This window comes from Kitasatospora sp. NPDC058444 (assembly GCF_042721415.1).
In the GTDB taxonomy this organism is placed as follows: Bacteria; Actinomycetota; Actinomycetes; order Streptomycetales; family Streptomycetaceae; genus Kitasatospora.
The window spans coordinates 1-55,655 of sequence record NZ_JBHXLL010000056.1; the positions used below are offsets into that span (position 1 = coordinate 1).

Annotated in this window: 55 protein-coding genes (1 of these 55 running past the window's edge); 40 read left to right on the plus strand and 15 right to left on the minus strand. The window is 73.9% G+C overall.

Annotated elements, in window-relative coordinates; genetic code table 11:
* Positions 1-186 precede the first annotated feature (186 nt).
* Complete coding sequence (locus tag ACFWP2_RS35530; RefSeq protein WP_380459462.1) at positions 187-1,086, minus strand: HipA family kinase; 900 nt, start codon at positions 1,084-1,086, stop codon at positions 187-189.
* Positions 1,087-1,177: 91 nt separating this feature from the next.
* On the opposite strand from ACFWP2_RS35530, the gene ACFWP2_RS35535 reads away from it, so the two are divergent.
* The 9 genes from ACFWP2_RS35535 to ACFWP2_RS35575 all read left to right on the plus strand — a co-directional run bounded on the left by ACFWP2_RS35535 (position 1,178) and on the right by ACFWP2_RS35575 (position 12,237).
* Complete coding sequence (locus ACFWP2_RS35535) at positions 1,178-1,618, plus strand: SRPBCC family protein (protein WP_380459464.1); 441 nt, start codon at positions 1,178-1,180, stop codon at positions 1,616-1,618.
* 186 nt (positions 1,619-1,804) lie between these two features.
* The gene (locus ACFWP2_RS35540) at positions 1,805-2,959 is read left to right on the plus strand and encodes a glycosyltransferase (protein ID WP_380459466.1); all 1,155 of its coding nucleotides are present in this window, start codon (positions 1,805-1,807) and stop codon (positions 2,957-2,959) included.
* A gap of 396 nt (positions 2,960-3,355) precedes the next feature.
* Complete coding sequence (locus tag ACFWP2_RS35545) at positions 3,356-4,879, plus strand: sugar transferase (protein ID WP_380459468.1); 1,524 nt, start codon at positions 3,356-3,358, stop codon at positions 4,877-4,879.
* A 6-nt stretch (positions 4,880-4,885) separates the two neighbouring features.
* Positions 4,886-6,277 (plus strand): O-antigen ligase family protein, encoded by a 1,392-nt coding sequence (locus ACFWP2_RS35550; protein ID WP_380459470.1) that lies wholly within the window; start codon positions 4,886-4,888, stop codon positions 6,275-6,277.
* The gene (locus ACFWP2_RS35555; protein ID WP_380459472.1) at positions 6,274-8,013 is read left to right on the plus strand and encodes a lipid II flippase MurJ; all 1,740 of its coding nucleotides are present in this window, start codon (positions 6,274-6,276) and stop codon (positions 8,011-8,013) included. The genes ACFWP2_RS35550 and ACFWP2_RS35555 overlap by 4 nt, the downstream gene beginning before the upstream one ends.
* Positions 8,003-8,854, plus strand: coding sequence for a polysaccharide deacetylase family protein (locus tag ACFWP2_RS35560; RefSeq protein ID WP_380459474.1), 852 nt, complete (start codon positions 8,003-8,005; stop codon positions 8,852-8,854). The genes ACFWP2_RS35555 and ACFWP2_RS35560 overlap by 11 nt, the downstream gene beginning before the upstream one ends.
* The gene (locus ACFWP2_RS35565) at positions 8,851-9,966 is read left to right on the plus strand and encodes a glycosyltransferase (RefSeq protein ID WP_380459476.1); all 1,116 of its coding nucleotides are present in this window, start codon (positions 8,851-8,853) and stop codon (positions 9,964-9,966) included. Before ACFWP2_RS35560 ends, ACFWP2_RS35565 begins: the two co-directional genes overlap by 4 nt.
* Before the next feature lie 49 nt (positions 9,967-10,015).
* Positions 10,016-11,080 (plus strand): Wzz/FepE/Etk N-terminal domain-containing protein, encoded by a 1,065-nt coding sequence (locus tag ACFWP2_RS35570; protein WP_380459478.1) that lies wholly within the window; start codon positions 10,016-10,018, stop codon positions 11,078-11,080.
* The gene (locus tag ACFWP2_RS35575) at positions 11,077-12,237 is read left to right on the plus strand and encodes a GNAT family N-acetyltransferase (protein WP_380459480.1); all 1,161 of its coding nucleotides are present in this window, start codon (positions 11,077-11,079) and stop codon (positions 12,235-12,237) included. The genes ACFWP2_RS35570 and ACFWP2_RS35575 overlap by 4 nt, the downstream gene beginning before the upstream one ends.
* Before the next feature lie 4 nt (positions 12,238-12,241).
* Here ACFWP2_RS35575 and ACFWP2_RS35580 read toward each other — a convergent pair whose 3' ends face one another.
* Positions 12,242-13,510, minus strand: a complete 1,269-nt coding sequence (locus ACFWP2_RS35580) for a glycoside hydrolase family 26 protein (protein ID WP_380459482.1) — start codon at positions 13,508-13,510, stop codon at positions 12,242-12,244.
* Between the two features lie 370 nt (positions 13,511-13,880).
* On the opposite strand from ACFWP2_RS35580, the gene ACFWP2_RS35585 reads away from it, so the two are divergent.
* From ACFWP2_RS35585 to ACFWP2_RS35625, 9 genes are all read left to right on the plus strand, one after another.
* Complete coding sequence (locus ACFWP2_RS35585; RefSeq protein ID WP_380459484.1) at positions 13,881-14,891, plus strand: hypothetical protein; 1,011 nt, start codon at positions 13,881-13,883, stop codon at positions 14,889-14,891.
* 255 nt (positions 14,892-15,146) lie between these two features.
* Positions 15,147-16,745: an ABC-F family ATP-binding cassette domain-containing protein gene (locus ACFWP2_RS35590; RefSeq protein WP_355262816.1), complete on the plus strand. Its 1,599-nt coding sequence runs from the start codon at positions 15,147-15,149 to the stop codon at positions 16,743-16,745.
* A 327-nt stretch (positions 16,746-17,072) separates the two neighbouring features.
* Positions 17,073-17,306: a helix-turn-helix domain-containing protein gene (locus ACFWP2_RS35595; RefSeq protein WP_030059940.1), complete on the plus strand. Its 234-nt coding sequence runs from the start codon at positions 17,073-17,075 to the stop codon at positions 17,304-17,306.
* Positions 17,307-17,608: 302 nt separating this feature from the next.
* The gene (locus ACFWP2_RS35600) at positions 17,609-18,415 is read left to right on the plus strand and encodes an enoyl-CoA hydratase/isomerase family protein (protein WP_380459486.1); all 807 of its coding nucleotides are present in this window, start codon (positions 17,609-17,611) and stop codon (positions 18,413-18,415) included.
* Between the two features lie 210 nt (positions 18,416-18,625).
* On the plus strand, positions 18,626-19,141 hold the full coding sequence (locus tag ACFWP2_RS35605) for an Asp23/Gls24 family envelope stress response protein (protein ID WP_380459488.1): 516 nt from the start codon (positions 18,626-18,628) through the stop codon (positions 19,139-19,141).
* Between the two features lie 61 nt (positions 19,142-19,202).
* Positions 19,203-19,394 (plus strand): hypothetical protein, encoded by a 192-nt coding sequence (locus ACFWP2_RS35610; protein WP_380459490.1) that lies wholly within the window; start codon positions 19,203-19,205, stop codon positions 19,392-19,394.
* A gap of 116 nt (positions 19,395-19,510) precedes the next feature.
* Positions 19,511-19,789: a hypothetical protein gene (locus ACFWP2_RS35615; RefSeq protein WP_380459492.1), complete on the plus strand. Its 279-nt coding sequence runs from the start codon at positions 19,511-19,513 to the stop codon at positions 19,787-19,789.
* 98 nt (positions 19,790-19,887) lie between these two features.
* On the plus strand, positions 19,888-20,451 hold the full coding sequence (locus ACFWP2_RS35620) for a DUF6286 domain-containing protein (RefSeq protein WP_380459494.1): 564 nt from the start codon (positions 19,888-19,890) through the stop codon (positions 20,449-20,451).
* Entirely contained in the window at positions 20,448-21,101 is a 654-nt protein-coding gene (locus ACFWP2_RS35625) for an alkaline shock response membrane anchor protein AmaP (RefSeq protein ID WP_380459496.1), read from the plus strand. Before ACFWP2_RS35620 ends, ACFWP2_RS35625 begins: the two co-directional genes overlap by 4 nt.
* A 27-nt stretch (positions 21,102-21,128) precedes the next feature.
* Here ACFWP2_RS35625 and ACFWP2_RS35630 read toward each other — a convergent pair whose 3' ends face one another.
* A complete protein-coding gene (locus ACFWP2_RS35630) occupies positions 21,129-21,890 on the minus strand; it encodes an SDR family oxidoreductase (protein WP_380459498.1) in 762 nt (253 codons plus the stop codon).
* A 154-nt stretch (positions 21,891-22,044) separates the two neighbouring features.
* Here ACFWP2_RS35630 and ACFWP2_RS35635 point away from each other — a divergent pair, with 154 nt between their 5' ends.
* Together ACFWP2_RS35635 and trxA are read left to right on the plus strand one after the other, a co-directional pair.
* Positions 22,045-22,452, plus strand: a complete 408-nt coding sequence (locus ACFWP2_RS35635; protein ID WP_380459557.1) for a MerR family transcriptional regulator — start codon at positions 22,045-22,047, stop codon at positions 22,450-22,452.
* Positions 22,453-22,455: 3 nt separating this feature from the next.
* A complete protein-coding gene (gene trxA / locus ACFWP2_RS35640) occupies positions 22,456-22,788 on the plus strand; it encodes a thioredoxin (protein ID WP_380459500.1) in 333 nt (110 codons plus the stop codon).
* A gap of 28 nt (positions 22,789-22,816) precedes the next feature.
* Here trxA and ACFWP2_RS35645 read toward each other — a convergent pair whose 3' ends face one another.
* On the minus strand, positions 22,817-23,626 hold the full coding sequence (locus ACFWP2_RS35645; RefSeq protein ID WP_380459502.1) for an SURF1 family protein: 810 nt from the start codon (positions 23,624-23,626) through the stop codon (positions 22,817-22,819).
* A gap of 31 nt (positions 23,627-23,657) precedes the next feature.
* A complete protein-coding gene (locus ACFWP2_RS35650; protein WP_380459504.1) occupies positions 23,658-24,653 on the minus strand; it encodes a DEDDh family exonuclease in 996 nt (331 codons plus the stop codon).
* 126 nt (positions 24,654-24,779) lie between these two features.
* Here ACFWP2_RS35650 and ACFWP2_RS35655 point away from each other — a divergent pair, with 126 nt between their 5' ends.
* The 4 genes from ACFWP2_RS35655 to moaA all read left to right on the plus strand — a co-directional run bounded on the left by ACFWP2_RS35655 (position 24,780) and on the right by moaA (position 29,159).
* Positions 24,780-25,823 (plus strand): zinc-dependent alcohol dehydrogenase family protein, encoded by a 1,044-nt coding sequence (locus ACFWP2_RS35655; protein ID WP_380459506.1) that lies wholly within the window; start codon positions 24,780-24,782, stop codon positions 25,821-25,823.
* 309 nt (positions 25,824-26,132) lie between these two features.
* A complete protein-coding gene (locus ACFWP2_RS35660) occupies positions 26,133-26,489 on the plus strand; it encodes a DUF485 domain-containing protein (RefSeq protein ID WP_380459508.1) in 357 nt (118 codons plus the stop codon).
* Positions 26,486-28,093, plus strand: coding sequence for a cation acetate symporter (locus ACFWP2_RS35665; RefSeq protein ID WP_380459510.1), 1,608 nt, complete (start codon positions 26,486-26,488; stop codon positions 28,091-28,093). The genes ACFWP2_RS35660 and ACFWP2_RS35665 overlap by 4 nt, the downstream gene beginning before the upstream one ends.
* A gap of 76 nt (positions 28,094-28,169) precedes the next feature.
* On the plus strand, positions 28,170-29,159 hold the full coding sequence (gene moaA, locus ACFWP2_RS35670; RefSeq protein WP_380459559.1) for a GTP 3',8-cyclase MoaA: 990 nt from the start codon (positions 28,170-28,172) through the stop codon (positions 29,157-29,159).
* Positions 29,160-29,186: 27 nt separating this feature from the next.
* Here moaA and ACFWP2_RS35675 read toward each other — a convergent pair whose 3' ends face one another.
* The 6 genes from ACFWP2_RS35675 to ACFWP2_RS35700 all read right to left on the minus strand — a co-directional run bounded on the left by ACFWP2_RS35675 (position 29,187) and on the right by ACFWP2_RS35700 (position 35,144).
* The gene (locus tag ACFWP2_RS35675; protein WP_380459512.1) at positions 29,187-29,426 is read right to left on the minus strand and encodes a hypothetical protein; all 240 of its coding nucleotides are present in this window, start codon (positions 29,424-29,426) and stop codon (positions 29,187-29,189) included.
* Between the two features lie 265 nt (positions 29,427-29,691).
* A complete protein-coding gene (locus tag ACFWP2_RS35680) occupies positions 29,692-30,084 on the minus strand; it encodes a DUF3099 domain-containing protein (RefSeq protein WP_380459514.1) in 393 nt (130 codons plus the stop codon).
* A 185-nt stretch (positions 30,085-30,269) separates the two neighbouring features.
* On the minus strand, positions 30,270-30,818 hold the full coding sequence (locus ACFWP2_RS35685) for an RNA 2'-phosphotransferase (protein WP_380459561.1): 549 nt from the start codon (positions 30,816-30,818) through the stop codon (positions 30,270-30,272).
* 31 nt (positions 30,819-30,849) lie between these two features.
* Positions 30,850-32,265 (minus strand): metallopeptidase TldD-related protein, encoded by a 1,416-nt coding sequence (locus tag ACFWP2_RS35690; RefSeq protein WP_380459516.1) that lies wholly within the window; start codon positions 32,263-32,265, stop codon positions 30,850-30,852.
* Positions 32,265-33,827 carry a TldD/PmbA family protein gene (locus ACFWP2_RS35695; protein ID WP_380459518.1) on the minus strand — a complete coding sequence of 521 codons (1,563 nt, stop codon included), beginning with the start codon at positions 33,825-33,827 and terminating at the stop codon, positions 32,265-32,267. Before ACFWP2_RS35695 ends, ACFWP2_RS35690 begins: the two co-directional genes overlap by 1 nt.
* Before the next feature lie 171 nt (positions 33,828-33,998).
* Positions 33,999-35,144, minus strand: coding sequence for an MBL fold metallo-hydrolase (locus tag ACFWP2_RS35700; RefSeq protein WP_380459520.1), 1,146 nt, complete (start codon positions 35,142-35,144; stop codon positions 33,999-34,001).
* Positions 35,145-35,455: 311 nt separating this feature from the next.
* Here ACFWP2_RS35700 and fabG point away from each other — a divergent pair, with 311 nt between their 5' ends.
* Complete coding sequence (gene fabG / locus ACFWP2_RS35705; RefSeq protein ID WP_380459522.1) at positions 35,456-36,178, plus strand: 3-oxoacyl-[acyl-carrier-protein] reductase; 723 nt, start codon at positions 35,456-35,458, stop codon at positions 36,176-36,178.
* A 2-nt stretch (positions 36,179-36,180) separates the two neighbouring features.
* Positions 36,181-36,948 (plus strand): enoyl-ACP reductase FabI, encoded by a 768-nt coding sequence (gene fabI / locus ACFWP2_RS35710; RefSeq protein WP_380459524.1) that lies wholly within the window; start codon positions 36,181-36,183, stop codon positions 36,946-36,948.
* Between the two features lie 135 nt (positions 36,949-37,083).
* On the opposite strand, the gene ACFWP2_RS35715 is transcribed toward fabI, so the two are convergent.
* Positions 37,084-37,761 carry a FadR/GntR family transcriptional regulator gene (locus ACFWP2_RS35715; protein ID WP_380459526.1) on the minus strand — a complete coding sequence of 226 codons (678 nt, stop codon included), beginning with the start codon at positions 37,759-37,761 and terminating at the stop codon, positions 37,084-37,086.
* Positions 37,762-37,887: 126 nt separating this feature from the next.
* On the opposite strand from ACFWP2_RS35715, the gene ACFWP2_RS35720 reads away from it, so the two are divergent.
* From ACFWP2_RS35720 to ACFWP2_RS35730, 3 genes are all read left to right on the plus strand, one after another.
* On the plus strand, positions 37,888-39,177 hold the full coding sequence (locus tag ACFWP2_RS35720) for a CynX/NimT family MFS transporter (RefSeq protein ID WP_380459528.1): 1,290 nt from the start codon (positions 37,888-37,890) through the stop codon (positions 39,175-39,177).
* 125 nt (positions 39,178-39,302) lie between these two features.
* The gene (locus ACFWP2_RS35725; RefSeq protein ID WP_360354244.1) at positions 39,303-39,425 is read left to right on the plus strand and encodes an SGM_5486 family transporter-associated protein; all 123 of its coding nucleotides are present in this window, start codon (positions 39,303-39,305) and stop codon (positions 39,423-39,425) included.
* Between the two features lie 228 nt (positions 39,426-39,653).
* Positions 39,654-40,181: a SixA phosphatase family protein gene (locus ACFWP2_RS35730; protein ID WP_380459530.1), complete on the plus strand. Its 528-nt coding sequence runs from the start codon at positions 39,654-39,656 to the stop codon at positions 40,179-40,181.
* Positions 40,182-40,296: 115 nt separating this feature from the next.
* On the opposite strand, the gene serB is transcribed toward ACFWP2_RS35730, so the two are convergent.
* On the minus strand, positions 40,297-41,553 hold the full coding sequence (serB, locus tag ACFWP2_RS35735; RefSeq protein ID WP_380459532.1) for a phosphoserine phosphatase SerB: 1,257 nt from the start codon (positions 41,551-41,553) through the stop codon (positions 40,297-40,299).
* Between the two features lie 220 nt (positions 41,554-41,773).
* Here serB and ACFWP2_RS35740 point away from each other — a divergent pair, with 220 nt between their 5' ends.
* From ACFWP2_RS35740 to ACFWP2_RS35750, 3 genes are all read left to right on the plus strand, one after another.
* A complete protein-coding gene (locus ACFWP2_RS35740; RefSeq protein ID WP_380459534.1) occupies positions 41,774-44,410 on the plus strand; it encodes an FHA domain-containing protein in 2,637 nt (878 codons plus the stop codon).
* Between the two features lie 315 nt (positions 44,411-44,725).
* Positions 44,726-45,823, plus strand: coding sequence for a GAF domain-containing sensor histidine kinase (locus tag ACFWP2_RS35745; RefSeq protein WP_380459563.1), 1,098 nt, complete (start codon positions 44,726-44,728; stop codon positions 45,821-45,823).
* Positions 45,816-46,472: a response regulator gene (locus ACFWP2_RS35750; protein WP_380459536.1), complete on the plus strand. Its 657-nt coding sequence runs from the start codon at positions 45,816-45,818 to the stop codon at positions 46,470-46,472. Before ACFWP2_RS35745 ends, ACFWP2_RS35750 begins: the two co-directional genes overlap by 8 nt.
* 62 nt (positions 46,473-46,534) lie before the next feature.
* Here ACFWP2_RS35750 and ACFWP2_RS35755 read toward each other — a convergent pair whose 3' ends face one another.
* Positions 46,535-47,338, minus strand: coding sequence for a hypothetical protein (locus ACFWP2_RS35755; RefSeq protein ID WP_380459538.1), 804 nt, complete (start codon positions 47,336-47,338; stop codon positions 46,535-46,537).
* A 151-nt stretch (positions 47,339-47,489) separates the two neighbouring features.
* Here ACFWP2_RS35755 and ACFWP2_RS35760 point away from each other — a divergent pair, with 151 nt between their 5' ends.
* The 7 genes from ACFWP2_RS35760 to ACFWP2_RS35790 all read left to right on the plus strand — a co-directional run bounded on the left by ACFWP2_RS35760 (position 47,490) and on the right by ACFWP2_RS35790 (position 53,666).
* Positions 47,490-48,281, plus strand: a complete 792-nt coding sequence (locus ACFWP2_RS35760) for an ABC transporter ATP-binding protein (protein ID WP_380459541.1) — start codon at positions 47,490-47,492, stop codon at positions 48,279-48,281.
* A 117-nt stretch (positions 48,282-48,398) separates the two neighbouring features.
* Entirely contained in the window at positions 48,399-48,821 is a 423-nt protein-coding gene (locus ACFWP2_RS35765) for an NfeD family protein (protein WP_380459543.1), read from the plus strand.
* A gap of 10 nt (positions 48,822-48,831) precedes the next feature.
* On the plus strand, positions 48,832-49,881 hold the full coding sequence (locus ACFWP2_RS35770; protein ID WP_380459545.1) for an SPFH domain-containing protein: 1,050 nt from the start codon (positions 48,832-48,834) through the stop codon (positions 49,879-49,881).
* 240 nt (positions 49,882-50,121) lie between these two features.
* Positions 50,122-50,880 (plus strand): sulfite exporter TauE/SafE family protein, encoded by a 759-nt coding sequence (locus ACFWP2_RS35775; RefSeq protein ID WP_380459547.1) that lies wholly within the window; start codon positions 50,122-50,124, stop codon positions 50,878-50,880.
* A gap of 43 nt (positions 50,881-50,923) precedes the next feature.
* A complete protein-coding gene (locus ACFWP2_RS35780) occupies positions 50,924-51,103 on the plus strand; it encodes a DUF1272 domain-containing protein (protein ID WP_380459549.1) in 180 nt (59 codons plus the stop codon).
* Positions 51,104-51,198: 95 nt separating this feature from the next.
* Complete coding sequence (locus ACFWP2_RS35785; protein WP_380459551.1) at positions 51,199-51,504, plus strand: 4a-hydroxytetrahydrobiopterin dehydratase; 306 nt, start codon at positions 51,199-51,201, stop codon at positions 51,502-51,504.
* A 119-nt stretch (positions 51,505-51,623) separates the two neighbouring features.
* The gene (locus ACFWP2_RS35790; RefSeq protein WP_380459553.1) at positions 51,624-53,666 is read left to right on the plus strand and encodes a PQQ-binding-like beta-propeller repeat protein; all 2,043 of its coding nucleotides are present in this window, start codon (positions 51,624-51,626) and stop codon (positions 53,664-53,666) included.
* A gap of 129 nt (positions 53,667-53,795) precedes the next feature.
* Here the strand turns inward: ACFWP2_RS35790 and ACFWP2_RS35795 are convergent, their stop codons facing one another.
* On the minus strand, positions 53,796-54,326 hold the full coding sequence (locus tag ACFWP2_RS35795) for an HNH endonuclease (RefSeq protein ID WP_380459555.1): 531 nt from the start codon (positions 54,324-54,326) through the stop codon (positions 53,796-53,798).
* A 292-nt stretch (positions 54,327-54,618) separates the two neighbouring features.
* On the opposite strand from ACFWP2_RS35795, the gene tyrS reads away from it, so the two are divergent.
* Positions 54,619-55,655, plus strand: partial view of a tyrosine--tRNA ligase gene (tyrS, locus tag ACFWP2_RS35800; protein WP_380459564.1) — the 5' portion only. Its footprint extends 232 nt past the window's final position; only the first 1,037 of its 1,269 coding nucleotides appear in the window; the start codon lies at positions 54,619-54,621; the stop codon falls past the right edge of the window.

The following is a 55,655-nucleotide window of genomic DNA, read 5'->3' on the forward strand; positions in this document are numbered from 1 at the left end:
CCACTTTTCCCCCCTCTTCCGCCAAATGTCTTTGTGTTTGTGTTGGGGGGTCTTTGTTTTTTTTTTCCCCCCCCGGCCCGGGGGGGGGGGGGGGGGCCCCGGCGGCCCCCCCCCCCCCGGCCGCGTTCGCGCACCGGCCGGTCGCCCGTGATCGCCGGCGTTCCGGAGCGGTCGCCCCGCGCCCGGCTACCCCTCGTCGAAGTGGTGCTCCCAGACCGTCTCCACCGACGGCTTGCCGTGCAGGTCCGGCACCTCCTGCAACCAGGCCGGCCGCCCCGCCCTGGTCCGGGCCGCCCGCCGCCGCTCCGCCTCGCGCAGCTGCTCGGGCGTGGCGAAGCCCTCGGGCAGCCACTCCTCGGAGAGCACCACCCGGGCGGCCAGGTGGGTGACGTAGGCGTGCCGGACGGCCTCCACCGAGTCGAAGCCGGGCTCGTCGGCCAGCCACTCGTCCGGGACCAGCGCCACGACCTCCTCCAGCAGCGGCACGGTGACCAGCGGCCCGAGCTCCTCGTCGGCCAGCCGGACGTCCGGGGCCGAACCGCCGAGCGCGTGGGCGCTGAGGTCGTACCGCTTGCCGACCGCCGCCCCGGCCCCCGCCCAGCGGTGGTGGAAGATCAGCGCGGCGCCGTTGTCGATCAGCCAGAGCCGCCCGTGCCAGACCACCAGGTTGGGGTTGTGCACCGTGCGGTCGACGTTGCCGGTCAGGGCGTCCAGCCAGACCACCCGGCCGGCCTCGGCGGAGTCCACCGCGATCATCCCCGGCCGGAAGTCCCGCGCGCCGGGCAGCAGGTCCATCCCGAGGTTGAGGCCCGCGCTGGCCTTGAGCATGTCCTGGATCTCGGTGTCCGGCTCGTCCGCGGCGACGGCCGGGTCGAAGTCCACCAGCCGCAGCTCCGGCACCCGCAGGCCCAGCCGCCGGGCCAGCTCGCCGACGATCACCTCGGCGATCAGCGCCTTGCGGCCCTGCGCGGCCCCGGTGAACTTGACCACGTACGTTCCCAGGTCGTCGGTCTCCACCACGCCGGGGACGGAACCGCCGGCCCGCAGCGGGTCGACGTAGCGCACAGCAGTCACCAGATCGAGCACACCGGCCACCCTATCCCGCCGCGTCGCGGGCGTGAGCCTGTGATTGGCTTGCCGGACAGAGCGGTTCCCACCACACGAGGAGAGCAAGTCCATGGGACAGGTGCAGGCCACCACCGAGCGGGTCTACGACGCGGCCCCCGAGCGGGTGTACGAGGCGCTGGCCGACTACCAGGTGACCCGCCCGAAGCTGCTGCCCGCGCAGTACAGCGAGTACGAGGTGCGGGTCGGCGGCACCGGTGCCGGCACCCAGGTGCACTGGAAGCTCCAGGCCACCGAGAAGCGGGTGCGCGACTGCCTCTTCACCGTCTCCGCGCCCAAGCCCGACCAGCTGGTGGAGAAGGACGCCAACTCCAGCATGGTGATCACCTGGACGGTCTCGGCCGTCGGCGAGGGCCGCTCCAAGGTCACCGTGACCGCCACCTGGCAGGGCGCGACCGGCATCGGCGGCTTCTTCGAGCGCACCTTCGCCCCGAAGGGCCTCAACCGGATCCACGACCAGGTGCTGGCCAACCTCGCCGCCGAGGTCCGCTGAGCCCGCCGGAATCGCCCACCGTGCGATTCGCGCGCGTGGATCCATCGAAGCGCTCGAATCGCGTGTGGATTCGAGCGCTTCGGTCTCCCGTACGAGCTGAAAGCCGTACGGGTGACCGAACCGCCACCTGCGGGTGACGAGGGCCGCCCGGCACGGGGGAGCCACCCTAGGCTCGCCGCCGTGCATATGACGATCCTTCACATTTCGCAACCGGTGGACGGCGGGGTCGCCCGCGTCGTCGCCGATCTGGTCCGGGGGCAGCGGGAGGCCGGCCACCGGGTCCTGGTCGCCTGCCCGCGCGGCGGGCGGCTGGCCGGGGAGGCCGCCGCGGTGGGCGCGCTGGTCCAGGACTGGCCCGCGCGGCGCTCGCCGGGCCCGGGCACCCCCGCCGAGGCCTGGCGGCTGCGCCGGATCGTCCGGGCGGCCGCGCCGGACGTGGTCCACCTGCACAGCGCCAAGGCCGGGCTGGCCGGCCGGCTCGCCGTGCGCGGCACGGTGCCGACCGTCTTCCAGCCGCACGCCTGGTCCTTCGCCGCCGTCGACGGCGCGCTGGCCGCCGCCACCCTGCGCTGGGAGCGCTTCGCGACCCGCTGGGCGCACCGGCTGCTGTGCGTCAGCGTCCAGGAGCGGGCCGACGGCGTGGCGGCAGGGCTGCACGCCGACTGGGCGGTGGTGCCCAACGGCGTGGACGTGCGCCACTACGCGCCCGCCGACCGCCGCGCCGCCCGGATCGCGCTCGGTCTGGACCTGGACGCCCCGCTCGCGGTGTGCGTCGGTCGGCTGTGCCGGCAGAAGGGCCAGGACGTGCTGCTCGCCGCCTGGCCGGAGGTGCTGCGCCGGGTGCCGCGGGCCCGGCTGGCGCTGGTCGGCGGCGGGCCGGAGGAGCAGCGGGTGGCGGAGCTGGTCCGGCGGACCGCCGAGCCCGCCCGGATCCGGCTGGTGGGGGACGTGCCGGACCCGCGGCCGTGGCTGGCGGCTGCCGATCTGGTGGTGCTGCCCTCGCGCTGGGAGGGGATGGCGCTGGCCCCGCTGGAGGCGATGGCGGCCGCCCGTCCGGTGCTGCTGACGGACGTGCCCGGTGCCCGGGAGTGCCTGCCGCCGTCCGAGCTGGCGCACGCGGTGGTCCCGCCGGAGGACGCGCAGGCCCTCGCCACCCGAATGGGGGACGCGTTGTCCGATCCGATCGAATGCGAGCGGCGCGGTGCCCGGTTGCGCGACCACGTGGTCGGCCGGCACGACGTGCGCACCGTGGTCGAACAGGTGGACGTTCTCTACCGTCACCTGCTGGGTGCCGGACCGGCGTCGGGGCGGCGCCGGGCCCGTGTCCCAGAGCGGATCTGATCGTTTCACATGCCGTGAATGCCCGCTGCTTCCGGCGTTGTCGTATTCGCATCCTCGACCGGATACGGAGGCGAGGCGTTAAATCCGAAATACCTATTAATGGGCGGCTGGAATGAATCGGCAAGTCAACTTCCGGCCTGCACGGCCCGGTTCTGTATTGTCGGATTTTGCCTGCTTCGTTCAGATTTCTTGCCGGAAATTCACGGCTGAGGCCCGCGAGACCGATTCCTTCGTGACCGGTTCCTTCGCGATCGGCCCCGCCACCGGACATCCGGAAGCCGCCAGCGGCAGCAGGCGCTGTCAGGACCGCGCCCACCGGGCCGGGGCGGCAGCCCCGCGCCAGCCGGTGCCGGGGCGCCGTCACCCCGGGCACACAGCAGGGGAGATCGTGCGCTGATGACCATTGACCACGACAGTGTGCCGCGATCGGGGGGCCCTCTCTCCGGCCCCCGCCGGCCCGCCACCGGGCTGCTCGACCGGCCGGCGGGAGCGGCGCACCCCGGGGTGGTCCCCTCGCCCCGCCGGCCCCGGGGGGCGGTCCGCTCCCGGATCGCCCTGTCGCTCGCCCTGGTCCAGGCCGACATCATCGCGCTGTGCTCCGCCGGCGGCATCGCCAACCGAGCCGTCGACCCGACCGCCCCGCTCGACCCACTGCTCGGCGTCCCCGCTGTCCTGCCCCTGCTGCTCCTGCTCAACCTGTCCGGCGGCCTCTACCGCTCCCGGCTCACCCTGTCCGTCCTGGACGAACTGCCCGCCCTCACCGCCCGGGCCGTGGTCGCCACCGCCTTCGCCGTCACCCTGTCCGGCTGTCTCGGGGGCCGCTGGCCCGACTGCGGCCCGGCCAGCCCCGCCCGGCTCACCGTGCTGCTCGGCGCCCAGCTGCTGATCGCCGCCGTCGGCCGCGCCCTCCTCTACCACCTGGTCCGGCGGGTCCGCCGCAGCCGCCCCAGCCCCGCCCTGGTGCTCGGCGCCGGCCGGCTCGGCCGCCGGGTCGCCACCGCCCTGCGCGAGCACGGCGAGTACGGGATGCGCCCGGTCGGCTTCCTGGACGCCGACCCGCCGCTGCTGCCCGGCGACACCGACCTGCCCGTCCTCGGCGGCCGCGAGGCACTGGAGCGCGAGGTGCGCCGGCACGGCGTCCAGCACGTGATCGCCACCGCCGGCGCCGCCGACGAGGCCGAGACCGCCGCCACCCTGCGCGACGCCGCCAGGCTCGGCTGCCAGGTCTGGCTGGTGCCCGCGCTGCGCGAGTACGGCTCGCTGCCCGCCACCCCGGTCACCGGCGGCGACCACCTGTGGGGCTTCCCCTGCCTGCGGGTCGGCCACCCCGCGCGGCGCCGCCCCGGCTGGGCCGCCAAGCGCGCCCTGGACGTCACCGCCGCCACGCTCGGACTGCTGCTGCTCGCCCCCGTCCTGGTGCTCTGCGCGCTCGCCGTCCGCTTCGACACCGGCCCCGGCGTGCTCTTCCGCCAGCAGCGCACCGGCCTGGACGGCAGGGTCTTCACCGTCCTCAAGTTCCGCACCCTGCGTCCGAGCAACGAGCACGAGTCCGCCACCCGCTGGAACATCTCCCAGGACCACCGGATGGGCGCCGTCGGCCGGCTGCTGCGCAAGAGCTCGCTGGACGAGCTGCCCCAGCTGTGGAACGTCCTGCGCGGCGACATGAGCCTGGTCGGCCCGCGCCCCGAACGGCCGTACTTCGTCATGAGGTTCGGCCAGGCCTACCCCGAGTACGCCGACCGCCACCGCGTCCCGGTCGGCCTCACCGGCCTGGCCCAGGTCAACGGCCTGCGCGGGGACACCTCCATCGAGGACCGGGCCCGCTTCGACAACCGCTACATCGAGAGCTGGAGCCTCTGGCAGGACGTCAAGATCCTGTGCCGCACCGCGGTCCTGATGCTCCACCCGGACGGGAGCTGACCGCGCGTGGCCCTGACCCTCCCCGCCTTCCACCGCCCGGCCTTACACAAGGCCCTGCCCGCGCTCGCGTGGCGCACCAGCCCGCTGGCCGCGGCCACCGTCCTGCTGGTCTGCGTGCCCACCGGGGAGAAGGACGTCGCCGCCGCCGTCCACGTCACCGCCGCCGACCTGGCCTCGCTGGCCCTGGTCGCCCTCACCGCGCTCGACCTGCTGCGCGGACGCCTGCCCGTCATCAGCCGCACCACCTGCGCGCTGCTCGGCGCGATCGTGGTCGCCGCCGCCGTCGCCACCGTCGGGTCGATCGACCCGGCCGCGAGCGTCACCGGCTTCGTCCGCCTCACCCAGGTGTTCGTCCTGGTCCCCGCCGCCGTCCTCTGCTCGTTGCGCGACCGCACCGACCAGCGCCTGGTCCTCGGCTCCTTCGTGCTCGCCGCGCTGATCCAGGGCGTGGTCGGCGCGAAGCAGTACCTCACCCACACCGGCGCCTCCTACACCGGCCAGCCGATCCGGGCCGTCGGCACCTTCGGCGCCCTCGACATCATGGCGATGTCCAGCGTGGTCAGCTACGGGCTGCTCGCCGCCCTCGCGCTCGGACTCGGCGAGCGCGGACCGGGCGGCGACGCCCGGCTGCGCCGCGCGATGTTCGCCGCCGCCGCCTTCCTCGCCTTCCCGCTGGCCGTCTCCTTCAGCCGCGGCAGCTGGATCGCCACCGGCCTCGCCGCCACCGTGCTGCTGCTGCGCGCCGACGCCCGGCTGCTGGTGCGCGGCGCGGTCCTCGGCCTGGCCGCCGCGGTCGTCCTGGTCGGCGGCTTCGGGCTCGGCGGCTCCGGTGTCACCAAGCGGCTCAGCTCGATCGGCTCCGTCTCGGCCGCCCCCGACCAGTCCGTCTCCGACCGGTACGACCTGTGGTCCACCGCCGGACGGATCTGGCAGGACCACCCCGTGCACGGCGCCGGGCCCAAGGCCTTCCAGCAGCTGCGCGACAGCCACGCCCCGCTGCGGCTGTCCTCCGGCAGCGACGCCGCCGACCCCACCATCGGCTTCCAGCGCGAACCGCTGCTCTCCCCGCACGACATGTACTTCCTGGTGCTCAGCGAGCAGGGCCTGATCGGCATCACCGCCTACGCCGCGCTCTTCCTCACCCTGCTGATCGGCTGCCTGCGCCACCGCCGGGGCCCCGGGCTCGCCGCACTCGCCCTGCTCACCTGGGTGCTGGTCGACTTCCTGTACGCCGACATCGGCGGGGCCACCACCGTGCTGACCTCCGTCGTCCTCGGCCTCGCCGCCCGCGCGGCCGCCGACCCGCCCGGGCGTCCCACCGCCGTTCCTCCCGCCGCCGTTCCGTCCGCCGCCGTTCCTCCCGCGCCCGAGCCGACGACCACCGGAGCGGCACGGTGACCACCGACCAGCCCGCCACCGTCGACTCCTCCCTCCCGGCCCCCCGTGGCACCCCCGGTGACGGTCCGTCCGCCGCACCCCGCCCGGCACCCCGCCGCGGCTTCGTCGCCAAGGCCTTCGGCATCACCGCCGTCCTCAGCGCCGCCGGCTCCGGCCTCGGCCTGCTGCGCGACCTCCTGCTGGCCCGGTACTTCGGCGCCAACCAGGGCACCGACGCCTTCCTGGTCGCCTGGACCGTCCCCGAGACGGCCGCACCACTGCTGATCGAGGACGCCATGTCCTTCCTCATGGTGCCCGCCTTCGCCCTCGCCCTGGTGCTGCGCGAGGAGAACCCGGACGCCCCCGACCCGGTCCGCCAGCTGGTCCGCGCCACCCTGCCGTGGCTGCTGATCGCGCTCAGCGGCCTCGCCCTGGCCGCCGCCCTGGGCGCCCCGGAACTGGTCGACCTGCTCGCCCCCGGCCTCACCGACCCCGGCCTGGCCGTCACCTGCACCCGGATCACCGCGATCACCGTGCTGCCCTTCGGCGTGGCCGGCTACCTGGCCGCCGCGCTGCGCGCCCACCACCACTTCACCGCCCCGGCCGGCATCTACGTCGCCTACAACCTCGGCATCCTCGCCGTCCTGCTCGGCCTCCACTCCTGCCTCGGGGTGCGCTCCGCCGCCCTCGGCGTAGCCGCCGGCAGCCTGCTGATGGCCGGCCTGCTGGTCGGCCCCTTCCTGCGCCGGCTGCGCCAGGGCCGGCGCGACCCCGGCCGCGGCCGCCGTTCGCGCCGGGTCCTGGTGCTGATGCCGCTCGCCCTGCTGCCGGTGGCCGCCTTCACCCTCACCCGCCAGGCCCAGGTCTTCGTCGAGCGCTACCTCGGCTCGGCGCTGCCGCCCGGCACCATCTCGCACCTCAACTACGCGGCCAAGGTCTCCCAGCTCGCCATGACGGCGGGCATCCTGATCTGCACCGTCACCTTCCCGCTGGTCGCCCGGGCGCTCGCCGCCGGGGACCTCACCGCCGCCCGCGACCGGGTGGAGAAGGACCTCGGCCAGGCGGTGGCCGTCGTCCTGCTCGGCACCGCCTTCCTGATGGCCTGTGCTCCCTCGGTGGTCTCGCTGCTGTTCGAACGCGGCGCCTTCGGCCCGCACGACACCGCCGCCACCGCGGACGTCATCCGGGTGTACAGCGTCGGCCTGCCCGCCCAGGCGCTGATCGGCGTGATGATCCGCCCCTACTTCTCGCTCTGCCCGGTGGTCCGCCGGGCCGACGACCCGGGCACCGAGGAAGGCCGCCGCCGGCTGCTGGACTGGTACCCGGCCGCCGCGATGGTGCTCGGTCTCGGCGTCACCGTCACCACCGGCCTGCTCGCCACGCCCCGCTTCGGCGCCCTGGGGCTGGCCGCCGGCAACGCGGCCGGCATCACCGCCGCCGCCGCGCTGCTGCTGCGCGGCCTGGTGCTGCGCGGCATCCCGCTGCGGCTGCGCCGGGTGCTCGGCGGTCACGGCCGGCTGGTGGCCGCCGCCGCCGGGGCCACCGCGCTCGGCGCGGCCGTCGCCGGACCGACCGCCGACCCCCTGCTCGCGACCCTCCTCGGAGGCCTCACCGTCGCGCTGGCCTTCGCGGCCCTCGGCACCGGGCTCGGCGCCCGCGAGGTGCGCGGCCCGGTCCTCGCCGTCGCCCGGGCCCTGGGGCCGGTCCGGAACCCGCCAACCGCCGCCGAAGAAGGGAAGCGTCCCCATGGAGAATGAACCGGGCACCGTCCGTTCGGCCCGGGCGAGCGTCGGCGCCGCACCGCCGCACCGGGCACGACCGCCCAGGAGCCGCCACCCGGTCGGTGAACCGGCGAGCCCCGGCTCCGCCTCGCCGTGGATCCTGATGTACCACTCGGTGGCGGTCGAGCAGGAGGACCCGTACCGGCTCACCGTCAGCCCCGAGCGGTTCGCCGAACAGATCGCCTGGCTGCACCGGTGCGGCCGGCGCGGGGTCTCCGTCCGCGAGCTGATGCGGGCCCGCGCCCTCGGCCGGGACGGCGGACTGGTCGGCCTCACCTTCGACGACGGCTACGCCGACGTCGCCCGCCACGCGGTGCCGATCCTCCGGGCGTACGGCTTCACCGCCACCGCGTACGTGGTCGCCGACCTGCTCGGCCGGGACAACGACTGGGACACCGAGGGCCCGCGCAAGAAGCTGCTCGCCGTCCACGAGGTCACCGAACTGGCCGCCGCCGGCTGGGAGATCGGCTCGCACGGCCTCGGCCACCGGGCGCTGCCCGGCCTGCCCGCCGAGGCCCTCGCCGTCCAGGCCCGGGAGAGCCGCCGCCTGCTGGAGGAGGTCGTCGGCGGCCCGGTCACCGGCTTCTGCTACCCGTACGGCGCCGTCGACCTGCCCGCCGCCCTGGCCGTGCGCGACGCCGGGTACGACCACGCCTGCGCCATCGCGCACTCCCCGCTCACCGGCCGCTTCGCCCTGCCCCGCTGCTACGTCGGCGACCGCGACGGCGCCTGGCGGCTGCGCGCCAAGCGGGGCCGGCACCGGCTGCGCGACGTCGTCACCGGGCTGCGCCACGGCCGCCGGGAGCCCCGGTCATGAGGGTGCTGCACATCGTCACCGGGCTCGCCGCCGGCGGTGCCGAGCGTCAGCTCCAGCTGCTGCTGCGGCACCTGCCGGCGCACCAGCAGTGCGAGGTGCTCGCCCTGACCAACCCGGGGGCGGTCGCCGCCGCGCTGCGCGCCGACGGCGTCACCGTCCACCACCTCGGCATGCGCGGCAACCGGGACCTCGGCGCGCTGCCCCGGCTGGTCCGGCTGGTCCGGGCCGGGCGCTACGATCTGGTGCACACCCACCTGTACCGGGCGCAGCTGTACGGCCGGCTGGCCGCCCGGCTGGCCGGGGTGCGCGCGGTGGTCTCCACCGAGCACTCGCTGCACGCCGGGGTGATCGAGGGCCGCCCGGTCACCCGGGGCGTCAAGGGCCTCTACCTGGCGGCCGAACGGCTCGGCTGCACCACCGTCGCGGTCTCCCGGCAGGTCGCCCAGACGCTGCGTTCCTGGGGCGTCCCGGCGGCCCGGATCGAGCTGATCCCGAACGGCATCGACGCCTCCCGCTACCTCCTCCCGCCCGCCGAACGGGCCGCCGCCCGAAGCCGGGTGCGGGCCGAACTCGGTCTGCCGCAAGGGAGTTGGGTGGTCGGCGGGGTGGGCCGGCTGGTTCCCGGCAAGCGCTTCGAGGTGCTGGTCGAGGCGCTCGCCGAGCTCGACCCGGCCACCCGGCTGGTGCTGGTCGGCGAGGGCCCGGAGCGCGCCGCGCTGGAGCACCGGGCCGACGAACTCGGCGTGCGGCAGCGGCTGGTGCTGGCCGGCGAGCGTGACGACGTGCCCGAACTGCTGGCCGCCCTGGACGTGCTGGCCGCCCCCTCCACCGCGGAGACCTTCGGCCTCGGCGTGCTGGAGGGCCTCGCGGCCGGGCTGCCGGTGCGGCACAGCGCCTGCCCGGCGCTCGACGAACTGCCGCCCAACGCAGCCCCGCAGGCCCGCCGCATCCCCTCCGAGCCGGCCGCCTACACCGCCGCGCTGCGCGACCTGCGGCCGCTCAGCGGGCACATCGCCGACCCGCTGCCGCACCCCCTGGCCGTCGGCCACTACGACATCGCCCGGGTCGCCGCCGACCTGGGTGCCCTCTACGACCGGCTGGCCCGCGTCTGACCGCCCGCCACCGCCGGAACCGCCGTACCAGACCCGAGGAGCAAGACCCATGACCACACCGCGCCGAAGCGCCCGCCGCCTGGTCCGCCGCTGGTGGCCGGTGGTGCTGGCGGTTCCGCTGGGCGCCGCGGCCGGCGCCGGGTACGCCGTCGTCTCGCACCCGTCGTACGCCGCCAACGCCTACGTCCTGGTGGTCGCGCAGAACCCCGGGGAGGCCACGATCGCGACCAACTTCGCCCAGGCGTACGGCCGGCTGGCCGGCCAGCCGCAGGTGCTCGCGGTCGCGGCCGCCGAGACCGGCCACACCCGGTCCGAGCTGTCGTCCCTGGTGCACGGGACGACCTCCCCGGACGCCCCGATGATCGAGATCACCGGCACCGGGCAGCGCCCCCAGGAGGCCGCCCGGACCGCCGACGCGGTGGCCCGCTCGCTGGTCGCCTTCGCCAACACCAGCAGCAAGGACACCAACGTCAGACTGGTGACGCTGTCCCCGGCCGCCGCGCCGGACAAGCCGACCACGCCCTCCGGGAAGCTGGACGTCGCGGTCGGCGGCGCGGCCGGGCTGCTGGTGGGCGCCCTGGTGATGATGACCCGCCGCCGGGGCGGCGCGGAGACACCGGAGGCGGTCGGGAGCGCCGCGATGCCGCGGGTGCTGCGGGCCGCGCGGGCCATGCGGGCGTCGCAGGCGGCGAGGACGCCGCAGGCCGCGCCGGCGGCCGTCGCGCCGGCCGCGGAGGCCCCCGCCGCTCCCGCGCCGGCGGCCGTCCCGGCGACGCCGCGCCCGCGCCGCGAGGAGCCGGCCGAGGCCAGGACCACGCCCGCGCCCAAGTCCAAGCCGGAGCCCAAGCCTGAGGCCGAGGCCACGGCCGAGACCACGGCCGAGCCGCCGAAGAGCGAGGGCGTGAAGAAGGGGAGGACCGTGAAGGCGAGGAGCCCGAAGGCCGCCGAGAAGAAGACCGACGGGAAGACCGACAAGCAGCCCGGCGCCGAACCCGCGGCGGCGGCCCAGCCCCCGGCCCAGGCCCCGGCCCCGGCCGTCGAGGCGCAGCCCTCCGCCGTCGAGCAGCCCGCCCCCGCCGTCCAGGACAAGACCCCGGCCGGGAGTGGCCGATGAGCACCGAGACCCGCAGAGGCGGCCTGCCCGCCCAGGCGACGGCGCCGGCCTGGACCACCGAGCTGCGCTGCGAGGACGACGCCCTGGACGTCCTCGCCGAGGAGTGGGACGGCCTGGCCGCCCGCTGCCGGACCGCCACCTTCTTCCAGGCCGCCGACTGGCAGCGCTCCTGGTGGCGCCACTACGGCCGCCCCGGCAGCCTGCTCGTGGTGCTGGTCCGCCGGGACGGCCTGCTGGTCGGCGCGGGCGCCTTCGTGCGCCGCGGCGGACCGTTCGGCGGCCTGACCGGTCTCGGCGGCGGGCTGGTCGACTACACCGACGTCCTGCTGGACGACGAGCACGCCGACCGGGCCGCCGCCGAGTTCGCCGCCGCGCTCCCGCTCACCCGCCCGTGGCACTGGCTGGAGCTGCGCGAGGTGCACCCCGAGGCGGCGGTGCAGCGGGTGTACGCGCAGTGGCGCGGCAGCCGCCGCCGCCACCGGGACTCGCTCTGCCAGTACCTGCCGGCCGTCCCGATGGACCGGCTGCTCAAGCGGGTGCCCGGCAAGACCGCCCAGCGCAGCCGGGTGAAGCTCCGCAAGATCGCCGAGGCCGGGGTCACGGTCCGCGCCACCCCGGTGGCCGAGGTGCCGCAGGCGCTGGAGGGGCTGCTGCGGCTGCACTTCCTGCAGTGGCAGGCGCGCGGCGTCACGCCCGAGCACCGCACCGAGCGGTTCGCCCGCCACCTGGCCGAGTCCACCACCGGGTTGGTCGCCTCCGGCAGGGCCGCCGTCCACCAGTTCCACCTGGACGGCGAGCTGGTCGCGGTGAACCTGCTGCTGCTCTGCCCGTCCTTCGGCGGCCTCTACATGTACGGGGCGCACCCGGTGCTGCGCGAGCGGCTGGACATCGCCGGGCTGCTGTTCAGCGCGGCGCTGGACGAGACGGTCGGCGCGGGCGTCCCGCTGCTCGGCCTGCTGCGCGGCCAGGAGCCGTACAAGCAGCGCTGGCGGCCGGACCAGCTGGCCAACGAGCGGCTGCTGCTCGGCCCGGCGGGGGCGGCTCCGGCGGCCGCCGTCCGGGCCGGGGTGGTGCTGGCCCGGCAGGCGGCGGCGCACCAGCTGCGCACCCGCTTCCCCCGGCTCAAGGAAGCGCTGCTGGCCCGCCGCCGCAGCTGACCGCTCAGTGCCGGGCGTGCGCCGCGCCCGTCGGCCGGCCCGTCGACTTGCCCTTCGCGGGGCGGGTCGACGGGTTCGCCGCCTTGCTCGGTGCGGTGCCGCCCCCGGGCACGGCGGGCGCGGACGGGACGGCGGGCGAGTCCGGCGGGCTGGGCGGGCCCGGCACCGTGGGCACCGCCGGCACCGCCGGGGTGGCGGGCACCGCCGGTGCCTCCGCCGGAGCCGGCGCGGGCGCCCCCTTCGAACCGGACATCAGCTGCTTGAACCTCGCCGCCGAGCGCGGATTGCGGTCGCACTGGAAGAAGCCGTGCGGACAGTAGTCGGTGACGGTCTGGTAGGCGGTGTCGTGGGTGCGGATCCAGTCGACCATCCGCTGCACGTACTCCGGGTTGTCGCCGTTGCGGAACAGCCCCCACTCCGGGTACGAGACCGGCTTGCCGCGCTTGGCGGCGAACTCCACCTGGTCCTGGAGGCCGTACGGCTCGCGCACGAAGTCGTCGAAGGTGGCGCCGGCGGGCTGGTCGTAGCTGTCCATGCCGATGATGTCGACCACGTCGTCGCCGGGGTAGCACTTGGTCCACGGGACGGCGTCCAGGCCCCGGCTGGGGGCGAAGTCGAAGCGGAACCGCTGCCCGGGCACCGAGCGCATCACCCCGACGATCCGCCGCCAGTACGTCTTCCAGGCGGACGGATCGGGCTTGCAGCGGTGGGTGTAGGTGGTGCCGTTCATCTCCCAGCCGAGGGTGAGCACGGTGTCCGCGCCGCCTAGCGCGACCAGCCGGCGCGCGAGCTTGAGGAAGTGCCCGTCGAAGTCCCCGCGCGCCCCCTGGGCGAGCAGTTCGGCGACCTCGCCGTCCGGGACCTTCGCCTCGTTGGGCACCAGCATCGGCACGCCGAGCACCAGCAGCCGGGAGGGATCGGCCTGGCGCCACTGCGACCAGAGGCCGAGCACCATCGGCTCGCCCTCGATGTCGCTCCAGCCGTTGCCCGCCAGATAGGTGTGGCCGACCTGCATGTTCGCCTCGCCCAGCCACTGCGCGTACCGGCCGATCTGCGGGATGTAGTCGTCCCAGGAACCGACGAAGGCGCCGAACGGCGGCTCGTGGTTCGGCCGCTGGACCGGCGGGCGGGGAGCCGCGCCGCGGGGTTCGACGGCCTCCGAGGAGAGGACGGCGTGCCGTTCGGTCTGGCTGAACGGCGTCCCGGCCGGGACGCTGGCCGTGGCCATCAGCAGCAGGGTGGCGGCGGCCAGCGTCAGGCGGCCGATTCGCATGGTGCTCTCCTCCGGACGTCGCATGGGCGGGGCGCACGGTCTCGGCGTGGACGGACCGTGGCGCCCCGCTCGCCGACAGTAGGCCCGAAGGGGGAGGAAAAAGCCGAATGTCACCCTAAAGTGGGCGCCAATCGAACGCCGTCTGCCGCAACGGGCGGCAACCCACCGTCATGTATCAGATCTGTAACGGTCCTGCCGGGCCCCCGCGGCCCGCTCCGGAACGCCCCGCGGAGCGGCCGGAGCCCCTGACGGCGCAGGTGGGCGGGCGGACGTGCGGGGAGGGCGCGCGGGACCGGGCGGACGCCCGCCCGGGTGTGGCGGCGGCGGAACCGGGCTGACTCGCGTGCCCGGTGAAAGGTACGCTCCGGCCGTGTCCTGGAAGCCGCTGCGTGTACTGACCCCCCGCTCGATCCTGCCTGTCTCGGCGGTGATGCTGGTCCTTGCGGCCGGAGCGGCGGCGCACGCGAACAAGCCGGTGCCGTTCGGCGACCGGGTCGCGGGGCCGGGCGACGCGGGGGCGACACCGGTGAACTCCGAGTCGCTCAGCTCGGCCGACCTCGACCTGCGGGTGGGTCCCGGCCTGGAGGCCTTCCACAAGCAGACCGGTGAGCAGGCCTGGTCCTACCGCCGCGAGGGCGCCGAGGCGCTCCACCTGGCGATGGCCGGCGACAACGCGATCGTGGTCTGGGACGACGGCATGGTCACCTCGGTGCGCCCCGGCGACCACGAGGTGCGCTGGCACCGCGCGGTGCCCGGCCTGGCCGACTGGCTGCGCGGGGACGGCGAGCCCGGCGCCGACAAGCGGACCGACGCCCAGCGCAAGGCGCTGGCCAAGCAGCGGGCCGCGGCCGCGCTGCACACCGTCCAGCGGGACGGCTCGCCCTGGCTGGCCCTGGTCACCCCGAACCTGACCATGGGCCTGCGCGACGCCGACGGCGACCTGCGCTACAACGACAAGCCCGCCGGCGGCTGCGTCTACGACCCGCTGCGCGCCGTCCACACCGACTACGCCGTGCTCATCCCGCGCACCTGCACCAACAGCGCCGGACAGCCCGTCTCCGGCGGCATCACCGGCTACCGGCTGGACAGCAACGGCTGGTCGATGAGCACCGGTCCGACGGCCACGGTCAAGGTGCTGGACCGCCGCCGGGTGGAGATCACCGACGGCCCGATCATCCCGCCCAGGGTGTTCGACACCAAGGCGGCCGCGCCCGAGACGCCCTGCGGCAGCGTGGACGCGCCGTTCGCGGCGGTCCGGCCGCAGGGCGGCTGCGCGGCGGACCCGGTCGCGGGCGACCCGGCGGCCACCGGCACGGCTCCGGTCGACCCCGCGGCCACCGGGGCGCCCGCGGGGGACCGGCCGGCCGCGCAGCCGCAGTAGCGCGGACGGCCCGCGGGCGCCGCCGCCGGCCCGGGAACCGGTGGCGGCGGGCCATGGGATACCCCAGGCCGGTACTCCGCCGGGGGTGACACGGGGCCCGGTAGACTTGCCGCCATGGCTATTTTCTCCGGGCAATAGCGGGCGGCGGCGCCACGAGGGCCGCGCCGACCGTCGATGAAGTCCCCCTCACGCCAACCCGGCCCCGGGTCCGTCCCACCCGGCCGCCCGCCCACGTCCCAGGAGCAGCTCCCAGCCATGATTTCCGCCAACGCCCTCGAACTGCGTGCCGGTGCCCGGATCCTGATCGAGTCCGCGAGCTTCAAGGTCGCCGCCGGTGACCGGATCGGTCTGGTCGGCCGCAACGGCGCCGGCAAGACCACGCTCACCAAGGTCCTGGCCGGCGAGGGCCTGCCCGCCGCCGGAACCGTCACCCGTTCGGGAGAGGTCGGCTACCTCCCGCAGGACCCCCGCACCGGTGACCTGGACGTCCTCGCCAAGGACCGCATCCTCTCCGCCCGCGGCCTCGACACCGTGCTGAAGAAGATGCGCGAGAACGAGGACCGGATGGCCAACGGCAAGGGCGCCACCCGGGACAACGCGATGAAGAAGTACGCCCGGCTGGAGACGGAGTTCCTCACCAAGGGCGGGTACGCCGCCGAGGCCGAGGCCGCCACCATCGCCGCCGCGCTGGGCCTGCCGGACCGTATCCTCGGCCAGCCGCTGCACACCCTCTCCGGTGGTCAGCGCCGCCGCGTCGAGCTCGCCCGGATCCTCTTCTCCGACTCCGACGTGCTGCTGCTCGACGAGCCCACCAACCACCTGGACGCGGACTCGATCGTCTGGCTGCGGGACTTCCTGAAGACGTACAAGGGCGGCTTCATCGTCATCTCGCACGACGTCGACCTGGTCGAGACGGTCGTCAACAAGGTCTTCTACCTGGACGCCAACCGCTCCTGCATCGACGTCTACAACATGGGCTGGAAGCAGTACCAGCAGCAGCGCGAGGACGACGAGAAGCGCCGCAAGCGCGAGCGGGCCAACGCCGAGAAGAAGGCCGCGACCCTCAACGCCCAGGCCGACAAGATGCGGGCCAAGGCGACCAAGACGGTGGCCGCGCAGAACATGGCCCGCCGCGCCGACAAGCTGCTCTCCGGCCTGGAGCAGGTGCGCCAGAGCGACAAGGTCGCCAAGCTGCGCTTCCCGGAGCCGGCCCCCTGCGGCAAGACCCCGCTGACCGCCAGCGGCCTGTCCAAGTCCTACGGCTCGCTGGAGATCTTCACCGACGTCGACCTGGCGATCGACCGGGGCTCCCGGGTCGTCGTGCTGGGCTTCAACGGCGCCGGCAAGACCACCCTGCTGCGGATGCTGGCCGGGGTGGAGCAGCCGGACACCGGTGAGGTGATCCCGGGCCACGGCCTGAAGATCGGCTACTACGCCCAGGAGCACGAGACGCTCGACCCGGACCGCAGCGTCCTGGAGAACATGCGCTCGGCCGCGCCGGACACCGACCTGGTGCAGATCCGCAAGATCCTCGGCTCCTTCCTGTTCTCCGGCGACGACGTCGACAAGCCGGCCGGGGTGCTCTCCGGTGGCGAGAAGACCCGTCTGGCGCTGGCCACCCTGGTGGTCTCCTCCGCCAACGTGCTGCTGCTCGACGAGCCCACCAACAACCTCGACCCGGCCAGCCGCGAGGAGATCCTGGGCGCGCTGCGCGAGTTCTCCGGTGCGGTCGTGCTGGTCACCCACGACGAGGGCGCGGTCGAGGCGCTCGACCCGGAGCGGATCATCCTGCTGCCGGACGGCGTGGAGGACCTCTGGAACCCGTCGTACGCCGATCTGGTCTCCTTGGCCTGACCGGAAGTAGACGCGAGATCCGCTTTTCGGATGAGAATATCTAGTCCTTTCGGCGTGTCAGGGAATGAAGTAGACCCGGATTCCGTTTAAGGACTTTCCGTCGGCCCGCCACTCGATCGTGGTCGGGCCGACGCTGCTGATCAGCTATTTCTCGGCGAACGGCCGGATCCACCCGGGGGCGTGCACTCTGTGTGAGCGCCCTGATGCGCTCGGATCACCACCGACGGACCACGCATTTCCGACATCGACCTTGTCGAATGGGTGGCCAGGACGCGGTGGATGGGTGATCATGGGAATCTGACCGAGCAACGCTACGAGGAGGCACGGGTGGCCGAGACTCTGAAAAAGGGCAGCCGGGTGACCGGTGCCGCGCGTGAGAAGCTCGCGGCCGATCTCAAGAAGAAGTACGACTCCGGGGCGAGCATTCGCGCTCTCGCGGAGGAGACCGGTCGTTCGTACGGCTTCGTGCACCGGATGCTGAGCGAATCCGGAGTCATTCTCCGGGGCCGCGGCGGTGCCACGCGGGGCAAGAACAAGGCGACTGCCGGGGCCGGTTCCTGACGGTTCGTCGGCCATTGGCCGGATGACGCGGCGGCAGGGTGCCGGCCGAGGAGACGACAGCTGACCGTCAGCTGGGCGTCCGCCCTCGGATCGTGCGGGCCGGCCGCCGATCGTCATGTCCGGGGTGCGGTCCGCCCCCATTTCTCCATAACGCTCGTTTCCTTTCGCTCTTCGCCCCGCTCCGCCTTCCCCTGCGTGGAGCCGCAGGGCCCGTCGATCCTTCCCGGTCGGGGCCCCTGCCCTCGCGCGTCGAGTTTTGTTACTCTCCGGTAGCCAAGTCCCTCGCCACCGGAGGTCCCCGCATGACCGCTCCCGCCATCGACCCGCAGGCCCCGAGCTGGGAGCGGGACGGCGTCCGTCTGGAGATCGACGGCGAGCTCGCCGTCGTCACCCTGTGCCAGCCCAAGCGGCGCAACGCCCAGTCGCCCGCGCTCTGGCGCGCCCTCACCGATGCCGGCCGCGAGCTGCCCGGCAGCGTCCGGGTGGTGCTGCTGCGCGCGGAGGGGGTCTCCTTCTCCGCCGGGCTGGACCGGGCCATGTTCACCCCCGAGGGCATCCCGGGCGAGCCCACCTTCCTCCAGCTCGCGGCCTCCACCGACCAGGAGCTGGACGACGCCATCGCCTCGTACCAGGAGGCCTTCACCTGGTGGCGCCGCCCGGACCTGATCTCCATCGCGGTGGTCCAGGGCCACGCCGTCGGCGCGGGCTTCCAGCTGGCCCTCGGCTGCGACCTGCGGGTGGTCGCCGAGGACGTCCGGTTCGCGATGAAGGAGACCTCGCTTGGCCTCGTTCCGGACCTGGCCGGGACCAAGCCCCTCACCGAACTCGTCGGCTACGCCCGGGCACTGGAGATCTGCGCCACCGGCCGCTGGGTGGGTGCCGAGGAGGCCGCCGCGATCGGGCTGGCCAACCTCGCGGTGCCGGGCGAGGAGCTGGACGCGGCCGCCCGCGACCTCGCGGCGGCCCTGCTGGCCGCCCCGCGCGGTGCGGTGATCGAGACCAAGGCCCTGCTGCAGGGGGCCGCGGGGCGCTCCTTCGACGAGCAGCGTTCGGCCGAACGGGCGGCGCAGGCCCGCCGGCTGCGGGAGCTCGCCGGGATCGGCGACTGACCGCAGGGCGACGACGCAGGGCCCGGCCCCGGGGATCTCCCCGGGGCCGGGCCCTTTCTCCTGCGCGGAGAAGGCGGGCGTCGCGCGAGGCGGGCCGAGGGGCGGGCGCGGGGGCGGACCGCCGGCGCTCGGCGGGCGGGGATCGTGGCGAAATGCCAGAGTTGGGGAGGTTTGCGATATAGCTGGAGCCGTACGACGGGAGAAGCGCCCATGCCTGACACTCCGACGCCCGCGACCATGCACAAGCACCCCGGTAGCGGCAGCGCCCCGACCCCCGGTCCGCCGGGTGCCGGCGGCGGTGCCAAGCCGGTGGCGGAGCGCGGCCGCACCGCGCTGGCCGTCGGCGTGGTGGAGAAGATCGCCGGGATGGCGGCCCGCGAGGTCACCGGAATCCACGCGCTCGGCTCCGGGCTCGCCCGCACCTTCGGCGCGATGCGGGACCGGGTGCCCGGCGGCAAATCCAGCGTCGGACGGGGCATCAAGGCCGAGGTCGGCGAGAAGCAGACCGCGATCGACATCGCCCTGGTGGTCGAGTACGGCGTGGTCATCCCCGAACTGGCCCGCCAGGTGCGGGAGAACATTGTCGGCGCGGTCGAACGGATGACCGGCCTGGAGGTCGTTGAGGTCAACATCGCGGTCAACGACGTCCACCTCCCGGACGAACCGGAGTTCGAGGAGGAAGAGGAGCCGGTGGCGGTGTCAGGGCAGCGAACGAAGCTCAAGTAGCGCCTTCGGCGGCAGGCCGGCGCCGGGCCCGACGGAGTAGCGGGAAACGAGGGAGTAGCGGATGAACCTGGCCATCGTCGGCCTGGTGGTGGGCATGGCCCTCGGCTTCGCCGGGTACTTCGGCGGGTTCGCGGCCTTTCTGCTGGTGGCCGTGCTCGGGCTGGTCGGCTTCGTGATCGGACGCCTGCTGGAGGGCGACATCGAGCTGGGCGAACTCGGGGACCTGCTCCGCGGCCGCGACCGGCGCCGCTGATGGCGGGGCCCGCGCCGGTTCCGGTCTCCCGTTCGGGGGCGGGCTCGGGCTCCGGGGCCGGCACCGGTTCCGGTTCGGCGCCCGGACGCCGGGGGCGGCTTCGGGTCGCCGACCGGGTGTACGCCAGGATCGCGGCCCGGGCCGCCCGGGAGGTGCTGGCCGAGGCCTGGCCCGCCGGGCGGGCGAAGGGGGCGCCGCCGCAGGTCTCGGTGACGGTGCCGGGGAGCACGGTGCGGGTCCGGGTGGAGCTCGAACTGCCGTTCCCCTCGGACGTCGCGGCGCTGGCCGGGGCGGTGCGGGCGCGGATCGCCGAGCGGGTGGCGGGACTGACCGGGACCAGGGTCTCGGACGTGGTCGTCGTGGTCGAGAAGTTGGTGACGGGGGGCACGCCGTGAACGCGGAGGCCCCCGGGGCGGAGGAGGTGCGGGGAGCGGCACCGGAGGCTCGGCCGGGGAAGGTGAGGCGGCTGCGGGCGCCTCGTACGGCCGCGGCGGTGCTGGTGGCGACCGGGGTGCTGGTGGTGGCGGGGGCGCTGCTGTACGACGTGGTCGCGGTGCGGGCGGGGCAGCCGGCCCGGCGATGGCGGGCGCAGATCGCGGACGAGCTGGCGACGCGTCACCTCGACGACCCGGCCGTCCTGCTGGGGGCCGGCGCGGCGACCCTGCTCGGCGGGTGGCTGCTGTGGCTGGCCCTCGCCCCCGGACTGCGGCGGTGGCTCGTCCTGCGGCCGTACGGGGGGACGACCGCGGCCGTCGACCGGGCCGGGGTCGGGCACCTGCTGACGGACCGGGCGGCCGGGCTGGACGGGATCGACCACCTGCGGATCCGGGTCGGGCGGCGGCGGGTCCGGATCTCCCTGGCGGGGGTGGCGGACCCGGCGCTGGTGCAGCGCCAGCTGCGGGACGAACTGGACCGGGTGGGGCTGGGGCGGCCGATGCGGCTGGACGTGCGGACGGCCCGGGGAGCGCGCGGGGCCGCGGGCGTGGTGGAGGAGGAACCGGGCGACGGGCCGGACCCGGGTACCGGGACGGCCGGTCGTGAGGGGGCTGCGGGGTGAGGCGGACCGTCGTCAACCGGGTGCTGCTGGGAGCGGTCGGAGCGGTGCTGCTGGGGGTCGGGGTGCTGGTGCTGGCGGGCGGGCTCGATCTGTACCGGCGGCTGGGTGTGCACCCGCCGGACCGGTGGCCGTTCACCTCGCCCGACCAGCCGGTGGTGAGCGCGGGTTCGCGGCAGCGCTGGGTGGCGTCGGCGTGGTGGTGGCCGACGGTGATCGGCGGGCTGACCCTGCTGGTGGCGGGGATGGTGTGGTTGCTGGTGGCGCAGCTGAGGCGCACCGGGCTGTCGAGCATCGCGGTGCCGACGCCCGGGGCGAGCGGGCTCCGGCTGCGGGTCGGTGCGCGGGCGCTGGAGGAGGCGCTGGAGAACCGGACGGTGGTGCTGCCGGAGGTCGAGCGGGCCGGGGTGCGGCTGGTGCGGGCGCCGAGGCATCCGCGGCTGCGCGGGGCGGTGCGGTTGCGGCCGGGCGGGGACCCGGCCGCGCTGGTGGAGCACTTCGAGGACGGGCCCCGGGCGGAGGCGTGCGGGAGCCTGCGGCTGGCGGAGCTGCCGGCCGACCTGCGGATCCGGGTCCTCCAGGCGGCCCCCGCCGAGCCGCGGCACGGGCGGCGGCGGGGGCGGCGCAGGAGGCGGCCGGCGCGGGTGGAGTAGCCCCGGGGCGGCGGAGCGGTTCCAGGGTCAGAGGGTGCGCAGGGCGCCGCCGTCGACGGGGACCATGATGCCGGTGAGGTAGGAGGCGGCGGGGGAGAGCAGGAACGCGGCGACCCTGCCGAACTCCTCGGGGGTGCCGTAGCGGCTCAGCGGGATGCCGGCGGCGGCCTGGGCGCGGGCGGCGTCGGGGTCGGCGGCGAGGCCGTCGAGCTCGCGGACCCGGTCGGTGTCGATCCGGGACGGGAGCAGGCCGAGGACCCGGATGCCGCGGGGGCCGAGCTCGTCGGCGAGGGCCTTGGCGGCCATGGCGAGCCCGGGACGCAGGCCGTTGGAGATGCCCAGGCCGGGGATCGGCTGGCGGACCGAGCTGGAGAGCACGAAGGCGATCACGCCGCCCTCGGGGAGCGCGGCGGCGGTGGCGCGGGCGAGCCGGAGGGCACCGAGGAAGACGGACTCGAAGGCGTCGCGCCACGCCTCCTCCGGGGTGGTCTCGACGGAGCCGGCCTGGGGGCCGCCGACGCTGATCAGGATGCCGTCGAGCCGGCCGAACCGGTTCCGGGCCTCGGCGACGAGGCGCTCGGGGGTGTCGGGGGCGGCGTTGTCGGCGACGAGGCCCCGGGCGGTGCCGAGGGTCTCGAGTTCGGCCACGGCGGCGTCGACGGCCTGTCGCGTGCGGCCGCTGACGAGCACGCGGGCGCCGTCGGCGGCGAGTTCGCGGGCGCTGGCGAGGCCGAGGCCCCGGGTGGCGCCGGTGACGATGTAGACCTTGTCTTTCAGTCCGAGATCCATGGGGACATCTTGCCCGGTGCGGGGTGGGGGCGTGGCGGCGGTGGGGCGGCGGGCGCGCGGGCCACGCTCCGCGCGCCCGCCGGGCCGGGGCTGGCGTTGACGTCGGGGGGAAGGTTTACGGTCGTTGCCGGAAGTGCGGGAGGAGTGGTTCGGCGTGCGGATCGGGGAGTTGGCGGAGCGGGCGGGGACGACCACGCGGGCGTTGCGGTACTACGAGCAGCTGGGGCTGCTGCCGGCCCGGCGGGCGGGCAACGGGTACCGGGCGTACGACGAGGACGACCTGCGGCTGCTGCGGGAGATCCGGATGCTGCAGGACTTCGGGTTCGGGCTGGAGGAGACCAGGCCGTTCGTGGAGTGCCTGCGGGCGGGGCACCCGGAGGGTGACTCGTGCCCGGCCTCCCTGGAGGTGTACCGGCGGAAGCTGGCGGAGCTGGACGAGTGCATCGCCCGGCTCCAGGACGTGCGGGCTCAGGTGGCGGAGCAGTTCGATCGGGCCGTGCGGGCCCGGGACGAGCTGGCCGCCGTTGAGGAACCGCCTCTTTGCGAACTGGTGAAGGAGTAGACGGTGGTGGAGATCACGGGTGTGCCGGCGGTGACGGACGACACGTTCGCCGCGGAGGTGCTGGGGGCCGACGGCCCGGTGCTGGTGGACTTCACGGCGGACTGGTGCCCGCCGTGCCGGATGATGGCGCCGGTGCTGGCGGACATCGCGCGGGAGGAGGCGCACCGGCTGCGGGTGGTGAGCCTGGACGTGGACCACAACCCGCGGACCCAGGCGGCGTACGGGGTGCTGTCGATGCCGACGCTGATGGTGTTCCGGGGCGGGCGGCCGGTCCGGTCGGTGGTGGGCGCGCGGGCGAAGGCGCGGCTGCTGCGGGAGCTGGACGACGTGCTCTAGGACAGGACGGCGTGCTCCGGGACAGGTCCTAGGACGCGCTCCCGGCGGGGACGGCGTCGAGCGGGACCTCGGCCTCGGCGGCCTGCTTGGCGCGCTCCTTGGCCTCACGGCGGACGAGGACCCAGACGCCGACCGGGATCATCGCGGTGAACAGCCACCACTGGATGGCGTAGGCCATGTGCGGGCCGATGTCGGAGTGGTTGGGCTCGGGGATCAGCTGGGGCTGGTCGGCCGGGGCCGGGGCGGTGCCGGTGAGTTCGAGGTAGCCGCCGAGGAGCGGGGCGCCGGTGCGCTTGGCCTGCTCGTCGGTGTTGATCAGGTTGAACTGGCGGTCGGGCAGGCCGGTGCGGTCCTTGATGCCGCTGGCGCCGTACGTCTCCTCGGCGCGCAGGCGGCCGGTGAGGGAGACCTCGCCGGTGGGGGCGGCCGGGACGGGCGGGTACTCGGTGGCGCCGACGCCGGAGGCCACCCAGCCGCGGTTGACCAGGACGGTGCCCTTGCCGTCGGCGAGCCGGAACGGGGTCACCACGAAGTAGCCGATGGTGCCGTTGGAGTCGGTCCGCTTGCGGACCACGAACTCGTGTGCCGGGTCGTACTGTCCGGTGGCGGTCGCCGCGCGCCAGGTGAGGTCCTTGGGGACCGCGAAGCCGGGGGTCGGCGACAGGGTGTCGTACGGGACCGGCGCGGCCGTGAGGGCCTGGCCGATCAGCTCGTTCCGGGCCACCCGTGCCTCGTGGCGGTGCAGCTGCCAGAAGCCCAGCTTGATCGTCGCGGGGATCAGCAGCAGTGCGACCAGCATGGTGATCAGCCACTGTCGGGTCAGCAGAAAACGGTACACATGGGAACCGTACGCCGACCTCACAAGCGGCTCACGCACCGGGGTGCGGGGCGACCTCGCGCAGCAGCTGGAGGAAGGCGTCCTCGCCGACGACGGGGGTGCCGACCTCCCGGGCCTTGCGGGCCTTGCCGCTCCAGCTGTCCGGCTCGTTGGTGACCAGCAGGCTGGTGAGGCGGCTCACAGAGGTGGCGATGTGCAGGCCGGCCTCGACCGCGCGGTCCTCCAGGACCTCGCGGTCGGTGGCGGTGTCGCCGGTGATGGCCACCCGCATGCCCTGGACCAGCGGCCTGCCGTCCACCCAGCGCCCCGGGTTGGGGTACGGGCAGGGCGGGCGCTTCTTGGCCTGGCGGTAGGCGGCGCCGGTCCAGCTGCCGCGGGCCGGGGAGGCCGGCTCCTCCTCGCCGAGGTCGGTGACCGCGACGCAGTTCTGGAGCGGCAGCGGCACGCCGCCGTCGCGGGCCAGGCGCAGGCTGGGCCGGAAGGCCTCGGCGAGCACCCGGGCGTCGTCCAGGGCGTTGTGGGCGTGGCGCTGCTGGACGCCGAAGTGGGCGGCGAGCGAGGACAGCTTGCCGTTGGGCAGCGGCAGGCGCAGGTCGCGGGAGAGGACCATGGTGCACAGCCGCTGCTGGACCGGGGCGCGCAGGCCGGCCCGGGAGAACTCGCGGGAGATCATGTTCCAGTCGAAGAGCGCGTTGTGCGCGACCAGGACGCGGTCGCGCAGACGGGCGGCGAACTCCTCGGCGATCTGCGGGAAGGTCGGGGCGGTGGAGAGCAGTTCGGCGGTCAGGCCGTGGATCCAGACCGGGCCCGGGTCCCGCTCGGGGTTGACCAGGGTGTACCAGTGGTCGACGACGTCGCCGTCCGGGTCGAGCTGGTAGACGCCCGCCGAGATGACGCGGTCCGAGCGGCCGAGACCGGTGGTCTCGACGTCGACGACCGCGAAGCCCCCGGTGGGGGCGGCGGAGCGCTGCGCGGGGACCGGTGCGGTCCGCGGCGCTCCGTGGGTCTCGGGCTGGATCGGGTGCATGGTGCAACAGGATAAGGGGCGGGCCGGGGGACTCCGGCCGGAATGTTCCGACCGACCGGCCGGAATAGAGTGGTCGACGGGGGCGTCGTACACCTGATCGAGATCGTTTCAGCTAAGGAACAGCGCATGCGTGCCACCGTGATTCACGGCCCCAACGACATCCGGATCGAAGAGGTACCGGACCCGGTGATCCAGCACCCGACGGACGTGGTGCTCCGGGTGGTGAACGCCTGCATCTGCGGCAGCGACCTGTGGGCCTACCGCGGCGTGGCGCAGCGGGTGGCCGGGCAGCGGATCGGGCACGAGTTCCTGGGCGTGGTCGAGGAGGTCGGCGCCGAGGTGCGCGGCTTCGCCAAGGGCGACCTGGTGGTGGCGCCGTTCGTCTGGTCGGACGGGACGTGTGACTTCTGTCTCGAAGGCCTCCAGACCTCCTGCCCGCACGGCGGGTTCTGGGGGCAGGTCGGTTCGGACGGCGGCCAGGGCGAGGCGGTGCGGGTGCCGTTCGCGGACGGGACGCTGGTGAAGCTGCCCAAGGAGGCGGCGGGCGACGAGAAGCTGCTGCCCGGGCTGCTGGCGCTGTCCGACGTGATGGCGACCGGGCACCACGCGGCGGTCTCCGCGCGGGTGCGGCCGGGGGCGACGGTCGCGGTGGTCGGCGACGGCGCGGTGGGCCTGTGCGGCGTACTGGCGGCGCACCGGCTGGGCGCGGGCCGGATCATCGCGCTGGGCCGGCACGAGGCCCGCACCGAGCTGGCCCGTCGCTTCGGCGCGACGGACGTGGTGGCGGAGCGCGGCGAGGCCGCGGTCGAGGCGGTGAAGGAGCTGACCGGCGGTCAGGGCGCGCACGCGGTGCTGGAGGCGGTCGGCACCGAGGAGTCGATGCGGACGGCGATCTCGATCACCCGGGACGGCGGCGCGGTGGGCTACGTCGGTGTGCCGCACGGCGGCAGCGCGGGCGTCGACATCGGTCAGATGTTCGGCCGGAACGTTTCTCTGAACGGTGGCGTGGCCCCGGCCCGCGCGTACATCCCCGAGCTGCTGCCGGACGTGCTCTCGGGCGCCATCGAGCCGGGCCTGGTCTTCGACCGCACCGTCGCCCTGGACGGCGTTCCGGAGGGCTACCGCGCGATGGACGACCGCTCGGCCCTGAAGGTGCGGATCGCGTTCTGAGGCCTCGGCCTCCCGGCACCGGCCCGTGCCGCCCCGAACGGGGTGGCACGGGCCGGTGCCGTTCTCGGCGGAGGTCGGGGACGGCGGCCGGGGCCGGTTCGGTGCGGCGGAGTCGCTGGGATGGGCTGTTTTTCGGCCAATCGGATGGTGCGAGGGGGTGAACGGTCGACTGATCGCGGTCAACCCCTTCCGGGGCGGGCAGGACGCTCCTAGCATGGCGCGGCGCCAGACGTGTGACGCCCCTCACGTCCGATCACGTCCGATCGTTCCGCCCGTGCGACAGATACGCCGAAGGAGTGAGGAGACAGCGTGGATTCGCCGCCGCTCAGCACCGCCGCCACGGAAGCTCAACTCATCGACGACAGCGAGGAGTTCCGAAGCCTGCGGCGCTCGTTCCGGAGCTTCGCCTTCCCGGTCACCATCGGCTTCGTGCTCTGGTACCTGCTCTACGTGCTGCTCTCCTGCTACGCCCCGGGACTGATGCGCACCAAGGTCCTCGGGCACGTCAACGTGGCCCTGGTGCTCGGGCTGCTCCAGTTCGCGACCACCTTCGCGATCGCCGGCTGGTACGCCCGCTACGCGGACCGGCGGATCGACCCGTCCGCCACGGCGATCCGCGAGGCGCACGGCGCCGTCGTCCACGCCCCCCGGGAGTCCGTCGAATGACCCTGCTCGCCAGCTCCGCCACCGAGCACCGCGGCCTGACGATGGCCCTGTTCGGCGTCTTCGTCCTGGCCACCCTCGGCATCACGGTCTGGGCCGGGCGGCAGACCAGGAGCGCCTCCGACTTCTACGCCGGCGGCCGCGGCTTCACCGGCTTCCAGAACGGCCTGGCCATCTCCGGCGACTACATGTCCGCCGCCTCCTTCCTCGGCATCGCCGGGACCATCGCGCTCACCGGCTACGACGGCTTCCTCTACTCGATCGGCTTCCTGGTCGCCTGGCTGGTCGCGCTGCTGCTGATCGCCGAACCGCTGCGCAACTCCGGTCGCTTCACGATGGCGGACGTGCTCGCGTTCCGGATGCGCCAGCGCCCGGTGCGCACCGCGGCGGGCGTCTCCACCATCGTGGTGTCGATCTTCTACCTGCTGGCCCAGATGGTCGGCGCCGGCACCCTGGTCGCGCTGCTGCTCGGCGCCGAGGGGAACGCCGCCAAGCGCTGGACCATCGTCGGGGTCGGCGCGCTGATGATCGTCTACGTGGTGATCGGGGGGATGAAGGGCACCACCTGGGTGCAGATCGTCAAGGCGGTGCTGCTGATCGCCGGCGCCGCGCTGATGACCGTCCTGGTGCTGGCCAAGTACCACTTCAACCCCTCCGAGCTGCTCGGCGCGGCGGCGAGCGCGAGCGGCAAGGGCGAGGCCTTCCTCCAACCGGGGCAGAAGTACGGCAGCGGCACCGCCAAGCTCGACTTCATCAGCCTCGGCATCGCGCTGGTGCTCGGCACCGCCGGCCTGCCGCACATCCTGGTCCGCTTCTACACCGTGCCCACCGCCAAGGCGGCCCGGAAGTCGGTGCTCTGGGCGATCGGCATCATCGGCGTCTTCTACCTGATGACCCTGGCGCTGGGCTTCGGCGCGGCCGCGCTGGTCGGCTCCAAGGCGATCAAGGCGGCGAACGCGGCGGGCAACACCGCGGCGCCGCAGCTGGCCGAGGCGCTCGGCGGAGGCGCCGGGACCACCGGCGGCGCGATCCTGCTCGCGGTGATCTCGGCGGTCGCCTTCGCCACCATCCTGGCCGTGGTCGCCGGGCTCACGCTGGCCTCCTCGGCCTCCTTCGCCCACGACCTCTACGCCAACGTGATCCGGCGCGGGAAGGCGAGCGAGAAGGAGGAGGTGCTGTCGGCGAAGTGGGCCGCGGTCGCGATCGGGGCGGTGGCGATCGTGCTCAGCCTCTTCGCGGACAAGCTCAACACCGCCGCCCTGGTCGCCCTGGCCTTCGCGGTCGCCGCCTCGGCGAACCTGCCCACCCTGCTCTACTCGCTGTTCTGGAAGCGCTTCACCACCGTCGGAGCGGTCAGCTCGGTCTACGCCGGACTGATCACCTCGGTGACGCTGGTGGTCTTCTCCCCGGTGGTCTCCGGCGCGAAGACCTCACTCTTCCCGCACTCCGACTTCCACTGGTTCCCGCTGGAGAACCCCGGCCTGATCTCCATCCCGGTCGGGTTCCTGGCCGGCTGGCTCGGCACGCTGCTGTCCCGGGAACGTTCCGACCCGGCGAAGTACGCTGAACTCGAGGTCCGCTCGCTGACCGGGCTGGGCGCCCACTGATCGTTCCGCGATGACTATGCTGGCCCGGCCCGCCGTGACGGTGGCCGGGCCGGCCGCATCTCGGGGAAGGACGCACGTGCTGCTCGACACCTTCGGACGACAGGCCGTCGACCTGCGGGTCTCCCTCACGGACCGGTGCAACCTGCGCTGCACCTACTGCATGCCGGAGGAGGGCCTGCAGTGGCTCGCCAAACCGGACCTGCTCACCGACGAGGAGATCGTCCGGCTGGTCAGCGTCGCCGTGCGCGACCTGGGCGTGCGCGAGGTCCGCTTCACCGGGGGCGAGCCGCTGCTGCGCCCCGGGCTGGTCGCCGTCGTCGCCGCCTGCTCCGAGCTGGAACCGCGCCCGGAGCTCTCGCTGACCACCAACGGCATCGGGCTGGCCCGCACCGCGACGGCACTGCGCGAGGCCGGCCTCGACCGGGTCAACGTCTCGCTGGACACCCTCGACCCCGAGGTGTTCCACACCCTCACCCGCCGCCACCGCCACCAGGACGTGCTGGACGGGCTGGCCGCCGCCGAGGCCGCCGGGCTGGCGCCGGTGAAGCTCAACGCGGTGCTGATGCGCGGGGTCAACGACCACGAGGCGGCCGACCTGTTGAGCTGGTGCCTGGAGCGGGGCTACGAGCTGCGCTTCATCGAGCAGATGCCGCTGGACGCCCAGCACGGCTGGGACCGCGCCTCGATGGTCACCGCGACGGAGATCCTGGACCTGCTGCGGGCCCGCTTCACGCTCACCCCGGAGCCGTCCGCGCGCCGGGGCGCGGCACCCGCCGAGCGCTGGCTGGTGGACGGCGGCCCGGGCCGGGTGGGCGTGATCGCCTCGGTCACCCGTCCGTTCTGCCGGGCCTGCGACCGCACCCGGCTGACCGCCGACGGCCAGGTGCGCAACTGCCTGTTCGCGACCGGCGAGACCGACCTGCGCACCGCGCTGCGCTCGGGCGCCGACGACGCCGAACTGGCCGCGCTGTGGCGGGCGGCGATGTGGGGCAAGAAGGCCGGGGCGGGGATCGACGACCCGGAGTTCCTCCAGCCCGAGCGGCCGATGTCCGCGATCGGCGGCTAGCGCCGGGGCGAAGGGTGGTGCAGGCCGCTAGGCCGGGTTCCCGGCGCTCTCGGCGGCCTCGGGGGTCCAGTCGGCGAAGGCGACGACCTCCTTGAGGAAGCCGCGCACCCCGAGGAACTGGGAGAGGTGCTCGCGGTGCTCGTCACAGGCGAGCCAGGTCTTGCGGCGGTCCGGGGTGTGCAGCTTGGGGTTGTTCCACACCAGTACCCAGCCGGCGTCCGCCCGGCAGCCCTTGGCGGAGCAGATCGGCGTCTGCGGGGTGTCCATCGGGCCGTCCTCAACGATTGGCGGGTGACGTCTGCACCGCCAGTCTGTCACGCCCGCCCGGGCCGGCCGGATCCGGGCATGGCGACGCCGGGCAGCCACGGGGGGAGCCGCCCGGCGTCGGTCCGTCGCTCCGACGGGGGATGCGGAGCGCGTACGCAGTATGTCACGCCACCACCCTCGGATGGGGAGGTCTTGCATGATTAATCTGAGCTTCTTTTGAGCTTTCGTCGAGCCGAACGAGGGCGAACCGGCGGGAAACGGACGGTCAGTCCACGTCCTGTGAAGGATCGGTGGGAGCGGCCTTTGCCTCTCCTGTACCGGCCTTCGCTCCCGCCCCACCAGCCCCACCCGTCCCACCGGGGCCGAGCATCAGCGGGGTGTCGAGCGGGATGTCGAAGGTGCTCGGCAGTCCCGGGGCCCGCTCCCGGCCGGCGTTCGCTATCAGCACCGCGAAGTACGGCAGCAGCACGGCGCCCGCCAGGGCGGCGAAGGCCAGCACCCGCTGGACGTCCCAGAGCACCACGGCGAGCAGCACGCAGACCGTGCGGAACAGCATCGAGATGACGTAGCGGCGCTGGCGCCCCCGGACGTCCTCGGTGAGGCTGCTGCGCGCCCCCGTGATCCGGAAGACCTGCCCGTCATCGGCGCTCTTGCCCATGTGTCCTACCGCCCTCGTCACGCACCCGCGCGCCAGGCCGCGCGGCTTCCTCACGGTACGCCCGGGCACGGGCGGCGACGAGACCGGGTGGGCCGGACCCACCCGGTCGGGTAGCCGAAGGGCCTGTCCGGCGGAGCGGACAGGCCCTTCGGTTCGCGGGCGCCGGCGCGGGGCGGGCCCGGGGGCTAGGAGCGCCGGGAGAGGTACCGCGGGGGGACGGAATCGGTGAGCCAGACCCCGTTCTCGCTGAGCCGGAACTCGTGGCCGGCCGCCGTCATCGCCGCCGCGTTCACGGTCAGCACCACCGGACGGCCGTGCCGGGCGCCGACCCCGGTCGCCGTCTCGGTGTCCGCCGAGAGGTGGACGTCCTGGCGGGCCATCGGGCGCAGGCCCTCGCGGAAGATCGCCGCCAGGTGCCGGTCGGCGGTGCCGTGGTAGAGCACGGGCGGCGGCACGGCGGCGGCCAGGCCGAGGTCGACCGCCACCGTGTGGCCCTGGTTGGCGCGGATCGAGAGACCGTCCGGCGAGTAGCCGAAGCGCCGCTTGTTGTTGGTCGCCACGACGTGGTCCAGCTCGGCCCGCGTCAGCGGCCTGCCCCGGGCAGCGAGCGCGTCGAGCAGCTCGTCGACCCGGACCCAGCCGGCCCCGTCCAGCGTGATTCCCACCAGCCCGGGCTCGTGCCGCAGGATGCGCGACAGCATCTTGCTCGACCTGACCAGGCGCTTCTCGTCCATCATGTCTCTCGTATCCCCCGTCGGTCAGTGGCTAAGAGGCCTGGCTGACCGAACTCATGTTGAAGTCCGTGACACGCACGGGTGGCATCGCGGTGCGGGTGACGTTGTCGCTCCACTCGCGGGGCAGGCAGCGTTCGGTGCGGCCCACCTCGGTGATCCGGTTCAGCAGGTCCACCGGGGACTCGTTGAACCGGAAGTTGTTGACCTCGCCGACGACCTCGCCGTTCTCCACCAGGTAGACGCCGTCCCGGGTGAGTCCGGTGAGCAGCAGCGTCGCCGGGTCCACCTCGCGGATGTACCAGAGGCAGGTGAGCAGCAGGCCGCGCTCGGTGCGGGCGATCATCTCGTCCAGGGTCGGCGCCGACTCCTGGTCGGCCGTCTCCAGCACGAGGTTGTCGATCGCCGGGCGCAGCGGCAGGCCGGTGAGGGCCGCCGCGTGGCGGGTGGTGATCAGGTCGTTCAGCACGCCCTCGCGGATCCACTCGGTGGCGGCGATCGGCTGGCCGTTGTCGAAGACCGAGTAGTCCCCGCCGCTGGCGTGGGCGAGCACGAACGGCGCGGCCTCCAGGCCGGGCTCGCGCGGGTCGGAGCGCAGCGTCAGCGGCAGGGCGCTGAGCTTGTCGCCGATCCGGGTGCCCCCGCCCGGCTTGGCGAAGACCGTCCGGCCCTCCTGGGCGTCCCGGCCGCCGGAGGACCAGTTGAGGACGATCAGCAGGTCGGCCACGGCCGAGGGCGGCAGCAGCGCCTCGTACCGGCCGGCCGGCAGGTCCACCTTGCGGGCGCCCCAGCCGAGCCGCCTGGTCAGCTCGGTGTGCAGGGCGGCGACGTCGACGTCGGTGAAGTCCCGGGTGGAGGCGCCCACCCAGGCGGAGCTGGAGAGGTCGGCGGTCTTGGCGTTGATCTCGACCATGCCGGTGGGCTGGTCGTGGCGCAGCCGCAGGCCGGTGGAGCTGCCCAGGTAGCTGGAGGTCATCTCGTGCCGGGCGAAGCCGTACAGGAGCTGGCCCTGGGCTGCGGCGCGGGCGAAGGCCTCGCCGAGGGCCGGGCCGAAGGCGTCGAACACCTCGATGGAGGTCACCGCGGGCGGCTCGGTGAAGTCCGGCGAGGACGGCTGGTCGGCGATCAGCGGCTGGGCGTCCTCGGCCGGCCCGGCCGCGCGGGCGGCCTCCTCGGCGGCCCGCACCAGGCCCTCCACCTCCGGCGCGGTGACGGCCTCGCGGGAGACCACGCCGGAGGCGGTGCCCTGGGCGCCGGCCACGGTGGCGATCACGGTGAGGCGGCGGCCGCGGGTGACGCCGTTGGTGGTCAGCGCGCCTCCCGGGATGTTCCCGGGGGCGGCCCAGCGCAGGTTGGCGGTGGACTCCTCGTCGGCGATCACCACGCAGCCGTCGGCGCGGGAGAATCCGAGCGCCAGCTCGACGAGTTCGTGGGGCTGCATCGCGGTCATCAGTGACCCGCCTCCTGCTGGGTGTTGAGCACGTTGACGTTGCGGAACAGCGCCGAGGGGCAGCCGTGGCTGACCGCCGCGATCTGACCGGGCTGCGCCTTGCCGCAGTTGAAGGCGCCGCCGAGGCGGTAGGTCTGCGGGCCGCCGACCGCCGCCATCGAGCCCCAGAAGTCGGTGGTGGTGGCCTGGTAGGCGAAGTCCTTGACCTGGCCGGCGAGTTCGCCGTTCCTGATGGCGTAGGCGCGCTGCCCGGTGAACTGGAAGTTGTACCTCTGCTGATCGATCGACCAGGAGCGGTCGCCGACGATGTACAGGCCGTTCTCCACCTCGGCGAACAGGCCCTCGGTGTCCGGGCCGTCGGCGGCCGGCCGCAGCGAGACGTTGGCCATCCGCTGCACCGGGACGTGCGCGGGGGAGTCGGCGAAGGCGCAGCCGTTGGAGCGCTCGAAGCCCGTCAACTTGGCGATGCCGCGGTCGAGTTGGTAGCCGACCAGGACGCCGTCCCGGACCAGGTCCCAGGACTGGGTGGCCACGCCCTCGTCGTCGTAGCCGATGGTGGACAGCCCGTGCTCGGCGGTGCGGTCGCCGGTGACGTGCATCAGCTCGGAGCCGTACCGGAGCGAGCCGAGCTGGTCGAAGGTGGCGAAGGAGGTGCCGGCGTAGGCGGCCTCGTAGCCGAGCGCGCGGTCCAGCTCGGTGGCGTGGCCGACCGACTCGTGGATGGTCAGCCAGAGGTTCGTCGGGTCGATGACCAGGTCGTAGCGGCCCGCCTCGACGCTCGGGGCCCGCATCTTCTCGGCCAGCAGGACGGGCAGTTCGGCGAGCTCGGCGTCCCAGTCCCAGCCGGTGCCGGTGAGGTACTCGTAGCCGCGGCCGACCGGCGGGGCCAGGGTCTGCATCGAGTCGAAGGCGCCGGTGCGCTCGTCGACCGAGGTGGCCTCCAGGTCGGAGTGCACCCGGATCCGCTGCTGGGTGGTGACGGTGCCGGCGGTGTCCGCGTAGAACTTGTTCTCCTGGACGGTCTGCAGGGCCGCCCGCACGTGCGAGACGCCCTCGGCGGCCAGCAGCCGGGAGCTGCGCTCGGCGAGCAGCGCCGTCTTCTCGGCGTCCGGCACGTCGAAGGGGTTGACCTCGTACGAGGAGACCCAGGTGACGTCCCGGTGGACCGGCTCGTCGGCCAGCTCGACCCGCCCGGTGGAGCCGGCCGCCCGGCTGATCCCGCCGGAGAGCCGGGCCACGGCGACGGCCTGCTCGGCGACCCGGGCCGCGGCGTCGGGGGTGAGGTCGACCCCGGCGGCGAAGCCCCAGGCGCCGTCCAGCACCACCCGGACGGCGAAACCGAGCTGCACGCTGTCGGAGGTGCCGGCCGGACGCGCGTCGCGCAGCCGCCATGAGGCGCTGCGGATCCGCTCCAGGCGGAAGTCGGCGTGGCTCGCGCCCAGTTCGCGGGCCCGGGCGAGCGCGGCGTCGGCGAGCGTCCGCAGCGGCAGGGCGAGGAACAGCGGGTCGACGGCGCGCCCGTGCGGGGCGCCGGAGCGATCGGCCGGAGGGATCGGAGGCAATCGGGCTCCCAGGTCGCGGAGGGTGGCGGTGCGGCGCCACAGGGGCGCCCGCACCGCATCATTTCCCGTCCACCGGGTTTCCGGCCAGCCCATTTCGACCGGTGCGCCGCCGGGCCGGCCGCCACGGTCCGGCCGCCGGGGCCCGCCTTCCCGGTGCGCCCGCGCGGGCCGTCAGCCGACGCTCTCCCACCAGCCGTCCGGCTCCGGCGGGTTGTCGACGTCGACCCGCTCGCCGGGGCGCGGCACGGCCAGCGGGACGGCCTGGTCCTTGGCGGCCTTCACCAGTCGCTCGATCGGCTCGGACCACGGGTGCAGGCCCAGGTTGAAGGTGCACCAGTGGACCGGCACCAGCAGACCGGCGGTCAGGTCCCGGTGGGCGAGGACGGCGTCCTCGGGGGTCATGTGGATGTCCGCCCAGGCGGCGTCGTAGGCGCCGATCTGGACCAGCGCGGCGTCGAACGGGCCGTGCCGCTCGCCGATCCGGGCGTAGCCCTCGAAGTAGCCGGAGTCGCCGGTGTAGAAGACCTTGCGGTTCGGCCCCGCGACCACCCAGGAGCCCCACAGGGTGGTGTTGCGGGTCAGCCCGCGGCCGGAGAAGTGGTGCGCCGCGGTGAGGGTGAGGACCAGGTCGCCCAGGGTGCAGGTCTCGTCCCAGTCCAGTTCGATGATCCGGTGCTCGGGGACGCCCCAGCGGCGCAGGTGGGCGCCGATGCCGAGCGGCACCGAGAAGGGGGCGGACTGGCTGCGCACCAGGCGCTTGACCGTCGCCATGTCCAGGTGGTCGTAGTGGTCGTGCGAGATCAGCACCGCGTCGACCTGCGGCAGCTCCTCCAGCTCCACCGGCACCGGGTGCAGCCGCTTGGGGCCGACGTGTGCGGCGGGGGAGCAGCGGTCGCTCCAGACCGGGTCGAGCAGCACCCGGAAGCCCTCGATCTCCACCAGCGCGGAGGCGTGCCCGTACCAGGTGACCTCCACGCCCTCGGTGGCCGGACCGGGCGGGCCGGCGGGGCGGACGGTCGGCACCGGGCGGGCGGGGACGCGGTCGGCCCGCTCGAACAGCATCCGGCGGGCGGTGGCGCCGTCGAAGCCGGGGGCGCCGGCCGTGCGGGCGAGCGTGGAGGGCGCGTTGTGGAAGACGCCGTCCCGGTACTGCGGGGAGTTGCGCACCCGCTCCTCGCGCTCGCCGTCCGGCCGCCGCCCGAACGCCGCCGGCAGGTCGCGCAGCGCCCAGGCGGCCGTGCCCAGGCCGGCCGCCAGGGCGGTGAGGGCCAGCAGTCGTCCGCGTCGGTGGGTGCTCCCGGGCCGTGCCTTGGTCATCCGCTCTGCCTTCGTCGCTCGCCGGGAGGGTCGGGGATCGGTACGGCCGCTCCCGGGCCGGCCCGCACCACGGGGGCAACGGGTGCGCCCGTCCGTGTGGTTCCCGTACAGTCGCCCCGATCCGGGCAGCGCCCGGGCCTGGGAGATGTCCGCGGCCGGGACGGTGCGAGCGGGCGCGGATTGTCGGATTGCGACAGATCCACCGGGGAGGCGCTGTGGGAGCCCGATGCGCCGCCGCCGCCGACCGCCCGATAGCGTCACACTGCGTACGCATTCCGGCGTGCGTGCTCACACAGGAGAGAGGTGGATCGTTGAGCCGCTCGGTTCTCGTCACCGGAGGAAACCGGGGCATCGGCCTCGCGATCGCCCAGGCCTTCGCCGAAGCGGGCGACAAGGTGGCCATCACCAGCCGCTCGGGCGAGGTGCCCGAGGCGCTGGCCAAGTACGACGACGTCCTCGCGGTCCGCTGCGACATCACGGACGCCGCGCAGGTCGACGCCGCCTTCACCGAGATCGAGCAGAAGCACGGCGCGGTCCAGGTGCTGGTCGCCAACGCGGGCATCACCAACGACACCCTGCTGCTGCGCATGTCGGAGGAGGACTTCACCTCCGTCGTGGACACCAACCTGACCGGCACCTTCCGGGTGGTCAAGCGCGCCTCCAAGCTGATGATGCGCGCCAAGAAGGGCCGCGTCGTGCTGATCTCCTCCGTGGTGGGCCTGACCGGCTCCCCGGGCCAGGCCAACTACGCCGCCTCCAAGGCCGGCCTGGTGGGCTTCGCCCGGTCGCTGGCGCGCGAGCTCGGCCCGCGCAACATCACGGTCAACGTGGTCGCCCCCGGCTTCGTCGACACCGACATGACCGCCGTGCTCAGTGACGAGCGCCGCGCGGAGATCGTCTCGGGCGTGCCGCTGGGCCGCTACGCGGCGCCCGCCGAGGTCGCCTCCACCGTGCGGTTCCTCGGATCGGACGAGGCCGCGTACATCACTGGAGCCGTCATTCCCGTCGACGGCGGATTGGGCATGGGTCACTGATCATGAGCGGAATCCTCGAAGGCAAGCGGATCCTGATCACCGGTGTGCTGATGGAGTCCTCCATCGCCTTCCACACCGCCAAGCTCGCGCAGGAGCAGGGCGCGGAGATCATCCTCACCGCCTTCCCGCGCCCGAGCCTGACCGAGCGGATCGCCAGGAAGCTGCCGCACCCGGTCAAGGTGCTGGAGCTGGACGTCTCCGACCCGGAGCAGCTGGCCGGCATCGCGGACCAGGTCCGCGAGCACCTGCCGACCCTGGACGGCATCGTCCACTCGATCGGCTTCGCGCCGCAGGACGCGCTGGGCGGCAACTTCCTGGACACCCCGTGGGAGTCCGTGGCCACCGCGATGAACGTCTCCGCGTACTCGCTGAAGTCGCTGACCACGGCGCTGCTGCCGCTGATGCAGGACGGCGGCTCGGTGGTCGGTCTGACCTTCGACGCGCAGTTCGCCTGGCCGCAGTACGACTGGATGGGCCCGGCCAAGGCCGCCCTGGAGTCGACCAACCGCTACCTGGCGCGCTACCTGGGCGAGCGGGACATCCGCTGCAACCTGATCTCGGCCGGTCCGATCGGCTCGATGGCCGCCAAGTCCATCCCGGGCTTCGGCGACCTGGCCGACACCTGGAACCACCGCTCCCCGCTGAAGTGGGACCTGAGCGACCCGGAGCCGGCCGGCCGCGGCATCGTCGCGCTGCTGTCGGACTGGTTCCCGAAGACCACCGGCGAGATCATCCACGTCGACGGCGGTCTGCACGCCATCGGCGCCTGACGCTCCGCCCGTACGCCGCTGCCCGGCCCTCCCTCGTGGGGGTGCCGGGCAGCGGCGTTCCGTTTCCGGTGCGGCCGGGCCCGCGCGGGAGCCGGAACGCCCGGGGGCGGACGGGGGCGGACGGGGCCGGGGCGGTCAGGCCTCGGCGTGGGCGCAGGCGCCGGGGGCGGCGCGGCCGGCCTCCACGGCGGCGCGCCCGGCGTCGCCGGCCCGGATGGCCTCCAGGATCTCCTGGTGGCCGATGTAGCGTTCGGCGATCAGCTCGGGGCCGATGTCGTGCCGCAGCAGCTCGCGGGTGGCCTCGCCGAGGTCGGCGTAGACGGCGAGCAGGACGTCGTTGTGGGCGGCGGCCACCACGGCCTGGTGGAAGGCGGCGTCGGCCTGGACGAAGTCCTCGGCGTCGCCGGAGTGCCAGGCGGCCTCCCGGAGCGCCATGGCGCCGTCCAGCAGCTCCAGGTCGCGCGCGGTGCGGCGGCGGGCGGCGAGGGCCGCCGCCGAGGTCTCCAGTGCCGACCGCAGCTCCGCGACCTGGGCCTGGTCGGCGTCGGCGAAGCGGCGGTGCATCACGCCGGCCAGCTCGCTGGTGGCCAGCACGTACGTGCCGGAGCCCTGCCTGATGTCGAGCAGCCCGTTGTGGGCGAGGGCCCGGACGGCCTCGCGGACGGTGTTGCGGGCGACGCCGAGCTGCTCGACCAGGGCGGCCTCGGTGGGGATGCGCGAGCCGACCGGCCACTCCCCGGAGGTGATCTGGGCACGCAGCTGCGCGATCACCTGGTCGGACAGCGGGGTGCGCCTCGGCGAGGACAGCGCCACGGGGGACTCCTTGACGGCTACGGCTCGGGTGGGGCCTGGGTGGGAGATGGCCGGTGCATGAACGGTCGGCACATCATGCCAATTCCAAGGTGCATCAATTCATCCCATCATTCTATGATGCTGCTCATGCCCGCAGCAGACACCACCGCTTCCGCCCGGACCGAGAGCCGGACGCCGACCGCCGAGCGGCCCGCCGCCGGCTCGGCCGCCACGTACCTGGGCTGGCTGTTCGCCATCGCGATCGCCGCCGCCGCCTTCAACCTGCGCCCCGTGGTCACCAGCCTCGGACCGCTGCTCGACCAGGTCCGCGACGACCTGGGGATGAACCCGACACTTGCCGGGCTGCTCACCGCCGTCCCGTCGCTGTGCTTCGCGCTGTTCGGCTTCGCCGCGCCGGCCGCGGCCCGCCGGATCGGCCCGATCGCGGTGATCACGGCCGGGATGGGCGCGATCACCGCGGGCGTGCTGGCCCGCTCCTTCGCCGGCGGCACGGCGGTGTTCCTGCTGTTCACCGCGCTCGCCCTGGCCGGCGTGGCGGTCTCCAACGTGCTGCTGCCCGTGGTCATCAAGCGGTACTTCCCGGAGAAGGTCGGTCCGATGATCGGCCTGTACTCCATGGCGCTGTCGGCCGGCACCGCGCTGGCCGCCCTCGTCAGCGTGCCGCTGACCAGCTCGCTCGGCGGGGACTGGCGCCACGGCCTCGGCAGCTGGGCCGCCCTCGGGGCGCTCGCCCTGGTGCTCTGGCTGCCGCTGCTGCTCGCCAGGCGCGAGCGCGGTGAGCGCGCCGGCGGCGCCGCCGCCCCCGCCCGGCTGCCGATCACCCGCAGCCGTACGGCCTGGGCGATGGCCTGCTTCTTCGGCCTCCAGGCCACCGGCGCGTACGTGGTGATGGGCTGGCTGCCGAAGATCTTCCAGGACTCGGGCATCGACAAGGGCACCTCCGGGGTGCTGCTCGCGGTCACCATGGTGATCGGCGTGCCGGTCTCCTTCGTGCTGCCCAACCTGGCGGCCCGCCGCGGCGACCAGCGGCTGTTCGTGGTGGTGCTGGCCTCCTGCGGCATCGCCGGGTACGCCGGTCTGGCACTCGCCCCCGCCGGGGCGCCGTGGGTCTGGTCGGTCCTGGTGGGCCTGTCCAACTGCGCCTTCCCGCTGGTGCTGACGATGATCGGACTGCGCGCCCGGACGGCGGGCGGCGTGGCCCAGCTGTCCGTCTTCGCCCAGGGCGTCGGCTACCTGATCGCCGTCCCGGGCCCGATCCTGATCGGCCGGATCTACGACGTCACCGGCGAGTGGTACTGGCCGCTGGGCTTCCTGGCGCTGCTGCTGGTGCCGCAGATGCTGTTCGGGCTGCGCGCCGCGCGGGCCCGCCACATCGAGGACGAGGCGGTCCACCCGGCGCAGCGGGCCCAGGCCTGACACCGAGGGGCCGGACGCCGAGAGGCCGGTCGCCGGGCGGTCGGACGCGGCGGCGGGGCCCGGGTCCGGCCCCGGGGGAGGGGCCGACGGGCGACGGGCGTGTTCGGGGTGGGAGAATCCCGGACATGCCCGTTCTCGATCCCCATCCCACCGACGGCCGCAAGCAGCTCGGCCGCATCGCCCTCGCCTTCGCCGCCATCGTGGTGGTGGTGGCGGTCATCGCCACCGTCGCCTCCTCGATCGGCTGACGGACGCCCGTCCGCCATCCGACGGCCGTACGCCACCCGACGGCCGTACGCCACCCGACGGCCGTACGCCACCCGACGGCCGTACGCCCCGGCGCCCGCAGGCCACCTGACGCCGTACGCCGTCCGAAGCCCCGGTGAACGGGACATGATGGCACTCGTCGTCCCTCGGAGTGGCACCATCCGGGAGCATCGCGCCGCCGGGCCGCTTTTCTGCCAAGCTTGCTGGGTATGAGCGCCGACACGCCCCGCAGGATCATCGTTCTCCGCCATGCCAAGGCCGACTGGCCGAACGGCGTGGACGACCACGACCGGCCGCTGGCCGACCGGGGCCGTCACCAGGCCCCGGACGCCGGCCGCTGGCTGGACGACTCCGGCATCAACCCCGACTACGTGGTCTGCTCCACCGCGCTGCGCACCCGTGAGACCTGGAAGCTGGCGGTGCACGAGCTGCCGCACCGGCCCCGGAAGACCGTCTACGAGGAGCGGGTCTACGAGGCCAGCCCCGGCGAGATCATCGCCGTGCTCCAGGAGACCCCGGAGGAGTACTCGGACGTGGTGCTGGTCGGCCACAACCCGGGTGTGCTGGGCCTGACCCAGGTGCTGGCCGGGGACGCGGGCGACCGGGACGCGCTGGAGCGGCTGCGGCTCGGGGGCTTCCCGACGGCGGCGATCGCGGTGCTCAGCTTCAGCGGCTCCTGGAAGGGCGTCGAGCCGGGCGTGGCCGAGCTGGTCTCGTACCACACGCCGCAGGACTGATCCCGGGAACGTACGTGAGGGGCACGCGGATGCGATCCGCGCGCCCCTCGGGTGTCCGCAGGCCGTGCGCCGGCTCCGGGCGGCCTCACTCGGTCGGCCGCCGCCGGGGCGACTCCTACTCGGTCGGGGTGCCGTGCAGCGCGTCGGCCGCCTCGACCTCCTCGCGGGTGATGCCCAGCAGGTAGAGCACGGTGTCCAGGAACGGCACGTTCACCGCGGTGTCGGCGGCCTCGCGCACCACCGGCTTGGCGTTGAACGCCACCCCGAGACCGGCCGCGTTCAGCATGTCCAGGTCGTTGGCGCCGTCGCCGATCGCCACCGTCTGCTCCAGCGGCACCTTCGCCTGTTCCGCGAAGCGGGCCAGCCAGCGGGCCTTGCCCGCCCGGTCCACGATCTCGCCGACCACCCGGCCGGTGAACCTGCCGTCCACCACCTCCAGGGTGTTCGCGGCCGCGAAGTCCAGGCCCAGCTGCTCCACCAGGTGGTCGGTGACCTGGGTGAAGCCGCCGGACACCACCGCGACCTGGTAGCCGAGGCGCTGGAGCGTACGGATCAGGGTGCGCGCGCCCGGGGTGAAGCGGACCTCGGCGCGGACCTTCTCGGTCACCGAGGCGTCCAGCCCGGCCAGCAGCGCCACCCGGGCCCGCAGCGACTCGGCGAAGTCCAGCTCGCCGCGCATCGCCGCCGCCGTCACCTCGGCGACCTCCTCCTCGCAGCCCGCGTGGGCGGCGAACAGCTCGATCACCTCGTCCTGGATGAGCGTGGAGTCGACGTCCATGACCACCAGGCGCTTGGCCCGGCGCTCCAGCCCGGCGGCGACCACCGCGACGTCCACCCGCTGGGTGGCCGCCTCCTGGGCCAGCGCGGCCCGCAGCTCGTCGGTGGCCACACCGGAGACGGCCAGCTCGACCGCCGTCACCGGGTACTTGGCGAGCCGGAAGACACGGTCGATGTTGCCGCCCGAGGCGGTGATCCGGGAGGTGAGCGCGGAGACGGCGGCGGCGGTCAGCGGGTTGCCGAGCACCGTGACGTGCGAACGGCCCTCGCGGCGCGGCCGGTTGTCACCGATGCCGGAGAGGATCTCGGCCTGGAGCTTCTGCTCGTCGGCCCAGCGGTGGACGGTGGCCCGCAGCCCACCCTCGTCGCCGGGTACGGGGGGCGGGGTGACCAGGGCGCACAGCGTGATGCGGCCACGGGTGACGACCTGCTCGATGTCGATGACGTCGACGCCGAAGCCGGCCAGCGTCGCGAAGAGGCCGGCGGTGATGCCGGGGCGGTCCTTGCCGAACACCTTGACGAGCAGGGTGCGCTCGTCCGCGGTCCGGTGCTGGGCGGCGGGGAGGGGCTCAGCGGCCAGGGGCGATGCGTTCATGGTGCCTCCCACGCTACCGGGCGCGCGGTGGCCGGCGGGCACCCGTCCCACCTCGCGGGACGCCGTGGTCCGAGGTCGGTAGCAGCCTGGTCACAGTCGCCCGGGCCGACTTTCATCGGCGGTCGGCGGGCTGGAATGATTCCCCCCGTCAGTCAGAGGAACATCAGCCCCGGCCGGGGGCCACAATTCGGGGGAACCGAGAGAGCGGGGCAGGCGAGCAGTGCCGCAACTCGTCATCGAGATCAACGGACAGCAGCGGACTCTGGAGCCCGGGCGGTCCTACACCATCGGGCGCAACCCGCAGTCGGACTTCCCGTTCGAGGACGCCAGGGTGTCCTGGCAGCACGGGACCATCAGTTTCAACGGCAGCGGTTGGCAGCTGGACGACCACGGCAGCACCAACGGGACGTACGTGGCCGGGGCCCGGACCCTGCAGGCCCAGCTGTTCCCCGGTGCCGTGGTCAACCTGGGCAACCCGGAGAACGGCCCCCGGCTCGGATTCTCCGCACCCGCACACGTCGCACCCGCGCACGCCGCGGCTCCGCAGGCCGCCGCTCCCCAGGCCGCGCCGATGCACGAGGCCGCCACCAGCCGCGGCCCGGTGCCCACGCCCCAGCAGCCCGCCCCGCAGCAGGACTGGCCGCAGCACGACCCGTACCAGCAGCCGCAGCAGCAGGCCTGGCCCGGTCAGCCGCAGGCCCAGCCGCCGTTCCCGCAGCAGCAGTACGCGCCGGCGCAGGCCCAGCCGGCCCCGCAGCAGCCGCAGCCCCAGCACGGGGGGTTCCCGCAGCAGCAGGGCTTCCCGGCCCCGGCGCAGCACGGCGCCGGCGGGCCGCAGCCGACCATGATCCGCAACCTGACCTCGGCGATGCGCACCGTCCGGATCGGTCGTGCGCTCGACAACGACATCGTGGTGTCCGACCTCCAGGTCTCCCGCCACCACGCCGAGCTGCGTCAGCTCCCGGACGGCCGCTACGAGATCGTCGACCTCGGCAGCCACAACGGCATCTTCCTCAACGGCCAGCGGGTGCAGCGTCAGCTGATGGGCCCGCAGGACCGGCTGACCGTCGGCCACTCCGGCTTCGTCCTGGTCGGCGACCAGCTGCAGGAGTTCGTCGACACCGGCGCGGTCTCCTTCTCCGCCCGCCACCTGACCGTCGAGGTCGAGCACAAGGGCGCCAAGAAGATCCTGCTCAACGACGTCAGCTTCGGCGTCCCGGAGAAGTCCCTGGTCGCCGTCATCGGCCCGTCCGGCTCCGGCAAGTCCACGCTGCTGCGCGCCCTCACCGGCTACCGCCCGGCCGACCGCGGCGAGGTCCTGTACGACGGCCGCAACCTCTACAAGCAGTTCGCCGAACTCCGCTCGCGCATCGGCCTGGTGCCGCAGTCCGAGATCCTGCACCGCGAGCTCACCGTCCGGAAGGGCCTCAAGTACGCGGCCCAGCTGCGCTTCCCCGGCGACACCGAGGCGAGGGAGCGCGAGGCCCGGATCGACGAGGTGCTGTACGAGCTGCGCCTGGACAAGCGCGCCGACAACAAGATCACCGCGCTCTCCGGCGGCCAGCAGAAGCGCGTCTCGGTCGCCCTGGAGCTGCTCACCAAGCCCTCGCTGATCTTCCTGGACGAGCCCACCTCGGGCCTCGACCCGGGCATGGACCGCGAGGTCATGCAGATGCTGCGCGGCCTCGCCGACGACGGCCGCACCATCCTGGTCGTCACCCACTCGGTGGCCGAACTCGCGCTCTGCGACCGGTTGCTGGTGATGGCACCGGGCGGTTCGGTGGCCTACTTCGGCCCGCCGGACGAGGCGCTGCACTTCTTCGGGTACGAGACCTGGGCGGACGTCTTCCAGGCCTTCGAGAACTACCCGGACCACGACTGGGCCGGCCGCTACCGCGGCTCGGTGCACTACCAGCAGTACTCCGCGCCCACCGTGGAGGCGGGCGAGGTGCAGCACGTCCAGGTCGCCCAGGAGGCCGTCAGGCCGCCGAAGCCGCAGAGCTGGGGCTCGCAGCTGTGGACGCTGATGCGCCGCTACATGTCGGTGCTCGCCTCGGACCGCGGCTTCCTCGCACTGTCCGTGCTGCTGCCCGCCGTCATCGGCGCGGTCAGCGTGCTGATCCCCAACGAACCGGGGCTCGCGCCCAATCCCAAGACGCAGCTGCACCTCAACAGCGGCGCCGCGACGATCATGCTGATCCTGGCGATCGGCGCCTGCTTCTCCGGGGCGGCCAACTCGGTCCGTGAGTTGATCAAGGAGCGGGCGATCTACGAGCGGGAACGGGCCACCGGGCTCTCCCGCTCGGCGTACATGATGTCCAAGATCATCGTGCTGGGCATCTTCAGCGTGATCCAGGGCGCCATCATCTCCGCCGTCGGCTTCCTGCCGCGCAAGCTCCCCGAGCACGGCCTGATCGTCAAGAACCTGCCGATCATCGAGATGACCATCGGCATGATCCTGCTGAGCTTCGCCGCGATGATGTTCGGCCTGATGATCTCCGCGCTGGTGAAGACCGCCGAGAAGACCATGCCGCTGCTGGTCATGTTCGCCATCGTCCAGGTCGTCTTCACCGGCTGCCTCTTCCAGATCTTCAGCAAGCCCGGACTGGAGCAGGTCGCCTGGCTGATGCCGGCCCGCTGGGGCACCGGCATCGTGTCCACCACGCTCGACCTGTCCACGCTCATGGGCCCCTGGAACAAGGACTTCCAGAACCCCAACTACGACCCGATGTGGAAGCACAGCGTCGCCCAGTGGGCGATCGACGCGGGCGTGCTGATCGCGATCTCCGTCGCCATCGGCGTCCTCGTGACCCGGCTTCAGCGCCGGCACGAGCCCGAGGTCATGCAGAAGGGCTGACCCCCGCACCGACCGACCGCCGAAGGGGCGGCCCTCCCACCCGGGACGGCCGCCCCTTCGGCGTTCCGGCCCGGCCCGCGCGTCTCCCGAGGCTCCCGGAGGGCCCGGGACCTAGGTCCACGGACCCGGGACCGGGGCGGCCGCGGACGGACGCGGCCGCCGTCGCGGCGGCGGTAGTTTGGCGGTATGTCCAGCACCACCGGAGACCACCGGGCCCACCCGGCCCACCCGGCCCACCGGGCCCACCGGGGCCCGCTGCCCGCCTGCGAATCCTGCCTGTCCGGGATCGAGGCCGTCAGCCAGGCACTGCTCGCCATGAGCCGGCACCTGGAGGTCCGCGAAGTGCTGCGCCGCATCACCGCCTCCGCCCGCGGCCTGCTCGGCGCCGAGTACGCGGCCCTCGGCGTGCCCGACGACCACGGCGGCTTCGCCCAGTTCGTGGTCGACGGCGTCACCGACGAGCAGTGGCGGGCGATCGGCCCGCTGCCCCGGCAGCACGGCGTACTCGCCGCGATGCTGCACGAGACCGGCCCCACCCGGCTGGTGGACGTCCGCAAGGCGCCCGCCTTCGAGGGATGGCCCGAAGCCCACCCCGAGCTGGACGCCTTCCTCGGCATGCCGATCCTGGACACCGACGCGGCCGAGGACGAGCCGCAGGTGATGGGCGTCATCTTCCTCGCCAACAAGCGCGGCGGCGGCCTCTTCACCGACCACGACGAGGAACTCCTGCGGATCCTCGCCGCGCACGCCGCCCTCGCCCTGTCCAACGCCCGGCTGTACGAGCGCAGCCGCGAGCTCACCCTGGCCGGCGAACGGGCCCGGATCGCCCACGACCTGCACGACGCCGTCTCGCAGAAGCTCTTCTCGCTCCGGCTCACCGCCAAGGCGGCCGCCAAACTCGTCGACCGCGACCCGGCCCGGGCGCGGGCCGAGCTCGCCGAAGTCGCCCGGCTGGCCGCCGAGGCCGCCGACGAACTGCGCGCGGTGGTCGTGGAGCTGCGCCCCGCCGCCCTGGAGGAGGACGGGCTCAGCGCCACCCTCGCCTCCCAGGTGCAGGTCCTGGACCGGGCGCACACCGCCGACGTCGCCTTCGCCGCCGACGGCGTCCGGGCACTGCCGCCCGCCCAGGAGGCCGCACTGCTGAGAGTCGCCCAGGAGGCGCTGCACAACGCGCTGCGCCACTCCGGCGCCCGCCGGGTCACCGTCACCCTGGTCGGAACGCCCGCGCGCGGCGCCCGCCTGCGCGTGCACGACGACGGGCGCGGCTTCGATCCGGAGTCCGTCCGACGGGCGGGCCGTCACCTCGGCCTCGCCTCGATGCGCGACCGCGCGGCCGCCGTCGGCGGCACACTCACCCTGGAGTCGGCCCCCGGTCGGGGGACGCTCGTCGAGATGGAGGTCCCCGGTGCCTGAGAGCACACCGTCGATCCGCGTCCTGCTGGTCGACGACCACCAGGTGGTTCGGCGCGGGCTGCGCACCTTCCTGGAGGTCCAGGACGACATCGAGGTGGTCGGGGAGGCCGCCGACGGGGCGGAGGGCGTCGAGCGGGCCAGGGAACTCGACCCCGACGTCGTCCTGATGGACCTCAAGATGCCCGGCGTCGACGGCATCGAGGCGCTGCGCACGCTCAAGGGGGAGGGCAGCCGGTCCCGGATCCTGATCGTCACCAGCTTCACCGAGCACCGCACGATGGTCCCCGCGCTGCGGGCCGGTGCGGCCGGGTACGTCTACAAGGACGTGGACCCGGAGGCGCTGGCCGGGGCGATCCGCTCGGTGCACGCGGGCCACGTCCTGCTCCAGCCCGAACTGGCCGAGGCCCTGCTCTCCGACGACAGCCCGCGCGCCCCGCAGGGCCGCGGCGGCACGCTCACGGAGCGTGAGCGCGAGGTGCTCGGGCACATCGCCGACGGCCGCTCCAACCGGGAGATCGCCCGCAGCCTGCACCTGTCGGAGAAGACGGTGAAGACCCACGTCTCCAACATCCTGATGAAGCTGGACCTGGCCGACCGCACCCAGGCGGCACTCTGGGCCGTCCGCCACGGCGAGACCCGCGAGGAGTAGCGGCCGGCCCCGGGCCCGGGCCCGTCACCGCCCGGTGGCCGCTGCCCGGGGCCCGGCGCCCCTCAGCGGTCGTCGCGCTCGTCGACGAGGGCGTTGTAGGCGGCCACCTGGGCGCGCCGGGCGGTGCGCCGCAGCGGGGCCAGGACGGACTGCCGGGCCGCCATCTCCGAGGCGCTGACGGCGGCGCCGTGCCCACCGGAGGCGATCGCGAGCAGGGCGGACACCTGGCGGGCCGACTCCAGGACGCGGACGGCCCGGGGCGGGTAGCCGGGGGCGAGCAGCTCGCCGTGGCCGCGGCGGCGATAGGCCTCGAGGGCCCGCAGCGCCTGGGGCCCGGCACCGGCCACGTCGAGGCGGGTGAGCAGGACGGTCGCCTCCCGCAGCCCGTCCGCCAGCTCGCGCTCCGCCTCGTGCAGGGACGGCACGTCCGCCGGCGGTGTGTCGTTCACCTCGGAGCAGCGCCACAGCACGGTGGCCGAGCGGTCGCCGACCGGGCCGTACACCTCCACCTCCGGCACCAGCCCGAGCGGCGTGCCCACGGCCAGGACGGCCTCGCCCGCGCCCATGGCCAGCTCGTTGAAGGCACTCGGGCCGGTCAGGCCGAGCGGGTGCCCGGCCGAGGGCAGCGCGAGCCGCAGGCCCTTCACCCCGAGCACCCGCAGCCGCCCGAGGGCCCAGGTCAGCCCGTGCTGCTCACCGGGCCGGTCGCCGGGCAGCCCGGTCACCCGGTGGATCTCGTCGGCGCCCAGCACGGCCGCGGCGGCGTCGTCCGGGGACACCGAACCGGCGAGCAGGGCGTTGCCCCACGCGGTGAGCCGCCCCGAACGGGGCTCTTCGTACGGATTGTCGGCAGGAGTCACGAGCATCCGGCCAGCCTACGGAATCGGCGGTCATCCGCGTGGCGTAGGTTTGCCCATGCGTGTGCGGCGCACCCACCCCGTGCCCACCGGCTGACCGGAGTAGGCTCGCCGCCCGCACCGACGGCCGAGAATCTTGTTTTTTGGGGAAGGCGTAGGCATGAGCGACGTGCTGGAGCTGGTGGACGTATCCGTGGTCCGGGAGGGGCGCGCGCTGGTCGACCAGGTCTCGTGGTCCATCTCCGAGGGCGAGCGCTGGGTCATCCTGGGCCCGAACGGCGCCGGCAAGACCACGCTGTTGCAGATCGCCTCCTCGTACCTGTTCCCGACCTCGGGCAAGGTCACGGTGCTGGGCGAGAAGCTCGGCGAGATCGACGTCTTCGAGCTGCGGTCCCGGATCGGCCTGGCCGGCGCCGCGATGTTCGACAAGCTGCCGGCCGAGCAGACCGTGCTCCAGACCGTCCTCACCGCCGCGTACGGCATGACGGTCACCTGGCAGGAGACCTACGAGCAGTCGGACGAGTCCCGTGCCCTCGCCCTGCTCGACCGCCTCGGCATGGCCAACCTCACCGACCGCAGGTTCGGCACCCTCTCCGAGGGCGAGCGCAAGCGCACCCTGATCGCCCGCGCCCTGATGACCGACCCCGAGCTGCTGCTGCTCGACGAGCCCGCCGCCGGCCTGGACCTCGGCGGGCGAGAGGACCTGGTCCGCCGGCTCGGCGCGCTCGCCCAGGACGAGTTCGCCCCGGCCATGGCGATGGTCACCCACCACGTCGAGGAGATCGCGCCGGGCTTCACCCACGTCCTGATGATCCGGCAGGGGAAGGTGCTCACGGCCGGCCCGATCGACACCGAGCTGACCGCCCGTAACCTCTCCAAGTGCTTCGGTCTGCCGCTCACCCTGGAGCGTCACGGGGACCGCTGGTCGGCCCAGGGCCTGCCGCTGGGCTGAGGCCCCGTCCGCCCATCCGGAAGGCCGTCGGGAACCGGTCGCACGTGCGACCGGTTTCCGCCCCTCGACCTGCGGGAACTGTCCGCTTCGAAGGCCTTCGCTCCCTAGGATGGACGTGTGGACAGCTGGATCTGGTGGCTCCTGGCCGCCGCAGGGCTCGGCATACCGCTGGTGCTGACCGCGATGCCGGAGTTCGCCATGTTCGCGGTGGGGGCGCTGGCCGCCGCCGGCGTGGCCGGGCTGGGCGGGGGAGTGGTCCTGGAGACCCTGACCTTCGTCGTCGTCTCGGTCGCGCTGGTGGTGTTCGTCCGCCCGATCGCCTACCGGCAGCTCCAGAAGGGCCCGCAGGTCAAGATGGGCATCGAGGCGCTCCAGGGCGCCACCGCGGTCGTCGCGGAAACCGTCGACGGGGAGGGCGGGCGGATCAAGCTGAACGGCGAGATCTGGTCGGCCCGCGCGCTCCACCCGGGCCAGGTGTACCAGCCCGGACAGCAGGTCGACGTCGTCGAAATCCAGGGCGCGACCGCCCTGGTCGTCTAGGGGAGAGTCCGTGGAACCCGTCCTTATCGTTTTGGTCGTCCTGGTCGTGGTGGCCTTCATCGCGCTGATCAAGACGATCCAGGTCATCCCGCAGGCCAGCGCCGCGATCGTGGAGCGCTTCGGCCGCTACACCCGGACGCTCAACGCAGGGCTGAACATCGTCGTCCCGTTCATCGACCGCGTCCGCAACCGGATCGACCTGCGCGAGCAGGTCGTGCCGTTCCCGCCGCAGCCGGTGATCACCCAGGACAACCTGGTCGTCAACATCGACACCGTCATCTACTACCAGGTGACCGACCCCCGGGCCGCGACGTACGAGGTCGCCAGCTACATCCAGGCGATCGAGCAGCTGACCGTCACCACGCTGCGCAACATCATCGGCTCGATGGACCTGGAGTCCACCCTGACCTCGCGCGAGGTCATCAACGCCGGCCTGCGCGGTGTCCTGGACGAGGCCACCGGCAAGTGGGGCATCCGGGTCAACCGCGTCGAGCTGAAGGCGATCGAGCCGCCGACCTCCATCCAGGACTCGATGGAGAAGCAGATGCGCGCCGACCGTGACAAGCGCGCCGCGATCCTCACCGCCGAGGGCCAGCGCCAGGCCCAGATCCTCAAGGCCGAGGGTGAGAAGCAGGCCGAGGTGCTCAAGGCCGAGGGTGAGGCGCAGGCCGCCGTCCTGCGCGCGGACGGTGAGGCGGCCGCGATCCGGACGGTCTTCGAGGCCATCCACGACGGCGACGCCGACCAGAAGCTGCTCGCCTACCAGTACCTCCAGACCCTGCCCGAGCTGGCCAAGGGCGACTCCAACAAGCTCTGGATCATCCCCAGCGAGGTCGGCGACGCGCTCAAGGGCCTCGGTGGCGCCTTCACCGGACTGACCGGCAACGGCGGGATGAACGGCGGCGCGGTCGCGGCGCCCAGCGTCGCGCCGGCGGCCCCGGCGGCCACCCAGGTGCCGTTGGACCCGGCGGCCGGCCCGCGGCCGGTGGACACCGAGAAGGGCGCCGCCCGTCCCCGGGTGGACCCGGCCCGGGAGTACCCGAAGATCGACCCGGAGTGATCGGTCGCACCGTGCCTCGCCGAGGGCCCGCCGCCGGGAGGTGGCGGGCCCTCGGGCGTTCGCGGTGCCCCGGGTGCTCGCGGGCCCTCGGCCGTTCTCGGTGCCCCGGGCGTTCGCGGGACCGACGCGCACGGACCGGGCGGCGCTGTGGCGTGCGTCCCGAATCGCGGGCGGGTCTGGTCGGCCGGCGGGGCCGTCCGGCATGATCCCCTCGGACAGGACCGAGAGGAGAGGTGACCCATGACGCTCTGGGAGTCGATCGCCGTCCTGGTGGCCGGCGTCGGCGCCGGGATGATCAACGTGATCGTCGGCTCCGGCACCCTGATCACCTTCCCGGTCCTGCTCGCCGTGGGCATTCCACCGGTCACCGCCAATGTCTCCAACACCTTCGGCCTGGTCCCCGGTTCGCTCAGCGGGGTGATCGGGTACCGCCGTGAACTGGCCGACCAGGGACGCCGGGTGCTGCGGATGGGCACCGCCTCGCTGCTCGGCGGGCTGCTCGGTGCCCTGCTGCTGATCAAGCTGCCGAGCGGGGCCTTCGACGCGATCGTCCCGGTGCTGATCCTGCTCGCGCTCGTCCTGGTGGTGATCCAGCCCCGGGTGGCCAAGGCCGTCGCCGCCCGCCGCCGCCCCGGCGGCGATCCGGACGGCAGCCCGGTCCTGCTCGTCGGGGTGTTCCTCACCGGCATCTACGGCGGCTACTTCGGCGCCGCGCAGGGTGTGCTGCTGATGGCGCTGATGGGCATGCTGCTCCAGGAGGACCTCCAGCGGATCAACGCGGTGAAGAACGCCCTGGCGATGATCGTGAACGCGGTCGCCGCGCTCTTCTTCCTCTTCACGTCGACCGTGAACTGGGCCGCCGCCGGTCTGATCGCGGCGGGCTCGCTGGTCGGCGGCCTGGTCGGGGCCAAGGTGGGCCGGCGCCTCCCGCCGACCGCGCTGCGGGGCGTCATCGTGGTGGTCGGCCTCGTGGCCATCGCCAAGCTGTTGCTGAGCTGATTCGAACAACCGTCAGACCGTCTGCAGGTCGGAGGAGTACGCCATGGCCCTGGAGATGCGGGAGAGCTGCGAGCGCTGCGCGGTGTCGCTGACCGCGGACGGCCGCGCCTCGATATGTTCCTACGAGTGCACCTTCTGCCCGGACTGCACCGACGCCATGGCCGCCACCTGCCCCAACTGCGGCGGCGAGCTGGTGGTCCGTCCGCGCCGGAAGGCCGCCTGACACCCGGCACCCCGGGCAGCCCGGACGGCCCGGACGGCCCGGACCCCCGGCCCCCGGAGCGACGACCCACCAGACGACCCACCAGGAGTGCGGCGATGACCAGCAGGGCACGGCTGAACGAGGACGAGATCACGGCGGCCCTGGCGGCGCTGCCCCGGTGGACGCGCGAGGGCGACAGCATCGCCCGCACCGCCGACGCGCCGGACTTCCCGGCGGCGATCCGGGTGGTCGGCTCCGTCGCCGAGCAGGCCGAGGCGCTCGACCACCACCCCGACATCGACATCCGGTGGCGAACCCTGCGCTTCGTCCTGTCCACCCACAGCGCCGGCGGCCTCACCGGGCTGGACTTCACCCTCGCCGCCCGGATCGACGAGGCCCTGCGCGCCGAGTCGGCGGCCTGACGCGGTACCACCGGGGAAACCCCGGACCGTCCGGGCGAGGGCCCGGGCCGACTCTCCGGGCGGGCGTGAGATGCTGACTGCCGCATCGGCAGGCAGATGGCTCGGGAGGGACGGAACGGATGGCGCAGGAGCCCTTCGGAGACGCCCACCCCCAGCAACCGTGGCCGTCCCAGGGCCATCCGGACTGGCAGAACGGCGCGTACGACGCGTACGGCGGGCGCTCCGAGCAGCAGCAGACGCCGGATCAGCCGTCGCAGTGGCAGCCGCAGCCGCAGCCGCAGCCGGGCTACGGCTCGGTCGAGTACGGGCAGCAGCCGCCGTTCGGCCAGGGTTTCTCCGGGCACACCGGGTACGAGACCGGCTACGGGCAGGGCGGCCATGGCGAGGGCGGCTACGACCCCGGCGGGTACGGCCGGACCGGCTACGGCGAGGGCGGCGACGTCCAGGGCCAGGGCCCGTACGGCGTGCCGGAGCAGTACCAGCCGTATCCGCAGTACCCGGACCACGGGCAGCCGTACCAGCCCTCCACGCCGTACGCCGCCGGGCAGCAGCCCGCCGGTGACGAAGGGCTGTACGTCCCGGCGGGGGCGGAGTACTCGGTGGACGGCTACGTGCACATCGAGGAGACCGGGCCGGCGCCCGTGACCGTGCCCGCGCCCGTCCCGGAGAAGTCCGCGGAGCCCGCTCCGGAGCTTTCTTCGGAGCCTTCTCCGGACCGGGCCCGCGAGCCGCAGGCCCGGCCCGCCTCGCCGTCGCGGGCCGCCGCCCGCCGAGGCGCGGGCGGTGGCTCCGGTGCCGCCTCCTCGCTCTCCGCCAAGGCGCGCAAGGCCGCCGGCGCGGTGCTGGCCGGGGACCACGTGCCCAGCCGCAAGGCCCTGCTGGTGCGGACCGGTGCCGGGGTGGCCGCGCTGGGAGTACTGGTGGCGGCGGGACTGATGGTCGGGACCGAGGGCGGTGACAGCGCGGCCGCGAGCAGCGGCGGTGAGCCGGGCTTCGCGGTGGCGCACACCAGGGTCTGGGCCGCCCAGCCCGCCGCGGCCGGTCCGGCCGGAGGCGACGACACGCTGATCGGCAGCTGGCTGCTGGCCGACGCGGTGGTCCGGGCCGACGGCTCCGGGGTGCGCGCGTACGACCGGGCGGGCGGCAAGCCGACCTGGTCGGTGGAGCCGCCGGCCGCCGGGGCCGTCCCGTGCGGGCTGTCGGCCGGGGTGAACCGGGCGGGCCTGGGCGCGGCGCTGTTCCGTCCGCAGGCCGATCCGAAGAGCCCCTGCACGCTGGTGACCGCCGTGGACACCAAGACCGGCAAGACCGCGTGGACCAAGACCCTCTCGGACGCCAAGGGCGCCTACTCGGCGCGGGTCGGTGTCACCGAGGACAAGGTGGTGGCCGTCGGGGACGACCGGGTGCTGGCCTGGGAGTCGGCCGACGGGAAGGACGTCTGGCAGTACACCGGCCAGGGCAAGTTCTGCACCCTGTCCGGCGGCGTCAGCGGGAAGACCGTGCTCGTCGCCTCCTCCTGCGCCGACTCGACCCCCGCCGACCAGGCCGTCGCGCTGAACGTCGCGGACGGCAAGGTCAGCTGGTGGCGGGGCCTGAACAACCAGCCGAAGACGGTGACGGTGCTGTCCGCCGAGCCGTCCGTGGTCCTGACGACCGGCGCGAAGCCCGAGGACGACCGGGTGTTCGCCTGGGGCACGGGCGGCGACCCGGCCGCCGAGATCCCGGTGACCGTCGACGGCGGCCGACTGGACGTCGCCCACGGTACGTTTTCGGCCACTTCCGGCGTGTACTTCGAGGGCCGCACGATGGTCACGACCCTGGAGCCGCCGAACGGCGGCGGGCCGGTGTCCGCGGTCGGCTACGACCTGGACACCGGCAAACAGCGCTGGAAGGCGCCGACCGCCGCGAAGGGTGCCGTCCGGGCCGTCGGCATCGACGGCGGGTCGCTGGTGCTCGCCGCCGACGAACGCCGCGACCAGCCCGCCCGGCTCAGCCGGTTCCCGCTGGCGGGCGGCCAGGAGGCGACCGGCGGCAACTTCCCGGCCGGCACCGGCTCACTGCTGATCTCCGGACGGGTGCTGATCGGCGGCGGGCAGGTGGTCGTGGTGCCCGAGCACTCGGCCAACTACGGCACGGCGGCGGGGTACCAGGCGAAGGACTGAGGCCTTCCGCCCCGCTCCGCGCCCGTTCGGTTCCACGCCTGTTCGTTTCCACGCTCCTTCGGTTCCGCGCCCGAGCCGCCCCGCCCGCTGCCGTCCGGACGCCTGGAGCGTCCTCGGGCCGAGGACGCCTCACGCCGCGGGGACGGGCCGGCCCGGCACGGCCGGCAGCCAGTCGGCGAGGTCCCGGGCCTCCGAACCGCGCAGGCCGAGCGCCAGCATCAGACTGGCCTGCGGCGTCGGCACGAACGGCCGGCGCAGCAGCTTCATCCCGGCCTGCTCCGGTGTGCGGTCCGCCTTGTACTGGTTGTCCTCCGCGCACGCGGCGACGGTGTTCATCCAGCTGTCGGCACCGCCGCGCGACTTGGGCTGGAGGTGGTCCACCGTGGTGGCCCGCCGGCCGCAGTACGCGCACAGGTGCTGGTCCCGGGCCAGGACACCCCGCCGCGACCACGGAGCCTGTTGTCGGAACGGCACCCGTACGTACCGTTGCAGTCTGATCACCCGGGGCACCGGGACGGCCACGCCCGTACCCCGGATCGAGCGCAGCGGATGCGCCTGCTCCACCACCGCCTTGTCCTGGAGCACCAGGACGACGGCGCGCTGGAGCGACACCGTCGTCAGGGGCTCGTAGCTCGCGTTCAGAACCAGCGTGTTGCGCACTCGGCACACCCTTCCCGCGGGCGTGCCACGGCGGCACGACCGTCTCCACACACGTCACTGCCGCCGCACGGCGGTGGAACCACTCTGAATGGGCCCGTAGCCGTCGAACAACGGAATTTCCGGTATCGGGGAGGGGCCCGGGGGAGCGGGCCACCCGACCCGGTGGGGTGCCTCGGGAAAACTCGCTGGCCGGAACCGCGTAGGCTCTATCAGGCTGGAGTCGTACCGACCCGGAGCCCGATCGAACCGGGCCAGCACTGGGCGGACGCCCGATCGAAGGAGAAGCGTGACCGTGACGGACATCGTCGACGAGCTGCGGTGGCGTGGGCTGATCGCCCTGTCCACTGACGAGGACGCACTGCGCAAGGCGTTCGCGGACGGTCCGGTCACGTTCTATTGCGGCTTCGACCCGACGGCCCCCAGCCTGCACCTCGGCAACCTGGTGCAGATCCTCACCATGCGCCGCATCCAGCAGGCGGGGAACCTCCCACTCGGCCTGGTCGGCGGCGCCACGGGCCTGATCGGCGACCCGAAGCCCACCGCCGAGCGCGTGCTCAACGACCCCGAGACGGTGGCCGGCTGGGTCGAGCGCCTGCGCGGCCAGATCTCGCGCTTCCTCGACTTCGAGGGCCCGTACGCGGCGCGCATGGTCAACAACCTGGACTGGACGTCCGGGATGTCGGCGATCAGCCTGCTGCGTGACGTGGGCAAGTACTTCCGGGTCAACAACATGATCGCCAAGGAGGCCGTCGCCCGACGGCTCAACTCCGACGCGGGCATCAGCTACACCGAGTTCAGCTACCAGATCCTCCAGGGCATGGACTACCTGGAGCTGAACCGCCGCTACGGCTGCGCCCTGCAGACCGGCGGCAGCGACCAGTGGGGCAACCTGACCGCCGGCACGGATCTGATCCGCAAGGCCGAGGGCAAGTCCGTCCACGCGCTGGCCACGCCGCTGATCGTCAAGGCCGACGGCACCAAGTTCGGCAAGACCGAGTCCGGCACGGTCTGGCTCGACCCCGAGCTGACCACCCCGTACGCCTTCTACCAGTTCTGGCTGAACGCGGACGACCGGGACATCCCCAACTTCCTGCGGATCTTCAGCTTCCGCTCGAAGGAGGAGATCGAGGAGCTGGAGCGCGAGACCACCGAGCGCCCCGCCGCCCGCCTCGCCCAGCGGGCCCTCGCCGAGGAGCTCACCACGCTGGTGCACGGCGCGGAGCAGTACCAGCGCGCGGTCGCCGCGTCCAAGGCGCTGTTCGGCCAGGGCGACCTCGCCGACCTGGAGGCCCCGACGCTGGCCGCCGCGCTGGCGGAGGTCCCGAAGGC

Bases quoted from the DNA above. Each gene is read 5' to 3' on its own strand.
- ACFWP2_RS35580 (WP_380459482.1), bottom strand. From the start codon at position 13,510: ATGCGAATCGGCCGCCTGACGCTGGCCGCCGCCACCCTGCTGCTGATG.
- ACFWP2_RS35655 (WP_380459506.1), top strand. From the start codon at position 24,780: ATGCGTGCCACCGTGATTCACGGCCCCAACGACATCCGGATCGAAGAG.
- ACFWP2_RS35535 (WP_380459464.1), top strand. From the start codon at position 1,178: ATGGGACAGGTGCAGGCCACCACCGAGCGGGTCTACGACGCGGCCCCC.
- ACFWP2_RS35730 (WP_380459530.1), top strand. From the start codon at position 39,654: ATGAGCGCCGACACGCCCCGCAGGATCATCGTTCTCCGCCATGCCAAG.
- ACFWP2_RS35725 (WP_360354244.1), top strand. From the start codon at position 39,303: ATGCCCGTTCTCGATCCCCATCCCACCGACGGCCGCAAGCAGCTCGGC.
- ACFWP2_RS35785 (WP_380459551.1), top strand. From the start codon at position 51,199: ATGACCAGCAGGGCACGGCTGAACGAGGACGAGATCACGGCGGCCCTG.
- ACFWP2_RS35720 (WP_380459528.1), top strand. From the start codon at position 37,888: ATGCCCGCAGCAGACACCACCGCTTCCGCCCGGACCGAGAGCCGGACG.
- serB (WP_380459532.1), bottom strand. From the start codon at position 41,553: ATGAACGCATCGCCCCTGGCCGCTGAGCCCCTCCCCGCCGCCCAGCAC.
- ACFWP2_RS35545 (WP_380459468.1), top strand. From the start codon at position 3,356: ATGACCATTGACCACGACAGTGTGCCGCGATCGGGGGGCCCTCTCTCC.
- ACFWP2_RS35630 (WP_380459498.1), bottom strand. From the start codon at position 21,890: ATGGATCTCGGACTGAAAGACAAGGTCTACATCGTCACCGGCGCCACC.
- ACFWP2_RS35610 (WP_380459490.1), top strand. From the start codon at position 19,203: ATGAACCTGGCCATCGTCGGCCTGGTGGTGGGCATGGCCCTCGGCTTC.
- fabI (WP_380459524.1), top strand. From the start codon at position 36,181: ATGAGCGGAATCCTCGAAGGCAAGCGGATCCTGATCACCGGTGTGCTG.
- ACFWP2_RS35570 (WP_380459478.1), top strand. From the start codon at position 10,016: ATGACCACACCGCGCCGAAGCGCCCGCCGCCTGGTCCGCCGCTGGTGG.
- ACFWP2_RS35665 (WP_380459510.1), top strand. From the start codon at position 26,486: ATGACCCTGCTCGCCAGCTCCGCCACCGAGCACCGCGGCCTGACGATG.
- ACFWP2_RS35745 (WP_380459563.1), top strand. From the start codon at position 44,726: ATGAGCCGGCACCTGGAGGTCCGCGAAGTGCTGCGCCGCATCACCGCC.
- ACFWP2_RS35590 (WP_355262816.1), top strand. From the start codon at position 15,147: ATGATTTCCGCCAACGCCCTCGAACTGCGTGCCGGTGCCCGGATCCTG.
- ACFWP2_RS35565 (WP_380459476.1), top strand. From the start codon at position 8,851: ATGAGGGTGCTGCACATCGTCACCGGGCTCGCCGCCGGCGGTGCCGAG.
- ACFWP2_RS35690 (WP_380459516.1), bottom strand. From the start codon at position 32,265: ATGACCGCGATGCAGCCCCACGAACTCGTCGAGCTGGCGCTCGGATTC.
- ACFWP2_RS35775 (WP_380459547.1), top strand. From the start codon at position 50,122: ATGACGCTCTGGGAGTCGATCGCCGTCCTGGTGGCCGGCGTCGGCGCC.
- ACFWP2_RS35650 (WP_380459504.1), bottom strand. From the start codon at position 24,653: ATGCACCCGATCCAGCCCGAGACCCACGGAGCGCCGCGGACCGCACCG.
- ACFWP2_RS35540 (WP_380459466.1), top strand. From the start codon at position 1,805: ATGACGATCCTTCACATTTCGCAACCGGTGGACGGCGGGGTCGCCCGC.
- ACFWP2_RS35575 (WP_380459480.1), top strand. From the start codon at position 11,077: ATGAGCACCGAGACCCGCAGAGGCGGCCTGCCCGCCCAGGCGACGGCG.
- ACFWP2_RS35760 (WP_380459541.1), top strand. From the start codon at position 47,490: ATGAGCGACGTGCTGGAGCTGGTGGACGTATCCGTGGTCCGGGAGGGG.
- ACFWP2_RS35790 (WP_380459553.1), top strand. From the start codon at position 51,624: ATGGCGCAGGAGCCCTTCGGAGACGCCCACCCCCAGCAACCGTGGCCG.
- ACFWP2_RS35675 (WP_380459512.1), bottom strand. From the start codon at position 29,426: ATGGACACCCCGCAGACGCCGATCTGCTCCGCCAAGGGCTGCCGGGCG.
- ACFWP2_RS35780 (WP_380459549.1), top strand. From the start codon at position 50,924: ATGGCCCTGGAGATGCGGGAGAGCTGCGAGCGCTGCGCGGTGTCGCTG.
- ACFWP2_RS35755 (WP_380459538.1), bottom strand. From the start codon at position 47,338: ATGCTCGTGACTCCTGCCGACAATCCGTACGAAGAGCCCCGTTCGGGG.
- ACFWP2_RS35700 (WP_380459520.1), bottom strand. From the start codon at position 35,144: ATGACCAAGGCACGGCCCGGGAGCACCCACCGACGCGGACGACTGCTG.
- ACFWP2_RS35600 (WP_380459486.1), top strand. From the start codon at position 17,609: ATGACCGCTCCCGCCATCGACCCGCAGGCCCCGAGCTGGGAGCGGGAC.
- ACFWP2_RS35680 (WP_380459514.1), bottom strand. From the start codon at position 30,084: ATGGGCAAGAGCGCCGATGACGGGCAGGTCTTCCGGATCACGGGGGCG.
- ACFWP2_RS35605 (WP_380459488.1), top strand. From the start codon at position 18,626: ATGCCTGACACTCCGACGCCCGCGACCATGCACAAGCACCCCGGTAGC.
- ACFWP2_RS35560 (WP_380459474.1), top strand. From the start codon at position 8,003: ATGGAGAATGAACCGGGCACCGTCCGTTCGGCCCGGGCGAGCGTCGGC.
- ACFWP2_RS35685 (WP_380459561.1), bottom strand. From the start codon at position 30,818: ATGGACGAGAAGCGCCTGGTCAGGTCGAGCAAGATGCTGTCGCGCATC.